The 56,944-nt window shown below is 74.5% G+C and carries 47 protein-coding genes, 1 tRNA gene, 1 other RNA gene and 1 pseudogene (2 of these 50 cut by a window edge); 35 read left to right on the top strand and 15 right to left on the bottom strand.

Features of this window, described 5'->3' with window-relative positions:
* On the bottom strand, window positions 1-1,770 hold the 5' portion of the coding sequence (locus ACZ466_RS06540) for a helix-turn-helix domain-containing protein (protein WP_378285718.1). 111 nt of this gene lie to the left of the window's left edge; only the first 1,770 of its 1,881 coding nucleotides appear in the window; the start codon lies at window positions 1,768-1,770; its stop codon lies beyond the left edge, outside the window.
* 11 nt (window positions 1,771-1,781) lie between these two features.
* Window positions 1,782-2,555: a 3-hydroxybutyrate dehydrogenase gene (locus ACZ466_RS06535; RefSeq protein WP_378285719.1), complete on the bottom strand. Its 774-nt coding sequence runs from the start codon at window positions 2,553-2,555 to the stop codon at window positions 1,782-1,784.
* Between the two features lie 146 nt (window positions 2,556-2,701).
* Between ACZ466_RS06535 and ACZ466_RS06530 the strand changes: the two genes are divergently transcribed.
* The 3 genes from ACZ466_RS06530 to ACZ466_RS06520 all read left to right on the top strand — a co-directional run bounded on the left by ACZ466_RS06530 (window position 2,702) and on the right by ACZ466_RS06520 (window position 4,913).
* Window positions 2,702-3,652 (top strand): alpha/beta fold hydrolase, encoded by a 951-nt coding sequence (locus ACZ466_RS06530; RefSeq protein ID WP_378285720.1) that lies wholly within the window; start codon window positions 2,702-2,704, stop codon window positions 3,650-3,652.
* A gap of 29 nt (window positions 3,653-3,681) precedes the next feature.
* Complete coding sequence (locus ACZ466_RS06525; protein ID WP_378285721.1) at window positions 3,682-4,401, top strand: helix-turn-helix transcriptional regulator; 720 nt, start codon at window positions 3,682-3,684, stop codon at window positions 4,399-4,401.
* A gap of 125 nt (window positions 4,402-4,526) precedes the next feature.
* Complete coding sequence (locus ACZ466_RS06520) at window positions 4,527-4,913, top strand: VOC family protein (RefSeq protein ID WP_378285722.1); 387 nt, start codon at window positions 4,527-4,529, stop codon at window positions 4,911-4,913.
* A gap of 41 nt (window positions 4,914-4,954) precedes the next feature.
* On the opposite strand, the gene ACZ466_RS06515 is transcribed toward ACZ466_RS06520, so the two are convergent.
* Both ACZ466_RS06515 and aceE read right to left on the bottom strand, forming a co-directional pair.
* Entirely contained in the window at window positions 4,955-5,704 is a 750-nt protein-coding gene (locus tag ACZ466_RS06515; protein ID WP_378285723.1) for a hypothetical protein, read from the bottom strand.
* 523 nt (window positions 5,705-6,227) lie between these two features.
* Complete coding sequence (gene aceE, locus ACZ466_RS06510; protein ID WP_378285724.1) at window positions 6,228-9,011, bottom strand: pyruvate dehydrogenase (acetyl-transferring), homodimeric type; 2,784 nt, start codon at window positions 9,009-9,011, stop codon at window positions 6,228-6,230.
* Window positions 9,012-9,345: 334 nt separating this feature from the next.
* Here aceE and ACZ466_RS06505 point away from each other — a divergent pair, with 334 nt between their 5' ends.
* The 6 genes from ACZ466_RS06505 (at window position 9,346) to ACZ466_RS06480 (ending at window position 12,999) form a co-directional block, all read left to right on the top strand.
* Entirely contained in the window at window positions 9,346-9,570 is a 225-nt protein-coding gene (locus tag ACZ466_RS06505) for a DUF1918 domain-containing protein (RefSeq protein ID WP_378285725.1), read from the top strand.
* Between the two features lie 92 nt (window positions 9,571-9,662).
* On the top strand, window positions 9,663-10,070 hold the full coding sequence (locus ACZ466_RS06500) for a secondary thiamine-phosphate synthase enzyme YjbQ (RefSeq protein ID WP_378285726.1): 408 nt from the start codon (window positions 9,663-9,665) through the stop codon (window positions 10,068-10,070).
* 205 nt (window positions 10,071-10,275) lie between these two features.
* On the top strand, window positions 10,276-10,704 hold the full coding sequence (locus tag ACZ466_RS06495) for a DUF3052 domain-containing protein (RefSeq protein ID WP_378285727.1): 429 nt from the start codon (window positions 10,276-10,278) through the stop codon (window positions 10,702-10,704).
* A 113-nt stretch (window positions 10,705-10,817) separates the two neighbouring features.
* Complete coding sequence (locus ACZ466_RS06490; RefSeq protein ID WP_378285728.1) at window positions 10,818-11,276, top strand: peroxiredoxin; 459 nt, start codon at window positions 10,818-10,820, stop codon at window positions 11,274-11,276.
* A gap of 110 nt (window positions 11,277-11,386) precedes the next feature.
* Window positions 11,387-11,749 carry a hypothetical protein gene (locus tag ACZ466_RS06485; protein WP_378285729.1) on the top strand — a complete coding sequence of 121 codons (363 nt, stop codon included), beginning with the start codon at window positions 11,387-11,389 and terminating at the stop codon, window positions 11,747-11,749.
* Between the two features lie 131 nt (window positions 11,750-11,880).
* Entirely contained in the window at window positions 11,881-12,999 is a 1,119-nt protein-coding gene (locus tag ACZ466_RS06480) for a potassium channel family protein (protein ID WP_378285730.1), read from the top strand.
* A 254-nt stretch (window positions 13,000-13,253) separates the two neighbouring features.
* On the opposite strand, the gene ACZ466_RS06475 is transcribed toward ACZ466_RS06480, so the two are convergent.
* Window positions 13,254-14,228, bottom strand: a complete 975-nt coding sequence (locus tag ACZ466_RS06475) for a phosphoribulokinase (protein ID WP_378285731.1) — start codon at window positions 14,226-14,228, stop codon at window positions 13,254-13,256.
* 183 nt (window positions 14,229-14,411) lie between these two features.
* Between ACZ466_RS06475 and ACZ466_RS06470 the strand changes: the two genes are divergently transcribed.
* Both ACZ466_RS06470 and ACZ466_RS06465 read left to right on the top strand, forming a co-directional pair.
* Window positions 14,412-15,068: a response regulator gene (locus ACZ466_RS06470; protein WP_378285732.1), complete on the top strand. Its 657-nt coding sequence runs from the start codon at window positions 14,412-14,414 to the stop codon at window positions 15,066-15,068.
* Window positions 15,065-16,246 carry a sensor histidine kinase gene (locus ACZ466_RS06465; protein WP_378285733.1) on the top strand — a complete coding sequence of 394 codons (1,182 nt, stop codon included), beginning with the start codon at window positions 15,065-15,067 and terminating at the stop codon, window positions 16,244-16,246. The genes ACZ466_RS06470 and ACZ466_RS06465 overlap by 4 nt, the downstream gene beginning before the upstream one ends.
* Here ACZ466_RS06465 and ACZ466_RS06460 read toward each other — a convergent pair.
* Window positions 16,243-17,460 carry a saccharopine dehydrogenase family protein gene (locus ACZ466_RS06460; RefSeq protein ID WP_378285734.1) on the bottom strand — a complete coding sequence of 406 codons (1,218 nt, stop codon included), beginning with the start codon at window positions 17,458-17,460 and terminating at the stop codon, window positions 16,243-16,245. The genes ACZ466_RS06465 and ACZ466_RS06460 overlap by 4 nt on opposite strands.
* 136 nt (window positions 17,461-17,596) lie before the next feature.
* On the opposite strand from ACZ466_RS06460, the gene ACZ466_RS06455 reads away from it, so the two are divergent.
* A complete protein-coding gene (locus tag ACZ466_RS06455; RefSeq protein ID WP_378285735.1) occupies window positions 17,597-17,773 on the top strand; it encodes a hypothetical protein in 177 nt (58 codons plus the stop codon).
* On the opposite strand, the gene ACZ466_RS06450 is transcribed toward ACZ466_RS06455, so the two are convergent.
* Window positions 17,770-18,660 (bottom strand): LysR family transcriptional regulator, encoded by an 891-nt coding sequence (locus ACZ466_RS06450; RefSeq protein WP_378285736.1) that lies wholly within the window; start codon window positions 18,658-18,660, stop codon window positions 17,770-17,772. The two genes, ACZ466_RS06455 and ACZ466_RS06450, sit on opposite strands and share 4 nt — an antisense overlap.
* Window positions 18,661-18,783: 123 nt before the next feature.
* Between ACZ466_RS06450 and ACZ466_RS06445 the strand changes: the two genes are divergently transcribed.
* The 5 genes from ACZ466_RS06445 (at window position 18,784) to ACZ466_RS06425 (ending at window position 22,680) form a co-directional block, all read left to right on the top strand.
* On the top strand, window positions 18,784-20,217 hold the full coding sequence (locus ACZ466_RS06445; protein ID WP_378285737.1) for a form I ribulose bisphosphate carboxylase large subunit: 1,434 nt from the start codon (window positions 18,784-18,786) through the stop codon (window positions 20,215-20,217).
* Window positions 20,217-20,636, top strand: coding sequence for a ribulose bisphosphate carboxylase small subunit (locus ACZ466_RS06440; RefSeq protein WP_378285738.1), 420 nt, complete (start codon window positions 20,217-20,219; stop codon window positions 20,634-20,636). The genes ACZ466_RS06445 and ACZ466_RS06440 overlap by 1 nt, the downstream gene beginning before the upstream one ends.
* Window positions 20,633-21,571 (top strand): CbbX protein, encoded by a 939-nt coding sequence (gene cbbX / locus ACZ466_RS06435; RefSeq protein ID WP_378285739.1) that lies wholly within the window; start codon window positions 20,633-20,635, stop codon window positions 21,569-21,571. Before ACZ466_RS06440 ends, cbbX begins: the two co-directional genes overlap by 4 nt.
* Before the next feature lie 73 nt (window positions 21,572-21,644).
* Window positions 21,645-22,556, top strand: a complete 912-nt coding sequence (locus tag ACZ466_RS06430) for a proteasome assembly chaperone family protein (RefSeq protein WP_378285740.1) — start codon at window positions 21,645-21,647, stop codon at window positions 22,554-22,556.
* Window positions 22,557-22,608: 52 nt separating this feature from the next.
* Window positions 22,609-22,680, top strand: a tRNA-Val gene (locus tag ACZ466_RS06425).
* A 55-nt stretch (window positions 22,681-22,735) separates the two neighbouring features.
* Here ACZ466_RS06425 and ACZ466_RS06420 read toward each other — a convergent pair.
* Window positions 22,736-23,374, bottom strand: a complete 639-nt coding sequence (locus tag ACZ466_RS06420) for a hypothetical protein (protein ID WP_378285741.1) — start codon at window positions 23,372-23,374, stop codon at window positions 22,736-22,738.
* 284 nt (window positions 23,375-23,658) lie between these two features.
* Between ACZ466_RS06420 and glnII the strand changes: the two genes are divergently transcribed.
* Window positions 23,659-24,672, top strand: a complete 1,014-nt coding sequence (gene glnII, locus ACZ466_RS06415) for a glutamine synthetase (RefSeq protein WP_378285742.1) — start codon at window positions 23,659-23,661, stop codon at window positions 24,670-24,672.
* A gap of 80 nt (window positions 24,673-24,752) precedes the next feature.
* Here glnII and ACZ466_RS06410 read toward each other — a convergent pair whose 3' ends face one another.
* Window positions 24,753-25,124 (bottom strand): DUF2203 domain-containing protein, encoded by a 372-nt coding sequence (locus tag ACZ466_RS06410; RefSeq protein WP_378285743.1) that lies wholly within the window; start codon window positions 25,122-25,124, stop codon window positions 24,753-24,755.
* Window positions 25,125-25,288: 164 nt separating this feature from the next.
* On the opposite strand from ACZ466_RS06410, the gene ACZ466_RS06405 reads away from it, so the two are divergent.
* Window positions 25,289-25,531, top strand: coding sequence for a hypothetical protein (locus ACZ466_RS06405; RefSeq protein ID WP_378285744.1), 243 nt, complete (start codon window positions 25,289-25,291; stop codon window positions 25,529-25,531).
* A gap of 65 nt (window positions 25,532-25,596) precedes the next feature.
* Entirely contained in the window at window positions 25,597-26,208 is a 612-nt protein-coding gene (locus tag ACZ466_RS06400; RefSeq protein WP_378285746.1) for a hypothetical protein, read from the top strand.
* On the opposite strand, the gene ACZ466_RS06395 is transcribed toward ACZ466_RS06400, so the two are convergent.
* Both ACZ466_RS06395 and ACZ466_RS06390 read right to left on the bottom strand, forming a co-directional pair.
* Window positions 26,205-26,648, bottom strand: a complete 444-nt coding sequence (locus tag ACZ466_RS06395; protein WP_378285747.1) for a universal stress protein — start codon at window positions 26,646-26,648, stop codon at window positions 26,205-26,207. The two genes, ACZ466_RS06400 and ACZ466_RS06395, sit on opposite strands and share 4 nt — an antisense overlap.
* Before the next feature lie 9 nt (window positions 26,649-26,657).
* Window positions 26,658-28,418, bottom strand: a complete 1,761-nt coding sequence (locus ACZ466_RS06390) for a RelA/SpoT family protein (protein ID WP_378285748.1) — start codon at window positions 28,416-28,418, stop codon at window positions 26,658-26,660.
* A gap of 266 nt (window positions 28,419-28,684) precedes the next feature.
* On the opposite strand from ACZ466_RS06390, the gene ACZ466_RS06385 reads away from it, so the two are divergent.
* The 9 genes from ACZ466_RS06385 (at window position 28,685) to ACZ466_RS06345 (ending at window position 48,312) form a co-directional block, all read left to right on the top strand.
* Entirely contained in the window at window positions 28,685-29,650 is a 966-nt protein-coding gene (locus ACZ466_RS06385) for an alpha/beta hydrolase (protein ID WP_378285749.1), read from the top strand.
* Window positions 29,651-29,877: 227 nt separating this feature from the next.
* Window positions 29,878-37,437, top strand: a complete 7,560-nt coding sequence (locus tag ACZ466_RS06380) for an SDR family NAD(P)-dependent oxidoreductase (protein WP_378285750.1) — start codon at window positions 29,878-29,880, stop codon at window positions 37,435-37,437.
* Window positions 37,438-37,486: 49 nt separating this feature from the next.
* Entirely contained in the window at window positions 37,487-42,184 is a 4,698-nt protein-coding gene (locus ACZ466_RS06375; RefSeq protein WP_378285751.1) for a beta-ketoacyl synthase N-terminal-like domain-containing protein, read from the top strand.
* On the top strand, window positions 42,181-42,483 hold the full coding sequence (locus tag ACZ466_RS06370) for an acyl carrier protein (RefSeq protein ID WP_378285752.1): 303 nt from the start codon (window positions 42,181-42,183) through the stop codon (window positions 42,481-42,483). The genes ACZ466_RS06375 and ACZ466_RS06370 overlap by 4 nt, the downstream gene beginning before the upstream one ends.
* 31 nt (window positions 42,484-42,514) lie before the next feature.
* Window positions 42,515-43,225 carry an alpha/beta fold hydrolase gene (locus tag ACZ466_RS06365; protein ID WP_464042998.1) on the top strand — a complete coding sequence of 237 codons (711 nt, stop codon included), beginning with the start codon at window positions 42,515-42,517 and terminating at the stop codon, window positions 43,223-43,225.
* Entirely contained in the window at window positions 43,213-44,139 is a 927-nt protein-coding gene (locus tag ACZ466_RS06360; protein ID WP_378285754.1) for an alpha/beta fold hydrolase, read from the top strand. The genes ACZ466_RS06365 and ACZ466_RS06360 overlap by 13 nt, the downstream gene beginning before the upstream one ends.
* Window positions 44,136-45,389: a glycosyltransferase gene (locus ACZ466_RS06355; protein ID WP_378285756.1), complete on the top strand. Its 1,254-nt coding sequence runs from the start codon at window positions 44,136-44,138 to the stop codon at window positions 45,387-45,389. Before ACZ466_RS06360 ends, ACZ466_RS06355 begins: the two co-directional genes overlap by 4 nt.
* A complete protein-coding gene (locus ACZ466_RS06350) occupies window positions 45,386-47,323 on the top strand; it encodes a class I SAM-dependent methyltransferase (protein ID WP_378285757.1) in 1,938 nt (645 codons plus the stop codon). The genes ACZ466_RS06355 and ACZ466_RS06350 overlap by 4 nt, the downstream gene beginning before the upstream one ends.
* Window positions 47,324-47,331: 8 nt before the next feature.
* Window positions 47,332-48,312 carry a hypothetical protein gene (locus ACZ466_RS06345; RefSeq protein ID WP_378285758.1) on the top strand — a complete coding sequence of 327 codons (981 nt, stop codon included), beginning with the start codon at window positions 47,332-47,334 and terminating at the stop codon, window positions 48,310-48,312.
* Here the strand turns inward: ACZ466_RS06345 and ACZ466_RS06340 are convergent.
* Together ACZ466_RS06340 and ACZ466_RS06335 are read right to left on the bottom strand one after the other, a co-directional pair.
* Window positions 48,296-48,694 carry a hypothetical protein gene (locus ACZ466_RS06340; protein ID WP_378285759.1) on the bottom strand — a complete coding sequence of 133 codons (399 nt, stop codon included), beginning with the start codon at window positions 48,692-48,694 and terminating at the stop codon, window positions 48,296-48,298. The two genes, ACZ466_RS06345 and ACZ466_RS06340, sit on opposite strands and share 17 nt — an antisense overlap.
* 67 nt (window positions 48,695-48,761) lie before the next feature.
* Window positions 48,762-49,085: a DUF6191 domain-containing protein gene (locus ACZ466_RS06335; RefSeq protein WP_378285760.1), complete on the bottom strand. Its 324-nt coding sequence runs from the start codon at window positions 49,083-49,085 to the stop codon at window positions 48,762-48,764.
* A gap of 292 nt (window positions 49,086-49,377) precedes the next feature.
* Between ACZ466_RS06335 and ACZ466_RS06330 the strand changes: the two are divergent.
* From ACZ466_RS06330 to ACZ466_RS06310, 5 genes and pseudogenes are all read left to right on the top strand, one after another.
* A pseudogene (locus tag ACZ466_RS06330) lies at window positions 49,378-50,169 on the top strand (Nif3-like dinuclear metal center hexameric protein); the annotation flags it as partial.
* A 173-nt stretch (window positions 50,170-50,342) separates the two neighbouring features.
* Window positions 50,343-51,086, top strand: a complete 744-nt coding sequence (locus tag ACZ466_RS06325) for a zinc ribbon domain-containing protein (protein ID WP_378285761.1) — start codon at window positions 50,343-50,345, stop codon at window positions 51,084-51,086.
* Entirely contained in the window at window positions 51,083-52,198 is a 1,116-nt protein-coding gene (locus tag ACZ466_RS06320; RefSeq protein ID WP_378285763.1) for a bifunctional RNase H/acid phosphatase, read from the top strand. The genes ACZ466_RS06325 and ACZ466_RS06320 overlap by 4 nt, the downstream gene beginning before the upstream one ends.
* A 92-nt stretch (window positions 52,199-52,290) precedes the next feature.
* Window positions 52,291-52,672, top strand: an RNA gene (rnpB, locus tag ACZ466_RS06315) — RNase P RNA component class A.
* 158 nt (window positions 52,673-52,830) lie between these two features.
* Window positions 52,831-53,811, top strand: a complete 981-nt coding sequence (locus ACZ466_RS06310) for an NAD-dependent epimerase/dehydratase family protein (protein ID WP_378285764.1) — start codon at window positions 52,831-52,833, stop codon at window positions 53,809-53,811.
* On the opposite strand, the gene ACZ466_RS06305 is transcribed toward ACZ466_RS06310, so the two are convergent.
* Entirely contained in the window at window positions 53,769-54,326 is a 558-nt protein-coding gene (locus ACZ466_RS06305; RefSeq protein ID WP_378285765.1) for an N-acetylmuramoyl-L-alanine amidase, read from the bottom strand. The genes ACZ466_RS06310 and ACZ466_RS06305 overlap by 43 nt on opposite strands.
* Window positions 54,327-54,567: 241 nt before the next feature.
* Here ACZ466_RS06305 and ACZ466_RS06300 point away from each other — a divergent pair, with 241 nt between their 5' ends.
* On the top strand, window positions 54,568-54,756 hold the full coding sequence (locus ACZ466_RS06300) for a hypothetical protein (protein ID WP_378285766.1): 189 nt from the start codon (window positions 54,568-54,570) through the stop codon (window positions 54,754-54,756).
* A gap of 49 nt (window positions 54,757-54,805) precedes the next feature.
* On the opposite strand, the gene ACZ466_RS06295 is transcribed toward ACZ466_RS06300, so the two are convergent.
* Window positions 54,806-56,944, bottom strand: partial view of a SulP family inorganic anion transporter gene (locus ACZ466_RS06295; RefSeq protein ID WP_378285767.1) — the 3' portion only. It continues 231 nt past the right edge of the window; 2,139 of the gene's 2,370 nt are visible here — the last part of the coding sequence; its start codon lies off the right edge, out of view; the stop codon is at window positions 54,806-54,808.

Genomic DNA, 56,944 nt, shown 5'->3' with positions numbered 1-56,944 from the left:
GGTGTTGACGTGGATGTGCAGGCGCTCGGCGGTCTTCGACAGGCTGCAGCCGGTGCCGAAGTAGTCCTCCAGGGTGCGGACGAGGGTGGTGCCGCGGCGGGCGTCGTACTCCAGGACCGGGCCCAGGGCGCCGGTGAGGAAGCCGCCGACGTCGCGGCCCTCGCCGATCAGCAGGCCCACGAAGCCCAGCTCGGTCGCGCCCGCGCCGTCGCCGGTGCGGCCCAGCGCCAGCAGCGCCTCCGCGCAGCGCTGCGCCTCGGCGTGCGCGGAGACGATCGCGTCCGGGGCGCGGACCGGGCCGGCGGCGCCGACCGTGGCCGGGGCGTTCAGCGACGCGCCCAGCTCCTTGGCGACCCGGCGGGCCGCGTCCCCGGGACGGTCCCCCGGCAGCAGCAGCACGATCTCCTCGCCGCGCGCCGCCGCCAGGCCGCGCGCCACGGCGGCGTGCGAGGACGCCCAGAACGCCGCGCGCCCGCGGTGCTCGGGTGAGGCGCAGCGGGCCGACAGCACCACGTGCGGCGCCTCGAGATCCACGTTCACCCGGTGCGCACGGGCCTTCAGCGCCTCGGTGTCGGTGGCCCGCCCGGCCAGCAGGTCGTCCAGCAGCTCGCCGCGCACCCGCCCCTCGGCCTCGGTCACGCTGCGCCGCAGCAGCATCAGCAGCGCCGTGACCAGCGCGGCGCGCTCCAGGATGCGCTGGTCGGCGTCGGAGACCTCCTCGCGGGTGCGCAGCACCAGCGTGCCCAGCACCTCGTCGCCGGTGGAGACCGACGCGATCCACAGGTCGCCGCGCCGGACCGTGCGGCCCTGCGCGCGGGCCGAGTACGCGGCGGCCAGCACCCCCGACAGCTCGTCGCCGTCCAGCGGCGCCGGGGCGCCGGAGGTGGCCAGGGAGCGGCCCTCGGCGTCCAGGACGTGCAGAGTGCCGCCGAGGATCTCGGTGACGACCGCCGCCACGTCCTCGGCGCCGCCGCCCCGCACCACCAGCGCGGTCATCCGGTCGTGCGCCTGCGCGGCCCGCTCCACCGCCGCGCTGCGCGCCTGCACGACCTCGTTGGCCGCGCTCAGCTCCTCCAGCGCCGTCCGGGTCTCCTCCAGCAGGCGGGCGTTGTCGATCGCGACGGCGGCGTGCGCGGCCAGCGAGCCGAGCAGCACCGCCTCCTCCGGGTCGAACGGGCGCTCGCTGCGGTTGGCCGCGTACAGCACGCCGATCACCCGGCTGCCCAGCCGCATCGGCACGCCGAGGATCGCCACCAGCGCCTCCTCGGCCACCGCGTCGTCGATGAAGTCGCGGTGCCGGAACTGCGGGTCGTGCAGGTAGTGGGCGCTGGTGTAGGGCATCGCGGTCTGCGCGACGAGCCCGCCCAGGCCCGCGCCCATCGGCAGCCGCAGCCGCCGGAACGCCGCCGACACCGACCCGTCGGTCACCCGCATGTAGGTGTCGCCGCGCTCGTCGTCGTTCAGCGTCATGTAGGCGATGTCGGCGTTCAGGAGGCGCCGGGCGCGGCGGACGATCGCCTCCAGGACCGCGTCGTGGTCGCGCAGCCCGGCCAGGTCGCCGGCGGTGTCGAACAGCGCGGCCAGCTCGGCCTCCCGCCGCGCGTGCCGGCGCATGATGGTGCGCACCCGGAGGGCGGCGAGCTTGGCGGCCTCCAGTTCGGCCAGGGCCTCGGGCGCCGCGCCGGCCGCGCGCGCCTCCACCAGCGGCCCCTCGAACTCGACGGGGGACGCCTCCCGGGCCAGCAGTTCGAGGAAGACGGTGCAGGTCATGCGGGACATTGTCAATGCGCGGTCCACCCCCCGTCGAGCGACAGCGACGCCCCGGTGATCATCGCGGCGGGCGGCGCGCACAGGTAGGCGACCAGTTCCGCCACCTCGTCGGGCTCGATCAGCCGCTTCACCGCGGCCTTGGCCAGCAGCACCTCGGCGGTCACGGCCTCCGCCGACATCCCGTGCACCCGCGCCTGGTCCTCGATCTGCCCCTCCACCAGCGGGGTCCGGACGTAGGCGGGGCACACGCAGTTGGACGTGACCCCGTGCTCGGCGCCCTCCAGCGCGATCACCTTGGACAGCCCTTCGAGGGCGTGCTTGGCCGCCACGTACGCCGCCTTGTACGGCGAGGCCCGCAGCCCGTGCACCGAGGAGATGTTGACGATCCGCCCCCAGCCCCGCCCGTACATGCCCGGCAGGCTCGCCCGGACCAGCCGGAACGGCGCCTCCACCATCGTCCGCATGATCCGCGAGAAGACCTCCGGCGGGAACTCCTCCAGCGGCGCCACATGCTGGAACCCGGCGTTGTTGACCAGGATGTCGGCGCCGCAGTCGCGGCCCAGCGCCTCGGCCGCGTCCAGGTCGGCCAGATCGGCGGCCCGGGCGGTGCCGCCGATCTTGGCGGCGGCCTCCGCCGCGGCGTCCGACCTTATGTCGGCCACCACCACATGGGCCCCGGCGGACGCGAGACGGCGCGCGCAGGCCAGTCCGATACCGCCCGCGGCGCCGGTGACCAGGGCGGTGCGCCCGGAGAGGTCCGGGCGGGCATCCGTGTGGGGTGTCATGCGCCGAACTTACGGAGCGTGAGCCCGCCCACCTATGGAGTGGATCGACACAATCCGGCCCTGTCCCATGTGGGTCGCCGCCGCGTCGGGCGGGGGCGCTAGCGTCGGAGGCTCATCGATCGTCCGCGAACGCGGAGGTGTCCCCCATGACCGAGATCGCCCACCGTTTCGTCGAGTCCACCAGCGGCCTGCGGATGCACGTCGCGGAGGCCGGGTCCGGGCCGCTGGTCCTGCTCCTGCACGGCTTCCCCGAATGCTGGTACTCGTGGCGCCACCAGCTCGTCGCGCTGGCCGAGGCCGGCTACCACGCGGTGGCCCCCGACCAGCGCGGCTACGCCCGCACGGGCGGCCCCGCCGACCCCGCGCAGTACACGATGCACCACCTGGTCGGCGACGTGGTCGGCCTGATCGACGCGCTCGGCGAGGAGCAGGCGGTCGTCGCCGGACACGACTGGGGCGCGCCCGTCGCCTGGGCCGCCGCGCAGTTCCGTCCCGAACGGGTCCGCGGCGTCATCGGCATGTCGGTGCCGCACCGGCCGCGCAGCTCCCGGCCGCCGGTGCAGGCGATGCGGGAGGCGTTCGGCGACGGCTTCTACATGGTCTACTTCCAGCAGCCCGGCGTGCCCGAGGCGGAGTTCGACCAGGACCGGAGCGCGATGTTCCGGCGGATGGCGGCCACCGAGCCCGGCGAGCCGAGCGGGCTGCCGGTCGTCCCGGACGGCGGCGGGTTCCTCGACGCGAGCCGCGAGCCGAAGGAGCTCCCGGACTGGCTCACCGAGGAGGACATCGCCACCTACGTGCGGGAGTACGAGACCGCGGGCTTCACCGGGCCCCTCAACTGGTACCGCAACCTCGACCGCAACTGGGAGCTCACCGCCGCCTGGCACCGCGCCCCGGTCACCCCGCCCGCGCTCTTCATCGCCGGCGACCGCGACCCGGTGGTGGTGGGCGGCGCGCGGAGGGCGGTCGACCGGCTCGCCGACTTCGTCCCGAACCTCCGCGACACGGTGTGGCTGGCCGGATGCGGCCACTGGACGCAGCAGGAGCGCCCCGGCGAGGTGAACGAGGCCGTGATCGGCTTCCTGCGCGGCCTCTGAATGTCGGAGGCGCGGCGTACGGTCGCCGGGTGAACCGTACCGACCGGCTGTACGCCTTGGTGGAGGAGCTGCGGGCCCGGGCGCCGCGCCGGGTCAGCGCGCGCGAGCTGGCCGCCCGCTACGAGGTGAGCGTGCGGACGATCGAGCGCGACATCGGCGCGCTGCAGGAGGCCGGCGTGCCGATCTTCGCCGACGTGGGCCGCAACGGCGGCTACACCCTCGACAAGAGCCGCACGCTGCCGCCGCTCAACTTCACCCCCGCCGAGGCCGTCGCGATCGCGATCGTGCTGGGCCGGGCGGGCGGCTCGCCGTTCGCCCGGTCCGCCCGCACCGCGCTGCACAAGATCGTCACCGCGATGTCGGCGGCCGACGGCGCGACCGCGCGCGAGCTGGCGGGCCGGATCCGGTTCCTGGCCGACCCCTCCGCCGCCGAGCCCGGCGCCCGGCCCGCGACCGTGCCCGCCGTCCTGGAGGAGGCGATGTCGGCCCGCCGGGTGGTGCGGCTGACCTACGTCGACCGCGACGGCGCCGAGACCGAGCGGGAGGTCGAGCCGGTCGCCTTCACCGGCGCGTCCAGGGGCTGGTACCTGTTCGGCTGGTGCCGGTTGCGCGACGACTCCCGGGTGTTCCGGATCGACCGGGTGCGGCGGGCGTGGCTGCTCGACGAGGTCGCCCCCGAGCGCCGTCTGGAGGACTGCGGCGGAGGCTCGCCGCCCGACTACGTGATGCGGCCCCTGGAGTTCGTCTGACCCCGGAAACGGGACTCGTTCGAAAATCTGTTCGGAAACGCCGACATGGGGTTGTCGCGCCCCTCCCGGATCGTGGTGCCCGCGCCGCACGACGCGGACGCGCGACCCACGACACGGAGGCAGTGATGGCCATGGAGGCCCCCGCGTACGACACCGTCAGCTGGTTCCAGATCGGCACCGACGACTCCGAGGGAGCCCAGAGCTTCTACGGCGGCCTGTTCGGCTGGAAGTTCACCCTCGACCCGGACTCCGACGGCTACGACCTGATCGGCTACCCGGGCTCCACGGCCCCCAGCGGCGGCATCGCCCACACCGCCGGCGGCGCCGAGAACCACGCGATGTTCCTGGTGCTGGTCAAGGACGTGAAGGCCGCCTGCGCCCAGGCGGAGAAACTCGGCGGCAAGGTCGCGGTGGAGCCCACGACCGCCGCCAGCGGCCTGGTCTTCGCCTACCTGCACGACCCGGCCGGCAACCGCTTCGGCGTGTTCACGCCCCCGCCCGTCCCCGCCTGACCGGCTCACCGGCGGACGCTCCTCCGCGCCGGGGCGGCCGATCAGCCGGCGCGCCGGTCGGCGCTTGTGAGGGCTCCCCTCGCGTGTGCGCGCTTGCGGCGGAGGCTCTTGTGGAAGAGGGGGTCGGCGCCGACCACGTCCAGCTCCGGGTGCCGCGGGGCGGGGCCGCCGTCGCGGAGCAGGCCGGTCAGCGAATCGACCAGCGACCAGCCGTGGCGGTGGACGTCCCGGTCGGAGGCGATCCACTCCCCGGCGGCGCTGATCACGTCGCCGGTGTGCAGCAGCAGCGCCGCGGGCCCGCTGACCAGCAGCGCCCGCCCGGGCTCGGCCAAGGCGAGACCGCCGTGCGGAGGCCCGGGGCGCCCGTCCGCCGGATCGCGGGGCGGAGGCGGGCGGAGGGTGACGGGACGGCCGGCGGGCAGCCGCCGCCTGACCCCCGGCCAGGCCGACGGCCGCAGCCCGAGGTCCGAACGCACGATCACCAGATCGGCCGAACCCTCGGGCGGGCCGTACCACGGGATCCCCTCGGGCCGCGCCCCGCCGACGGGCAGGTGCACGAGGCTGCGCGGACTGATCGCGGCCATCCGGAACCAGGCGCCCAGATGCAGCAGCCCGGCCCGCGAGCCCACGATCAGCCCGAGGTTGCCGGACGACGGCGGGCAGACCCACAGCCCGTGCGGAGCCCCGCGCGGCTCCAGCACCCGGCACGGGCCGCGCGACCCGGGCACCGCACGCGCCAGCGCCCGCAACCGCATGCGCCCCTCGCCCGGCGCCCCCGCACTGGTGGTCATCGGCCCATGCAACCGCGCGCCCACCCGCCACGCCACCCGGTTCCCCCAACACCCTGAGAAGCCCCCAACCACCGGGACCCTCAACCCCCGGGACCGCCCCAGGCTCAGGGGCAGTTCGGGGCTCCGCAACCGCTCCAAGACTCCGCGACTGTCCCAAGGCTCCGCGACCGCCTCAGGTTCCGGGGCCGCTCCCAGGCTCCGGGGCCGCTCCCAAGCTCCGGAACCGTCCCAAGGCTCCGGGGCCGCCTAAGGCTTTGGGGCCGCTCCAAGGCTCCGGGGCGGCTCCCAGGCTCTGGGGGCGCTCCCAGGGGCCCTGGGGGGCTGGCAGCGTCCCGTGGAGGTCCCAGAGACGAGGGTGGGGGCTTCCGGGACCGTTGGGGAGCCCCGGAAGCCCCCATGCGCGGGGTCTGACGGCCCGCCGCCGGAGTGCGGGAAGGTTCCCGCGTCGCGGCGTCATCACGGCCTACACCTCCGTGATCACGGCCGCCCGGCGGTGCGCGGGCTCAGCGGTGCGCGGGTCGGGTCAGGCGTCACCGCCGGTGTTGCTCTCGGCCGAGCCCACGCCGCCCGCGAACACGGTGCTGACGTCGGCGTTCAGCTGGTAGCGCTCGATCGCCTGCTGCAGCCTCTCCGGCTTGACCTCGCCCTGCCGGGCCAGCCGGGTGAGCACGGCCAGCGTGATCGACGCCGCGTCCACGTGGAACGCCCGGCGCGCGGCGGCGCGGGTGTCGGAGAACCCGAACCCGTCGGTGCCGAGCGAGGAGTAGTCCGCGGTCACCCACGGCGCGATCTGGTCCGGTACGGCCCGCATGAAGTCCGACACCGCCACGATCGGGCCGGGCGCGTTCTCCAGGGCGCGGGTGACGTACGGGACGCGCTCCTCGGCGTCGGGGTGCAGCAGGTTCCACTCGTCGCACGCCTGGGCCTCGCGGGCCAGCTCGTTCCACGAGGTGGCCGACCACACGTCGGCGGCCACGCCCCACTCCTCGGCCAGCTGCCGCTGCGCCTCCAGGGCCCAGCGGCCCGCCACGCCGGAGGCCATGATCTGGGCCTTGGGCGCCTGGCCGTTCTCGGTCTCGGGGGCCGGACGCAGCCGGTAGAGCCCCTTGAGGAGGCCCTGCACGTCGAGGCCCTCCGGCTCGGGGGTCTGCTGGTACGGCTCGTTGTAGATCGTCAGGTAGTAGAAGATGCTCTCGCCCTGCGGGTGCTCCTCGGACGAGCCGTACATCCGGCGCAGCGCGTCCTGCACGATGTGCGCCAGCTCGAACGCCCAGGTCGGGTCGTAGTGCACGCACGCCGGGTTGGTGGCCGCGATGAGCGGCGAGTGCCCGTCGGCGTGCTGGAGGCCCTCACCGGTGAGGGTGGTGCGGCCCGCGGTGGCGCCGAGCAGGAAGCCGCGGCCCATCTGGTCGCCGAGCGCCCACATCTGGTCGCCGGTCCGCTGGAACCCGAACATCGAGTAGAAGATGTAGACCGGGATCATGTGCTCGCCGTGCGTGGCGTACGCGGTGCCCGCGGCGATGGCCGAGGCCATCGAGCCGGCCTCGCTGATGCCCTCGTGCAGCATCTGGCCCTGCTCGGACTCCTTGTAGGCGAGCAGCAGCTTGCGGTCGACGCCCTCGTAGGTCTGCCCGTGCGGGGCGTAGATCTTGGACGTGGGGAACAGCGAGTCCATGCCGAACGTCCGGTACTCGTCCGGAGCGATCGGGACGAACCGGGCGCCGATGTTCTCGTCCTTGATCAGGTCCTTGAGCAGCCGGACGAACGCCATGGTGGTGGCGACGTTCTGCTTGCCCGAGCCCTTCTTCAGCTCCGCGTACACCGGGTCGCCGGGCAGTTTGAGCGCCTTGGCCCGCACCACCCGCTTGGGCAGGAACCCGCCCAGCGCGGCGCGTCGCTCGCGCATGTACTCGATCTCGTCGGAGTCCTCGCCCGGGTGGTAGTACGGCGGCAGCGGCTGCTCCAGCGCCGAGTCCGGGATGTCGAGGTAGAGCCGGTCGCGGAACTCCTTCAGCTCGGCCTTGGTGAGCTTCTTCATCTGGTGGGTGGCGTTGCGGGCCTCGAAGTCGGGGCCCAGCGTCCAGCCCTTGATGGTGTGGGCGAGGATGACGGTCGGCTGGCCGACGTGCTCGCGGGCGGCCTTGAACGCCGCGTACACCTTGCGGTAGTCGTGCCCGCCGCGCGAGAGCTTGCGCAGGTCGTCGTCGGACAGGTGCTCGACCATCTTGCGCAGCCGCGGGTCGTCGCCGAAGAAGTGGTCGCGGATGTAGGCGCCGGACTCGACGGTGTAGGTCTGGAACTGGCCGTCGGGCGTGGTGTTCATCTTGTTGACCAGCACGCCGTCGGCGTCCTGGGCCAGCAGCGGGTCCCAGTCGCGGCCCCACACCACCTTGATCACGTTCCAGCCGGCGCCGCGGAAGTACGACTCCAGCTCCTGGATGATCTTGCCGTTGCCGCGCACCGGGCCGTCGAGCTGCTGCAGGTTGCAGTTGACGACGAAGGTGAGGTTGTCCAGCTCCTCGCGGGCGGCCAGGCCGATGGCGCCCAGCGACTCGGGCTCGCCCATCTCGCCGTCGCCCAGGAACGCCCACACGTGCGACCGCGAGGTGTCCTTGATCTTGCGGTTGTAGAGGTAGCGGTTGAAGCGGGCCTGGTAGATCGAGTCGATCGCGGTGAGGCCCATGGACACCGTGGGGAACTCCCAGAAGTCCGGCATCAGCCGCGGGTGCGGGTAGGACGACAGCCCGCCGCCCGGATGGGACATCTCCTGCCGGAAGCCGTCCAGCTTGTCCTGCGGGAGGCGGCCCTCCAGGTAGGCGCGGGCGTAGATGCCCGGGGCGGCGTGGCCCTGGAGGAAGACCTGGTCGCCGGACTCGCCGTGGTCCTTGCCGCGGAAGAAGTGGTTGAAGCCGACCTCGTAGAGGGAGGCGGCCGAGGCGTAGGTGGCGATGTGGCCGCCGACGCCCAGTTCGGGGCGGTTGGCGCGGGACACCATGATCGCCGCGTTCCACCGGATGTAGGCCCGGATCCGCCGTTCGATGTGCTCGTCGCCGGGGAACCAGGGCTCCCTCTCCGGCGGGATGGTGTTGATGAAATCGGTGCTGCGCAGGCCGGGCACCCCGACCTGTTGCTCGCGGGCACGCTCCAGCAGCCTGAGCATCACATAGCGTGCCCGGCTGCGGCCCTCGGTCTTGATCACCGTGTCGAGCGACTCCAGCCACTCCCGGGTCTCGTCCGGGTTGATGTCCGGCAGCTGGCTCGGCAGCCCGTCACTGATGATCGAATAGCGTTGACGTCCGGAAGCCACGGGGTCCCCTCTGCGCTTACCGTCTTCTCTGGTGAGCCCGGCGCCCGCCCGGTGAGCCGGCGGCGGCCTCGTGCACGGCTGTCGGCCGTGGTGGATCGTGATCCCATCGTCGCCGTTTATTTCGGCTAACGCATCTCTACCAACCAGTAACCATTGTGGCCGGTCACCGGGAGTGCCCGGACCGTGAACGCGCAGCTCGGACCGGGTTTGACGGCCCCCTCGACGAGGCACGGAAGACGTACGAAGCTGGAACCGTACGCGCTGGGAACAGCGGACGGCGCCATGCCCGGAGCGGTCGCGGAACCGGCCGCGGCCGCACGCGCCTGGGGGAGTGATGAACGCATCGATCGGAGATCGGCTGCACGTGCACGGCAACACCGTCGGACAGCCCGACAGGTCCGGTGAGATCGTCGAGGTCCGCGGCCCGTCGGGCGGACCGCCCTACATGGTCCGTTTCGACGACGGCCACACCTGCCTGGTCTTCCCGGGGCCCGACGCGGTCGTCGAGGGGCCCCATGAGCACCGTGCCGGGGAGCGCGCCCGCGAGGGCGCCCGGTGAGCCGGTAGGGCCCCGGAGCCCGCCGGGGCGCCGCTCGCGCTCGCGGGCCCGCCTCCGCGCGACCACGGCCCGGATGGGGTACACCTGGAGGCATGGAGAGCACCGTGGTCCAGGTGGCCACCGGGAAGCGGGAGGTCGTGCACGACATCACGGGCGAGTGCGAGCGTTTCGCCGCCTCGCGGGGCGGCGACGGGCTGCTGCACGTCTTCGTGCCGCACGCCACCGCCGGCATCGCGATCATCGAGCTGGGGGCGGGCAGCGACGACGACCTGCTGGCGGCGCTGGGCGATCTGCTGCCGGCCGACGACCGCTGGCGGCACGCGCACGGCTCCCGGGGCCACGGCCGGTCGCACGTGATGCCCGCGCTGGTCCCGCCGTACGCAACGGTGCCCGTGCTGGGCGGACGGCTCGCCCTGGGCACGTGGCAGTCGGTGGCTCTGGTGGATCTGAATCTCGACAACCCCGACCGTCAGGTACGGTTGACGTTTCTCGCGGGATGAGCCCGCGTTGTTACGCTCGGCAGGTGTCCATTGACCACCGAAGCCGTAATCGGTCCCATGAGGCCACCAAAAGCCGGGCAGACACTTGCGCTGGGGCCGTCTACTTGTGTGGACTGTCCCGCAAAACCCGAACCAGTGCGGAGGGGTCGCCACCAGGGCGGCACGGAATCGCAACTGGCGGACTACCGACCATGGGAGGACTTTCGTGAGCGCGACCGCGGGTCAGGCGCAGTCTGAGCGCAGCCTGGCCGAACGGCTCGGCCTCAAGGCGGGCCAGGTGGTGCAGGAGATCGGCTTCGATGACGACGTCGACGAGGAGCTCCGCAACTCCGTCGAGGCCGTCACCGGGAACGAGCTGGTCGATGAAGACTACGAGGACGTGGTCGACGTCGTGCTGCTGTGGTGGCGTGAAGAGGACGGTGACCTCTTCGACGAGCTCACCAACGCGATGGTGCCCCTGACCGGTGGCGGCCACATCTGGCTCCTGACGCCCAAGGCGGGCCGGGACGGCCACGTGGAGCCGAGCGACATCGGCGAGGCCGCCCAGACGGCGGGTCTGGCCCAGACCAGCAGCGTCAGCGCCGCCAGGGAGTGGTCGGGCACCCGCCTGGTCGCCCCCAAGGGCCACAAGTGAATTCTTGAGGTCCTTGCCGCCCGCCGCCCCGACGGGGCGGGATGGCAGACTGGCCCCCGTAGGACGAACTCCACCCCCGCAGGCGAGCGGGGGAATCGACCCGCGGGAGAGGCATGGCGGTTGAGGTAGGCGACGTCGCACCGGACTTCGAGCTGAAGGACCAGCACGGCACCCCGGTGAAGCTGTCGGATTTCCGGGGCCGGAAGAACGTGGTCCTGGTGTTCTATCCGCTTGCGTTCAGCGGCGTCTGCACGGGTGAGCTCTGCGCGATCCGCGACGAGCTGCCCACGCTCGGCGGGGACGACGTCCAGGTGCTCGCGGTGTCGGTCGACTCGATGTTCGCGCTGCGCGCCTGGTCCGACCAGGAGAAGTACCAGTTCCCGCTGCTGGCGGACTTCTGGCCGCACGGCGGCACCGCGCAGGCGTACGGGGTCTTCGACGAGGAGAAGGGGCTGGCGCTGCGCGGCACCTTCGTCATCGACACCGGGGGCGTCGTGCGCTGGAAGGTCGTCAACGCCATTCCCGACGCGCGGGACCTCGACGAGTACCGCAAGGCGCTCGCCGGACTCTGAGTGATTCCGGGCCGGCCCGCCTGACCGCCCGTGCCCGCCGCGCGCCCTTGTCCGGGCGCCCGGCGGGCAGGCGGCGGCGGGCCTCCGGCCCCCGCACCCCTGGAGGTGTGATGCCCTGCTTCCGATGCGGGGCGCGGCAGACCGACCCCGTGCGCGGCGCGAGCCCGTGGAAGCGCGGGGTCCGCGCCGACCGGCAGGTGCTGATCTGCCCCGGCTGCCAGGCCGCCCACGACGGCTCGGCCCCGCTCGACCACTGCGACGCGTGCGGATCGGTGGCGCTGGGCTGCCGGCTCGGCGAGATCGAGTGCCGCGACTGCGGCCACACCCGCGAGGCGGTACGGGACGACGCGGCGGGCGAGGCGTCGCCCGCCGGCGATCTCGTGCCCTCGGGCGCCCATCCGGCCGATACCGGCCTGTCGGAGGAGGTGGCCGCGGCGCTGACCCGCTTCTTCAAGCGGTCGCCGGGCGCCTGAGAGCCCGAGGCCGGGCGATTCGGGCGATCGGTGGGGTCCGGCCGGTGTCGGCCGTTCTGGGGGTTGACGTCTTATTTGTCGGGTGCCACGCTGCGACGCACATCCGCGAGCGAGCGACGGGGGGTCCGACGATGCCGTTCCTCGTCATGCGCGTGGTCCACCGGATCGCCGCCCGGGCCTGGCGCGCGCCCGCCCTGGTGCTGCTGGCGGCCGCGGTGCTCGGCTGGCTGCTCATCGCCGCGTTCGAGAAGCCCGGCGCCGAGATCAGGGACCCGCCGCACTACCTCTGGTACTTCTTCGTCAGCGGCACCACCACCGGCTACGGCGACCTGTACCCGGAGACCGCCGGCGGCCGGATCGGCGGCGCGGTCGTCATCGTGGCCGGGCTGACCGCCGGGCTGATGCTGTTCGCGGAGCTGACCCTCTGGATGGCGAAGGGCAGGACGATGAAGGCCAACGGGCGGGCCCGGCTGCACCACCGCCGGCACATCGTGATCATCGGCTACGAGCGGGACGGGCTGCGCGCGATCATCGGCCAGCTGCGCGCCGATTCCGAGTACGCCAAGACCCCGGTGGCCACCGTCTTCTGGCAGGAGCAACTGCCGGGCGACAACCCCGACCCCGAGCTGTACGACGTCGTGCTCTTCGACGACACCGCCTACGAGCGGGCCCGGCTGGAGGACGCCCGGACCGTCCTGGTCGCGGGGCGCAACGACGACGAGACCGTCCGGGTGATGCTCGGCGTCAACGCCTACCTGCGGCGGCACGGCGGCGCGCCGGTCCATCTGCTGGCCGGGGTGCACGACGGCGGGCGCCGCGCGGAGATCACCGAGGCGCTGGATCTGATCGGCGGCGGGATCGAGCCGGTGGACCTGGACGATCCCGCGGTGGTCGCGGTCGCGATCCGCAATCCCGGGATCGCCTCGATCTACCACAACCTGGCCAGCACGCTGGACACCGACTCGACGCTGTTCCGGGTGGACGTGCCCGAGGGGGCGGGCGAGTGGCCCCGGCTGGAGCTGGCGATCTTCCTGCTGCGGCGGGGCAGCACGCTGCTGGCCGTGGGGGACTCGCACCGGCCCAACGCCAGGTTCCGGCTGGCCGCCGAGCCCGGGGACACCGTCCGGGGCGGGCAGTCGCTGGCGGTGGTGGCGCCGGACCGGCCGGAGATCCCCTGGCACGAGCTGTCCGAGGGGACGGTCGTGGGCGCCGTACAGGCCATACAGGCCATACAGGCCATACAGGATTGAGCGCCGGGAGACGGGTTCCGAGGGGGTGAGCCAGGAGGGCACCTCTGGCGCCCACCGAGGTGTCCTCCTGGCTCGCCGCGGTCGCGCGGCCCGGAAGGGCAGGACCGGGGCCTCCCCGCGCGTCCGCGGAATCGGGGATCCGGACGCTCCCCGTGCGGGGAGTCCGGGCGCCGGGCGGTGGCGGGTCGCCGCCGTGGACGGCGTGGAGCCGGCGTTTCACCACCGCCCGGCGGGTCTTCGGGCCGCGGGCGCCGTCAGGCGGCCTGGCGGCGGTCGGCGTCGAGCAGGTGGTAGAGGAGCAGCAGCTGGGTGATGGCGAGGGGGTCGCTGGTGCCGTTCTCGCCGAAGCGCCCGAGCGCGCCGGGGTCCAGGGCGCCGTTGCCGGCGCGGGGTCCGAGCCGTTCCCAGATGGCCTTCTTGACCACCTGCGACTCGTCGGGGGAGACGTAGCCGTGGACGTGCAGGGCGTCCACGGGGCGGCCGTCGGTGTCGCGGTGGAGCCGCAGGTGCATGGCGGTCTCGCCGCCGCCCGGGTCGGCCTCGCCGACGACCCCGCCGAGCTCGGGGTGGTCGATGGTGGGACGCAGCAGCAGCTCGGCCGAGAGCGGCGTGTCCGGCGGGTCGTGCCGTTCGGCGACGGGCGCGAACCGGACGACGATGTCGGCCCACCTGCGCTGGGGACGGATGTAGGCGGCGCTCTCGGGCTCCCGCCGGGCCAGTTCGGCCGCGACCTGCTCAGGGGTGTAGCCGCGCTTCTCGCAGTCGCGGCGCACCTTCCACGCGTGCCGCAGCCGTTCGGGCGGGTCCAGGTAGACGGTGATGTCGAAGCAGGCGCGGGCCAGCCGGGTGTGCAGCGGCAGCAGCCCCTCCACGATCACGAAGTCGCGGGGCTCCACCAGTTCGGGGCGCACCAGAGCCCCGGTCGCGTGGTCGTACACGGGTTTGAGGATCGGCTCGCCCATGGACAGCAGTTGCAGGTGCTGCTCCATGATGTCGACGTGGTTGCAGTCGGGGTGCAGCGCCGTGAAGGGCTTGTCCCTGCGCTCGGCCCGGTCGTAGCGGTGGTAGTCGTCCACGCAGACCGCGGTCATCCGGTCCGCCCCGAGACACTGCACGAGCCCCCTGGTCAGTGTCGTCTTGCCCGCGGCGCTGTCCCCGGCGATGGCGAGCATGACCGGGCGCCGGCCCGACCCGCGCGCCCGGAGCATGTGCACGATCCGATGGGGCACCTGTGTCCTCCGTCCGGCGGGGTTCGCGTTGTCGTGAAGGACGCTAGGGCGGCCGCCGGGCTGGTGCGTCCCCCAATCAGGTGAGTCCGGGGGTGAGACGCCGGCACAGTCTGCCCGGCTACCTGTCGACTACTGGCCGGAGGGGCCTACTGGCGAGTAGCTTCCGGTTGTTATCGTGCCGGAATGGGCCCCCCTGTGCGCGTCGTCCTCGTCGACGACCACGAGATGATCCTCGCCGGCCTGCAGGCGATGCTGGCCGGTTTCGCGGGACGCGTGCGCGTCGTCGGGCAGGCCGGCACCTCCGACGAGGCCACCCGGCTGGTCACCGGCCTCCGTCCCGACGTGGTCCTGCTGGACGTGCGGCTCGGCCAGGAGAGCGGGCTGGACCTGTGCCGGGTGATCACCACCCGGGTGCCCGAGGCCCGGGTGGTGTTCCTGTCGGTGTACGACGACGAGCAGTACGTCTTCGAGGCCCTGCGCGCCGGCGCCGGCGGCTACCTGCTCAAGCGGGTGGACGGCTCGGAGCTGGTCCGCCGCCTGGAGGAGGTCACCCAGGGGGAGACCGTCGTCGACCCGACCCTGGCGGGCCGGATGGCGGTCACCGCCGCCCGCCTCACCCGCGGCGAGTTCTGGCCCGGCGCCAACCGGGGCCTCACCCAGCGCGAGAGCGAGGTGCTGTCGCTGCTGGTCGGCGGGCTGTCGAACAAGGCGATCGCCTCGCGGCTGGTGCTCAGCGAGGAGACGGTCAAGAGCCATCTGCGGGCGCTGTACCGCAAGCTGGAGGTGACCGACCGGTCGGCGGCGATCGCCGTCGCCCTGCGCGAGGGGTTGTTCCGGTGACCGCCGCCGGGGCGGAGGCGGGCGCCGCCGTGCCGGGGCCGCTGGAACTGCTGGCCGGGCGCGGGCGCGACCTGCTGGTGCGGATCGTGACCGTCGCCTGCTCCGACCGCGCCCTGCCGGAGATGGCCGCGGAACTGGCCGGGCTGGTCGTGCGCTCGTCCCGCGAGCTGGCGTTCTGCGACGTGTACGTCCTCGACGAGGACGAGCGGGCCCTCCGGGGGCCGGGCGGGCCGCCGGTGCCGCTGGGGGAGGGCGACGTCGGCTGGGCCGCCGCGCACGGCCGCACCCGCGTGCACGCCGACGGCCGGGGCGTGGCGGTGCCCGTGCACAGCGGCCGGTCCACGATCGCGGTGGTGGACGTGCGGTCCGCCGGGCGCTGCCTGCCCGAGGACGTGGTGCTGGTGACCGCGCTGGCCGAGCTGTTCGCGCCGGTGCTGTGCTCGTGCCGCCGGCTGCGCGCCGCGCAGGAGCGCGAGCACGCCGCCGAGCGGTTCGCGGAACGGGCCGTGGAGGTCCAGGAGGCCGAGCGGTCGCGGCTCAGCCGGGAGATCCACGACGGCATCGCGCAGCGGCTCGCCGGGCTGGGCTTCCACCTGTCGGCGGCCGAGGGCGCGCTGCCCGACCACCATCCCGAGGCGCGCCGGCAGATCCGGCACGCGCGGGAGCTGTGCGAGCTGGCCGCCGCCGAGACCCGCGCCGCGATCGGCGGGCTGCGGCCGCCGGTGCTGGACGACCTCGGCCTGTCCGCGGCGCTGGCCACCCTCGCCCGGGAGGTCGGCGGCCCGCCGCCGCGCGGCGACGGGCTGGACGTGACCGTGGCCGTGTCGGGGGAGCTGGAGGACGCGCTGCCCGACCACGTCCAGACCGCGCTGTACCGGATCGCGCAGGAGGCCGTCGGCAACTGCGTGCGGCACGCGTCCGCGTCCTACGTGGACCTGCTGCTGGAGCACGACCGCGAGCGGGTGCGGCTGGTGGTCAAGGACGACGGCGTCGGTTTCTCGATCCAGGACGTGTACGCCTCGCGCGGCGGCGGCCGGGGGCCGGGCCGCCGTCCCGATTCCTACGGGCTGCGCGGCATGGCCGAGCGCGCCGAGCTGCTGGGCGGACGGGTGATCGTCAGCAGCCGCAGGGGCGTCGGCACGACCGTCGAGGCCGTGATCCCGGTGCCGCGCTCCTAACGGGCCGGGGGTTCCAGGACGCGGAAGGTCAGCCCGGCGCGGTCGAGCCGTCCGATGAGCGCGTCGCCCATGGCGACGGCGGTGGTGACCTGCCCGGAGGTCGCGGGAAGGTCGTCGTGGGCCAGGCACAGCGCCGACTCGGCCAGCATCTTGGCCGTCTCGCCGTAGCCGGGGTCGCCGCCCGCGACCTCGGTGACGACCCGTTCGCCGCCGCCCTCGCCGGCGAACTTCACGCTGAACCAGTTCCGCGCGCGCCGTTCCGCCGAGGGGCCCTCGCCGGGCGCGGTGGCCAGCCGCAGCAGCAGCGACCGGGTGGGCGGCAGCTGCGCCAGCCCGATGACGGCGCCGAGCCCGCCGGCCAGGCCCGCGGCGGTGGCCAGGTGTTTGACGGCGACGTACTGGCCGTAGCTGAAGTCGGGGCCGTAGCGGTCGAGCGCGGCGGCCGAGCGCGCCACGATCCGCGGGTCCAGGGTCGACATCGGCAGCGTCCAGCCGTCCCCGACGCGGGTGCGCGGGACGGGCCGCGCGGAGACCCGGATCCGGCGGCCCTCCGGCCGGGGCTCGATCCGGCGCCGCTCGCGCTCGGCCCGCAGCATGCCGGGGACGTCCGAGAAGATCCCGATCGCCGAGTGCAGGGTGCCGCCGGACACCTGGGCGCTGGCCCGCACGAAGCCCTCCACGTGCAGCGGCACGCCCTCGGGCAGCCGCTGGACGGTGTAGTACACGCCGAGGTCGTAGGGGATGGAGTCGAAGCCGCAGGCGTGCACGATCCTGGCCCCGGTGCGCCGCGCCTCCTCGTGGTGGAGGACGTACATCCGGTCCACGAACGTGGGCTCGCCGGTCAGGTCGAGGTAGTCGGTGCCGGCCCGCGCGCACGCGGCCACCAGCGGCCCGCCGTGCTTCTCGTACGGGCCGACGGTGCTGATCACGACGCGGGCGGCGCGGGCGACGGCGTCCAGGGAGGCGGAGTCGGTGCTGTCGGCGTGCAGCAGCGGCAGGTCCTTGAGGGCCGGGTCGATCGCGGCGAGCCGCGCGCGGACCGCCTCCAGCTTGCCGGGGTTGCGTCCGGCCAGCGCCCAGCGGGTGGCCGGGCCGGCGTTCGCGGCCAGGTACTCGGCGGTCAGCCCGCCGGTGAAGCCGGTGGCGCCGAACAGGACGATGTCGTAGGGGCGGTCGGGGTCGTAGGGGCGGTGGGGCGAGCCGTCGGCGGTCATGGCAACCTCTCCTTGCGTCGGACTGAATCCGATTCTGTCGCGGTCGCCGTACCCGTGGGGTCCCCGCCACGCGCATGTGGGGCATTCCGCCCAAGCCCGCATACGATGTCCGACGGGCGGGGCAGGGGAGGGCGACGTGACGATTGGCGCCGCGGCGATGGGCATCGCCGCTCTGGTGCTGCTGGGCTGGGCGCGCTTCCTGCCGGCCGGGCCGGGCTCGGCGGCGCGCTGGAGCCGGACCGGAGTGATCATGATCGCGGGCAGCCTGCTGCTGCTCGCCCTGGCCGTCTGGATGGCCTCCTCGGCCGGTTAGCGGTTCTCCGGCGGGGTTCCCTCTGGAGCGGTCCAGCCGGGGGCGTCCAGCAGATGCCGGACGAACAGCAGCGTCGTCGGCGTGGGCTCCGGGCCGCAGACCGCGTGCCACGGCCGGTCCAGCGGCATCCCCGGCGCGTCCACCACGACCAGCCGGCCCGCCGCCAGCTCGGCGCCCACCGCGTCCCGCGACACCAGGGCCACGCCCAGCCCGGCCGCCGCCCCCGCGACCACCGCGCCGTTCGACCCCAGCACCAGGCTCGGCGGGTCCACTCCGCGCTCGGCCAGATACGCCTCCGCCGTGACCCGCGTGCCCGACCCCGGCTCCCGCATCACCCACGGCGTCACGGCCTCCGCGAACCCCGCCGCCAGCTCCGGCGCCGCCACCACCACCAGCTCGTTGGGACGGCGCGCCAGCACGGTCGCCGCCGCCCCCGCCGGAGGACGCCCGGCCAGCACCAGATCCGCCTCGTGCGCCCCCAGGCTGCCCCACACCCGCCGGCTGGGCCCCACCTCCAGCGCCAGCTCCACCCCCGGCCACCGTCCCCGGAAACCCGCCAGCAGACCCGGCAGGACCTGGTCGGCGGCGGTCGTCACGGCCGCCAGCCGCAGCGTGCCGCGCCCCGGATCGGCCGCCCCGCGCGCCGCCGCCCGGCCCTGGTCGAGCAGCCCCAGGACCCGGCGGGCGTACGCGGCGTACACCGTCCCCGCCTCGGTCAGGGCGACCCCGCGCCCCACCCGCCGCACGAGCGGGACGCCCAGGTCCCGTCCCAGCGCCGCCACCGAGGCCGACACCGCCGACTCGGTCACGTACAGCCGCCGCGCCGCCTCCCGCACCGACCCGGTGTCGGCCAGCGCCACGAACGTCCGCAGCCGCGCCTCCGTCACCCCGCCCGACCTCCTCGATCAACTGATCACTTGATGATGACCGCAGAACACTTGATGGACATCGCAAGTATGGGCGCGGCACCCTCGAACCGCCAAGCGACCGGCGAACCAAGGAGCGGACGAATGAGCGCGGGCAGATGGTCGGCGGGCGTGATCCCGTACGCGGAGATGGGCTACTGGCGCCCGGACTACCAGCCGAAGGACAGCGACATCCTGGCCGCCTTCCGGATCACGCCGCAGCCCGGCGTGCCCCCGGAGGAGGCGGGCGCGGCCGTCGCGGGCGAGTCGTCCACCGCCACCTGGACGGTGGTGTGGACCGACCGGCTCACCTCGTACGAGAACTACCAGGCCAAGTGCTACCGGGTGGAGCCCGTCCCCGGCCAGGAGAACCAGTTCATCGCCTACATCGCCTACGACCTCGACCTGTTCGAGGAGGGGTCGATCGCCAACCTCACCTCGTCCATCATCGGGAACGTCTTCGGCTTCAAGGCCCTCAAGGCGCTGCGCCTGGAGGACATGCGGATCCCGACGCACTACGTCAAGACCTTCCAGGGCCCGGCGCACGGCATCGTCATGGAGCGCGAACATCTCGGGAAGTTCGGCCGCCCCCTGCTCGGCGCCACCGTCAAGCCCAAACTCGGCCTGTCGGCCCGCAACTACGGCCGCGTCGTGTACGAGGCCCTGCGCGGCGGCCTCGACTTCACCAAGGACGACGAGAACATCAACTCCCAGCCCTTCATGCGCTGGCGCGACCGCTACCTCTACTGCATGGAGGGCGTCACCAAGGCGCAGGCCGCCACCGGCGAGGTCAAGGGCCACTACCTCAACGTCACCGCCGGGACGATGGAGGCGATGTACGAGCGCGCCGAGTTCGCCAAGGAACTCGGCAGCGTCATCGTCATGATCGACCTGACCATCGGCTACACCGCCATCCAGTCGATGGCGCACTGGGCCCGCGCCAACGGCGTCCTGCTGCACCTGCACCGCGCCGGGCACTCCACCTACACCCGGCAGAAGAACCACGGCGTCAGCTTCCGCGTCATCGCCAAGTGGATGCGGCTGGCCGGCGTCGACCACATCCACGCCGGGACGGTCGTCGGCAAGCTGGAGGGCGACCCCAACAGCGTCGCCGGCTTCTACGACACCCTCCGCCGCGACACGATCGCCGCCGACCCGGTCAAGGGCCTCTACTTCGACCAGGAATGGGCCTCGCTGCCCGGCTGCATGCCGGTCGCGTCCGGCGGCATCCACGCCGGGCAGATGCACCAGCTCCTGCACTACCTGGACGAGGACGTCATCCTGCAGTTCGGCGGCGGCACCATCGGCCACCCCATGGGCATCGCCGCGGGCGCCGCCGCCAACCGCGTCGCCCTCGAAGCGATGATCAAGGCCCGGAACGAGGGCCGCGACTACCTCGCCGAGGGCCCCGACATCCTCCGCGCCGCCGCCAAGCACAGCCGCGAACTCGACGTCGCCCTCGCCACCTGGGGCGACATCACCTTCACCTACGAATCCACCGACACCCCGGACGTCCTCGACACTCCTGTGAGTCTGTAATGCGTATCACCCAAGGCACCTTCTCCTACCTGCCCGACCTCACCGACGAGGAGATCACCGCACAGGTCGCCTACGCCCTGCGCAACGGCTGGCCCTGCTCGATCGAGTTCACCGACGACCCCCACCCGCGCAACTCCTACTGGGAGATGTGGGGCCTGCCGATGTTCGACCTCACCGACCCCGCCGGCGTCCTCTACGAGGTCAACGAATGCCGCAGGGCCTACCCCGGCCACTACATCCGCCTCAACGCCTACGACGCCCGCTACGGCAGGCAGACCACGGCCCTGTCGTTCATCGTCCAGCGGCCCGCCGAAGAACCCGGCTTCCGCCTGGACCGCGAGGAGACCTCGGACCGCCGGGTGCGCGTCCGCGTCCACCCCTACGCCCTCGACCGCCCCCAGGGCGAACGGTACCGATGAGCGAACGCCCCGGATTCGGCATGCGCCCGTCCGAGAACGGCGGCGAGGAGGCCCCCGAACCCCTCCCGCCCGACGCCGTGGTCGACCTGGCCCGCGAACGCGCCGACTCCCACATCGACGGGGTCCTGGACGCCCTGGACTCCGAACTGGTCGGCCTGGCCCCGGTCAAGACCCGCATCCGGGAGATCGCCGCGCTGCTCCTGGTCGACCGCGTCCGCGCCCGCTTCGGCATCGACTCGGGCCGCCCCAACCTCCACATGTGCTTCACCGGGAGCCCCGGCACCGGCAAGACCACCGTCGCCACCCGGCTCGCCGAACTCCTCCACCGCCTCGGCTACGTCCGCCAGGGCCACCTGGTCTCGGTCACCCGCGACGACCTGGTCGGCCAGTACGTCGGCCACACCGCCCCCAAGACCAAGGAGGTCCTCAAACGCGCCATGGGCGGCGTCCTGTTCATCGACGAGGCCTACTACCTCTACCGGGCCGAGAACGAGCGCGACTACGGCCAGGAGGCCATCGAGATCCTCCTCCAGATCATGGAGAACCGGCGGGACGACCTGGTCGTCGTCCTGGCCGGCTACAAGGACCGGATGGACGCCTTCTTCTCGTCCAACCCCGGCATGAGCTCCCGCATCGCCCACCACATCGACTTCCCCGACTACGAGCCCGCCGAACTGGAGGAGATCGGCCGCCTCATGACCCGCCGCGAGGGGTACCGCCTCGCCCCCGACACCGAACCCGTCTTCCGCGACTATCTCGAACGCCGCCGCGCCCAGCCCCGCTTCGCCAACGCCCGCTCCGTCCGCAACGCCATCGAACGGGCCCGCCTCCGGCACGCGAACCGCCTGATGGCGGGGGGCGGCGAGGTCTCCCGGGACGACCTGACCACCCTGCGCCCCGAGGACTTCCGGGCCAGCCGCGTCTTCGCCCGCTAGCCCCCGCAGGAATCTGGCGGCAGATCGCAGGCTTTAGTCTTGAGACTGTCGACATGAACATGTGGGGGAGACGGTGCTAAACCCTGAGGATCTGTACGAGCTTGACGCCGACCTGCCGGAGATGGCGGGGCCGGTGCTGCTGCACAGCCTCGACGGCTTCGTGGACGCGGGCTCCACGGGTCAGCTGGTCCGCGAGCACCTCCTGGACTCCCTGGAGCACCGCGTGGTGGCCCGGTTCGACGTGGACTCGCTGATCGACTACCGGGCCCGCCGCCCGCTGATGACCTACGACCGCGACCACTGGTCCTCCTACGACGCCCCGGAGCTGGTCGTCCACCTGCTGAGGGACGAGGTCGGCAGCCCCTTCCTCTTCCTGACCGGCCCCGAGCCCGACCGGCTCTGGGAGGGCTTCACCGCCGCGGTCCGCGTCCTGGTGGAGCGCCTGGGCGTCAGCCTGGTCGTCGGCTTCCACGGCATCCCGATGGGCGTTCCGCACACCCGCCCGGTCGGGATGACCTCGCACGCCACCCGACCCGAGCTGATCACCAAGAACTCGTGGTTCGACAAGGTCCAGGTCCCCGGCAGCGCCGCCGGGCTGCTGGAGTACCGGCTGGGCGAGTCCGGCCACGACGCCCTCGGCTTCGCCGTGCACGTCCCGCACTACCTCGCCCAGTCCGCCTACCCGGCCGCGGGCCTGGCCGCCCTGGAGGCCGTGGTCTCCGCCACCGGCCTGGTCGTGCCCACCGACGCCCTGCGCAAGGCCGCCACCAAGACCGACGCCGAGATCGCCGAGCAGGTCGCCGGCAACGACGAGGTGGAGAAGGTCGTCCGGGCCCTGGAGCAGCAGTACGACGCCTTCGCCGGAGCCGCCGAGCGGGAGAACCTGCTGGCCGAATCCCAGGACATGCCGACCGCCGAGGAACTGGCCGCCCAGTTCGAACGCTTCCTCGCCGAACAGGACGGTCCCGACTCGTCCCAACCCTAGAATTCCGTTTCGCGCCCGCCCCCCGCGACCGGGTACGCTTGCCCGGTCACGGGGGCGCGTAGCTCAGGGGTAGAGCACTCGCCTTACAAGCGAGGAGTCGGCGGTTCGAAACCGTCCGCGCCCACATGCCGGGTCGCTGTGGTCGGCGCTTTCGCGCCCTCCCGGCGGCCCGTGGCCTTTTACGGGACGGGCGGGGGCAGGGGGCTGGTGCGGAGCAGGGTCGTGGCCTTGGTTAGGGCGGGGTACGGGTCCGCGGCGGACGGCGGGGTCTCGTCGGTCCATTCCCAGGGGGAGCCGTCGCCGGAGGGGGCGGCCGGGGCCCAGCGGCAGAAGGATGCGCCGCGGAAGGTGCTGTGGCCGACGACGAGGCGGCCGTCGTAACGCCGGGACGGCTGCGCCTCGTTCAATTCCTGAAGGGCGTCGAGCACCTCGCCGCAACGGCTCAGCATGGTCTTGACGGCGGCGGTCGACTCTTCCTTGTCCATGTAGACGCCGCCCCAGCCGGTCTGGGCGAAGACGGCGAGCGGCCCCATGACGAGGTGATAGCTGATGGCGTAGGAGTTCGCGCCGTGGCCCGCGTGCGAAACGGCCATGTAGTCCTCGACCCGGCCGCTGAGCGCTTCGAGCACGTAGTCCTGGAACATGTACATGCCCATCGGGTCGATGTCGCGCGTGGCGTACACCCACTCTCCGCGCTTCTCGACCAGGGACTCCATTTGCGCCGGGACGGGCGGCGCCCCGAGCCCGGCCTCGTCGAAGAGGCGGCGCATCTCGTCGACGCCGCCCTCCTGCCGCTCGGAAGAGGCCCTGCGCTTCACGCTCGCTCCTTTCGCCGGTGGGGCAATCCTGCCGCATTCGGGAACGGTGCGCGGGACCGTTGATCGGATCGTGGTGCTGGAGGCGGACAGGGCCGGCGAGATGTACCGTGATCTCGTCGTCGCGCAGGTCTCCGCCGACCGAAATCCGGCGATGTGAGCAGGCTCTCACCCTTGTCCGGGCAGGTCAGCGCCGGTTTAACATGCCGTTCACATAAGGGCAACAGGTCCGAAATGGCAGATTGTCAGCCTCGTCAGGGCCGATACCTGGACGAGAGGGACCGACGTTGAGCTACAAGGCCGAGTACATCTGGATCGACGGCACCGAGCCCACCGCGCGGCTCCGTTCCAAGACCAGGATCCTGGCGGACGGTGCCGACCTGCCGGACTGGGGTTTCGACGGCTCCAGCACCAACCAGGCACCGGGTGACAACTCGGACTGCGTGCTCAAGCCCGTCTTCACCTGCCCCGACCCCATCCGCGGCGGCGACCACAAGCTCGTCCTCTGCGAGGTCTTCCTGGTCGACGGCACCCCGCACCCGACCAACACCCGCGCCGGGCTGCGCCCCGTGGCCGAGAAGTACGCCGCCCAGGACTCCTGGTACGGCATCGAGCAGGAGTACACCTTCTTCAAGGACGGCCGCCCGCTCGGCTTCCCCGAGCGCGGCTTCCCCGCCCCCCAGGGCATGTACTACTGCGGCGTCGGCGACGACGAGGTGCACGGCCGCGACATCGTCGAGCGCCACCTCGACGCCTGCCTCGACGCCGGCCTCAAGGTCTCCGGCATCAACGCCGAGGTCATGCCCGGCCAGTGGGAGTTCCAGATCGGCCCCGCCGGCCCCGTCGAGGTCGCCGACCACCTGTGGGTCGCCCGCTGGCTCCTCTACCGCGTCGCCGAGGACTTCGGCGTCGCCGCCACCCTCGACCCCAAGCCCGTCGAAGGCGACTGGAACGGCGCCGGCGCCCACACCAACTTCTCCACCAAGGCGATGCGCGAGGGCTACGACGCCATCATCACCGCCTGTGAGGCCCTCGGCACCAAGGTCCAGGAGCACGTCGCCGGCTACGGCGCCGGCGTCGAGCGCCGCCTGACCGGCATGCACGAGACCGCCCCCTGGAGCGAGTACAGCTACGGCGTCTCCAACCGCGGCGCCTCGGTCCGGATCCCCTGGCAGGTCGAGGTGGAGAAGAAGGGCTACATCGAGGACCGCCGCCCCAACGCCAACGTCGACCCCTACGTCGTCACGCGGCTGATCACCGGCACCTGCTGCGAGGCCCTGGAGAAGGCCGGCCAGGTCTGACACGAGCCCGGCCGCGCCGAGCGCGGCCGACGAGCCGAGGGGATCCCGGGGCGGGGCGCTTCCGGGGTCCCCTCGTTCCATTAGGTCAGGGGGCGGCGGCCGGCCAGGCCCAGGTCCGTGCGGTGGTACCAGGCCAGTTCGGGGTCGCCTTCCAGCCAGCAGAGACGGACCGAGCGGCCGTCCAGGACGGCCGGGAAGTCGATGAGGAAGGGCGCCAGGCCCTTGACCTCGATGCCCTGGTCGGTGAACCAGGCGATCTCCTCGTCGAGCCTCGCCTCGGCGGCCTTCACCTCGGGGATGCCGCCGCGTTCGGACGCGCCGCGGGTGCGCAGGTCCAGGGTCAGTTCGGCGAGGTCGGCGCGGAGGCGCACGATCTCGGCCGCGTGCTCCTTCACCTCGGGGATCAGGGCGCGTGCCTCGGTGACGGTGAACTCCCGTTCCGCGGTGTCCATGATCTCTCCAGAGGTCGGTGTCGTGTCGCCCGCAACGTTACCCAGGTGTGGCGGAACTGCCGCCGCCTTATCGGTGTTTTTCCCGATAAGGCAGGACCGTTCCAGGGGAGAATGGTGAACGGCAAGGGCGGGGGAGGCGCTCCCTGCCCGGAGGGAGGCACGCGATGTCGACCACTCTGACCGAGCCCGAACGGGCGAGGGCACTGTTCGCATCGCCGCTCCAGGAGTCGGGGCGGCCCACGCCGCAGCAGATCAGGGCCGTCGTGGAGGCGGCGCCGGTGGCGGCGGACTGCCTGGGGTGCGTGGCGCAGGAGGCGGGCGACCATCCCGAGGTCTACCTGCTCAGGATGCGCTGGGCGCTGCACGCGGTCGCCCAGGCATATGCGACCGAGACCGCCGGAGGGTGACAAAAACTCCACAAACCTCTGAAGTCACGTGGAGTCTCCCCGAGGGGACCGGGTAGCACTCGGGCATGGGGGAGACGCCGTTCGAGCCGTTCTTCCACGGCCCGCGGGGACGTGGCAACCGGCGCGGATCGCCGTTGCAGCGGTCGTTCCGCTGCCGTGCGGCGCTTCCTGGGGTGGTCGCCCCGATGGCCCGGTACGAGGAGTTCGTCCGGCTGCACGAGGCGTTCTCGGCCCGGCCGCGGGTGCACGCCCGGCGGCTGTGGCTGTGCGGGGCCGGGACGGCGATGGTCGTGTCGGCGCTGATGTTCGGGGGCGTGGCCCTCGTGCGCGGCGGGCTGGGGATCGACGCGCCGGTGTTCGTGGGGGCGCGGGCGAGTACGGAGACCGCGGCGCTGGCGTACGGGGCGTCGGCGTTGATCGCGACGGTGCAGGCGACGGCGCTGCTGCACGTGCTGCTCGCGGTGGCGGAGCGGCCGGTCCGGGCCTTCGCGTGCCTGGGCGCGATGGCGGTGACGCTGCTGACGCTCCTCCCGTTGACGCTGCGGATTCCGGCGCCGTCCGCGTGGGCCACCGCCGGTCTGAACCTGGTCGGGGGCGTCGCCCTGGTGGTGCTGCTGGCGGCCGTCGCGCGGGCCTGCGTGACGTGGCCGCCCGAGCGCCGCCGCAGACGTCTCTAGGGGACGACGGTGACCGGCCAGCGGCCGGCGCGGACGAGCCGTACCGCGACCGAGCCGATCAGCCGGTGCCCGGCCTGCATGGACGCGCCCACGATGACCATGTCGGCGCGGTTGTCGTCGGCGATCCGGGCCAGCACCGTGGCGGCGTCGCCGCGCTCCTGCACCAGCTCGTGCCGGACGGCGGGACCGCGCTCGATGGCCTGCTGGAGTTCGTCGCGGATCTCCCGGGCGATCTCGTCGGCCGCCTCCAGCAGCGCCGTCGCGCCGCCCGGGGTGAGCGTGGAGATCGAGGAGACCGGTGACACGTGCACCAGGATCAGCCGGGAGTCGTTGCGGCGGGCCAGGCCCCAGGCGTAGGCGCCGGCGCGCATCGAGGTGTCGGAGCCGTCGACGCCCGCCACGATCACCCTGGGGCCGTCTGTACCGAGCTCGAACGTCACCCGGCCAGCCTAGCGGCCGGTGAAGCGGGCGAGCAGGTCGTCCAGGTCGAGCACGCCGGTGGCCAGCGCCGCGTACATGTGGTCGACCTCGGCGTGGCCCAGTTCCCGGGCGATCCGCAGCGAGTCGCCGTGCGCCTCGGCGGCCAGCAGGTCGACCTGGTGTCCGGCGAGGGCCTGGAGGAGTTCGCGCCGCCCGGCGGCGGCGGCCTCCTCGGCGAGGCGGCGGTCCAGCGAGCGGCGGATGTGGACGCGGGCCGGGGCGGTCACCGCGAAGCGCAGCCAGTCCTCGGACGGGCCGCCGCCCGGTTCGGTGAGCACCTCGACCACGTTGCCGCTGCGCAGTTCGGCCGACAGCGCGGTCAGCCGGCCGTTGACCAGCGCCCCGATGCACAGGTCGCCGGTCTCGGGGCCGAGCGCGTAGGCCAGGTCGAGCGCGGTGGCCCCGGCGGGCAGCGCCACCACCTCGCCGGACGGGGTGAACACCGCGACGTCGCCGGGCGCCAGATCGGCGCGCAGGCTGTCGAGGAACGCCGCCGAGGGCGCGTCGGACTGCCAGGCCAGCAGCCGGCTCAGCCACACCAGATCGCGCCGCTCGGCGGTGGCCGCGCCCGTCCCGGCCTCGCGGATGTGGGCGACGATGCCGTACTCGGCGACCGGGTGCATGGCCCGGCTGCGGATGATGACGTCCAGCAGGTCGCCGTCCGGGCTGATCACCCGGGTGTGCAGCGACTGGTACATGTTGAACTTGGGCAGCGCGATGAAGTCCTTGACCCGCCCGGGGATCGGGTGCAGCGCCGAGTGCACCGCGCCGAGCGCCACGTAGCAGTCGCGCTCGCCGCCGTCGACCAGCAGCAGGAGCCGGGCGGCGTCGCACGGCCGCAGCCCGGCCAGGTCGCCCTCGCGCTCGCGGTGCACGGCGTACAGGTGGCGGGGCCGGATCGAGAACCGCCCGGTGATCCCCTGCTCGGCCAGCGCGGGGCGCAGCAGGCCCAGGGCGGGCCCGAACGCGGGTTCGGCGGCGCGCAGCGCGGACCGCACGGCCCGGTCGGCGGCCAGGTGGGCGTCCGGGTCGCGGGCGGCGAACGCCAGGTCGTCCATCTCCCGCTTGAGCATGTGGATGCCCAGCCGCTCGGCGAACGGCACCAGCAGCTCCTGGGACGCCTTGGCGTACCGGCCGCGCTTGTGCTCGGGCTGGAAGCCCAGCGTGCGCAGGTTGTGCAGGCGGTCCGCCAGCTTGATCACCAGGACCCGCAGGTCGGCGGCGGCGGCCAGCACGATCTTGCGGAACGTCTCGGCCTCGGCCTGGTCGCCCCAGCGCTCGCCGTCGAGCTTGGTCACCCCGTCCACCAGCACCGCGACCTCCTCGCCGAAGTCGGAGCGGAGCTGGCCCAGGGTGTAGGGGGTGTCCTCCACGGTGTCGTGCAGCAGCGCCGCCACCAGCGTGGCGGTGTCCATGCCCAGTTCGGCCAGGATGATCGTCACGGCGAGGGGGTGGGTGATGTAGGGCGCCCCGGACTTGCGGAGCTGGCCGCGGTGCAGGCGCTCGGCGACCTCGTACCCGCGCAGCAGCTCGGTCTCGTCCCGGCCCGGCGAGACGGCGCGCAGGACGGCCAGCAGCGGCGCCACGGCGGGCTGCGCGGCGGGGGCGGCCATGCGGTCGCGGCCCCGCTGCGGGACGCGGAAGCCGGTACGGGCGCGCGGGGAGGCGGCGCCGGGAGCCGGCGGGCTCCCCGGCGGAGTGATCGAACCTGCCTGGTTGAGGGTCGTCATCACGCACCCCGCTCGGCGGCCTGGCCCGCGGCGGGACGCTACGGGCCGTGACTGGCATTATGCGCGATGTCGCCGCGCCCGCGCGAGTGCGCGGCCGCTCGAATGCGGAATTTGCCTTCCCGGCGGTTCGTCGAGGCGAATTAACACGGGCTTCACAGCGCCGTGATCGCGGCTCCGGGACGCGGTGTGAGAATGCGGTCAGGAAGCCGGGGCGGGGCCCGCCGCCTGCTCCGCCCCGGCCCGTCGAACGGAGCTGGGACCTCGCGATGATCGTGTCACCCGGGAGCCTGCGGACCGCCGCGTCCAACCTCGCCCGCAAGCTGGTGTACGGGCATGTCGCCGATCTGCGCCCGACGCCCGCGCGGACGGTCGGGGCCGGGCCGCGCACCACGCCGGTGTACCGCTACCGCGGGCTCGAGGGGGTGGTGGCGGCCGGGCCGCCGGTGCTGCTGGTGCCGTCCCCGGCGGCGCCCGCGCGGTGCTTCGACCTGCGGCGGGGCTGCAGTCTGGCCGAGCACGCGGTGAACGCGGGGCGCCTCTGCTACCTGCTCGACCACGGCGCCGCGGAGTGGGCAGGGGAGGTGCTGCCGGAGGCGATCCGCACGGTCAGCCGGGACGCCTCGGGGCAGCCCGTGCAACTGGTCGGCTGGTGCCTGGGCGGGCTCTTCTCGCTCCTGGCCGCGGCCGATCCGGACCTGCCCGTCGCCTCCGTCGCGATGATCGCCACCCCGTCACGGGTGGTCGAACCGGGTCCGGTGCGCGCCGCGCGGCGGGTGAAACGCGATTACCGGACATTGGCCAATCTCGACAAGACCGAATATCTGGCGCAGGCCGAAGCCCTCGACCATTTCCACGCTTTGGCGGAGGCGGGTTCCGGGCGTCCCGCCCAGGAGGTGTATTCGGCCCTTCTGGGGGATGACGGCGAAATCGGGATCGCCCTGGACGCCGTCCGGGTGCCGGTTCTGGCCGTCGCGGGACGCGCCGACGCGCTGGCGCCGGTCACCGCCGTCCGGCCGTTCGCGCGGCTGCTGCCGAACGCGCCCGAGGTCCGCTTCGCGGCCGTGCCCGGCGGCCATCTGGGCGCGCTGACCGGGCTCGCGGCCAGGACGACCACATGGGCGCGGCTTGACCGCTGGCTGGACGAGGGCATCGTGCGCCACGGCATCCGCCCCCATCCGCGCCGCGCGCACGCGCGGCGCGCGAGCCGCCGGGGGCCCGCCACCGCCCTGTGAAACCTTCCCTGAGAGGCCGGGTGATCGTCGGTCACCCGGTTTCCTTGGGTCAAGGGAGTCTCCAGGAATCCTTTCCAGTCCCTGTGGTCGGCCGTGCGCCGGTGTGTCGGTTTCGTGGTCACGGTGTGACCGACCGTAGTGTGTCTCGGCGTTGAGGCAGCCAGGGTTTCGAGCCGCGCGCCCGCAGGTGGGCTGCCGGGCGCACGGGACGGTCGGGGGGCTTGTGCATGACGGCTGAGGGTGGCGCGGGCGGGATCATCGGCATCTCCCCGTTCGGACGGCCGGCGCCCCATCTCACGGTGGCGGTGGCCCGGGCCGGCGCGATCGGGGTCCTGGACCTCGGGACCGACCGCGCCGCCGCGCTGGCCGCGCTGGCCGACGTGGGCCGCTGGTGGCGGGGGGCGTTCGGCGTCCGCGTGCCCGCCGGGTGCGGCGTGCGGCCCCGCGACCTCCCGGACGCCGTGGACACGGTCCTGATCGACTTTCCCGCGCTGCGGCCGGAGGCGCCGCGTCCCGCCGAGGTCGAGGCCCCCGCGCCCGCCGAGTCCACGATGCCCATGCCGGCGGTGTCTCCGGACCCGGCCGCCGACGTGTACCAGGACGAGGACGACGGCGGCTGGACGGTCCGGACCATCCCGCCGCCCCCGCCCGCGAGCGACCGCGGTGCGCATGGCGAGTACGAGTTCCGCCCCGTCGAGGGCGGAGAAGGCGATGACGACGACGCCGAAGGGCTGATCGACCCCCGCGCGTTCGCGGCGGGCGGGCGCCGGAGGCTGCTGATCGAGGTCGTGAACCCGGAGGAGGCGACCGAGGCCGTCCGCAGGCTGGGCCCCCTCGCGGCCGCCCGGCCCGGGCACGGCCTGGTCGCGCGGGGCTGCGAGGGCGGCGGCCGGGTCGGTGAGCTGTCCACGTTCGTGCTGCTCCAGCGGCTGCTCGGGGACGCCAGGATCGGGCTGCCGGTGTGGGCGGCCGGCGGGATCGGCCCGCACACCGCCGCGGCCGCGGTCGCGGGCGGCGCCGCCGGCGTGGTCCTGGACTCCCAGCTGGCGCTCGTCCGGGAGACGGACCTGCCGGCCGACGTCGCCGCCGCGGTGGCGGCGATGGACGGCTCGGAGACGCGGATCGTCGAGGGGCACCGCGTGTACGCCCGCCCCGACCTGCCCCGCATCGAACTGGCCGGGCTCGACCTCGCCGGGATGAACGCCAGGATGGGCGCGACCGGGCTGCGGTCGCGGCTGCTGCCGGTGGGCCAGGACGGCGCGCTCGCCCGCCCGCTGGCCGAGCGCCACCGGACGGCGGGCGGCGTGGTGCAGGCCGTCCGCGCGCAGATCGCCGCGGGCATCCGCGCCGCCGTGCGCACCGAGCCGCTGGCCTCCCGCGGCGCGTCCGGTCCGGGGGCCGAGGAGGCGTCCGGTGCCGGGACGGGCCGCGAGTACCCGGTGGCGCAGGGCCCGATGACGCGGGTGAGCGACCGGTCGGCGTTCGCGGCGGCCGTCGCGCAGGACGGCGGCCTGCCGTTCCTCGCGCTCGCGCTGATGAGCGGCGACGAGACCCGCGACCTGCTGCGCGACACCGCCGAGAGGCTGGGCGAGCGGCCCTGGGGCGTGGGCGTGCTCGGGTTCGCGCCGCCCGAGGTGCGGGAGGCCCAGCTCGCCGCCGTCCGGGCGGTGCGCCCCCCGTACGCGCTGGTCGCCGGTGGCCGTCCCGCCCAGGTCGAGCCCCTGGAGTCGGTCGGGATCCGCACGTACCTGCACGTCCCCTCGCCGGGGCTGCTGGACCGCTTCCTGGCCGAGGGCGCGCGCAGGTTCGTGTTCGAGGGCAGCGAGTGCGGCGGGCACGTCGGGCCGCGCGCGAGCTTCCCGCTGTGGGAGGCGCAGGTCCAGCGGCTGCTGGCGTACTGCGACGCGCACGAGGGCGCGGCCGCCGGGCTGTCGGTGATGTTCGCGGGCGGGATCCATGACGAGCGTTCGGCGGCGATGGTGGCCGCGCTGGCCGGGCCGCTGGCCGAGCGCGGCGTCGGGATCCGCCTCCTGATGGGGACGGCGTACCTGTTCACCTACGAGGCGGTCGCCGCCGGGGCGATCACCCCGGGGTTCCAGCGGGCCGCGATCGAGTGCGACGGCACCGCGCTGCTGGAGACCTCGCCGGGGCACGCGACCCGGTGCGCCCGCACCCCCTACGTCGCGGCGTTCGAGGAGCGGCGGCGCCTGCTGGAGGAGGCGGGGACGCCCCGCCAGGAGGTGTGGCGGCTGCTGGAGGAGCTCAACCTCGGCCGGCTGCGGATCGCCAGCAAGGGCCTGCGCCGCGAGCCCGGCCGCGGGCCGCTGGCCGGGGCGGGCGGCGCCGCCGAGCCGGGCGGCCTGGTACCGGTCGGCGCGGACGAGCAGCGCGCCGAGGGCATGTTCATGCTGGGGCAGGCCGCGGCGCTGCGCTGGTCGACAACCAGCATCACCGGCCTGCACGAGCAGGTCAGTACTGGGGCGACGTTCTTCCTGGCCACGCGCGCTGCCACGCTCGGTCTCGCCGGGGCGGGCGCGGAGTCCGCGCGGGCCCGCGGCGCCGCCGGCGCCGCCGAGGCCGCGACGGGCGCTTCCGGTGCCTCCGCCGAGGGGGCGGCCGGGGAGCCGATGGACATCGCGATCGTCGGCATCGGCTGCGTGTTCCCGGGCGCCGCCGACAGCGCGGCGTTCTGGGCCAACGTCGTCCGCGGCGTGGACTCGATCTCCGAGGTGCCGCCCGACCGGTGGGACCCGGACGTCTACTTCGACCCGGCGGCGCTGCGCGAGGACGCGGGCGCGGGCGCCAAGACCCCGTCCAAGTGGGGCGGGTTCATCCCGGACGTCCCGTTCGACGCGCTCGCCTACGGCATCCCGCCCGCGTCGCTCGGCAGCGTCGAGCCGATGCAGCTGCTGGGCCTGGAGGTCGCCGCGCGGGCGCTGCGCGACGCCGGTTACGCCGACCGGCCGTTCGACCGCTCGCGCACCTCGGTGTTCTTCGGCGCGGAGGCGGGCACCGACCTGGGCAACGCCTACGGCGCCCGGGCGCTGCTGCCGATGTACTACGGCCAGGTGCCGCCCGGCCTGGACGAGCAGCTCCCGCGGCTCACCGAGGACTCCTGCCCGGGCGTCCTCACCAACGTGATCGCCGGGCGGATCGCCAACCGGCTGGACCTGGGCGGCGCCAACTACACCGTGGACGCCGCGTGCGCCGCGTCCCTGGCCGCGCTCGACGCCGCGTGCAAGGAGCTGGTCGCCGGCGGCAGCGACATGGTCCTGTGCGGCGGCGCCGACCTGCACAACGGCATCTACGACTACCTGCTCTTCTCCGCCGTGCGGGCGCTGTCGCCGCGCGGGCGGTGCGCGCCGTTCGACGCCGCCGCCGACGGGATCGCGCTCGGCGAGGGCGTGGGCTGCGTGGCGCTGAAGCGGCTGGCCGACGCCGAGCGCGACGGCGACCGGATCTACGCGGTGATCAAGTCGGTGGCGGCCGCCAGCGACGGCCGCTCGGCCGGGATCACCGCGCCCCGCGCGGAGGGCCAGCGGCGGGCGCTGGAGCGCGCGTACCGGCGCGCGGGGGTGTCGCCGTCCCGCGTCGGGCTGGTGGAGGCGCACGGCACCGGCACCGAGGTCGGCGACCGGGTCGAGCTGGCCACGCTCACCGAGACGTTCACGGGGGCCGGGGCGCGGCCGGGCGGGACGGCGCTGGGCTCGGTCAAGTCCCAGATCGGCCACACCAAGTGCGCCGCGGGCCTGGCGGGCCTGATCAAGACCGCGTACGCGCTGCACACCGGCGTCCTGCCCGGCACCCTGCACCTGGAGCGGCCCAACCCGTCCTGGGACGCGGCGACCAGCCCGTTCGCGTTCGGGCGGACGACGCGGCCGTGGGCGGCGGCGCCGGGCGAGCGGTACGCGGGGCTGAGCGCCTTCGGGTTCGGCGGCGCCAACTTCCACGCCGTCCTGGCCGGGTACGACGGGGCGCCGGAGCCGGTGTCCGGGGTCGCCGAGTGGCCCGCCGAGCTCTTCCTGATCCGCGGCGCGGACCAGGCCGAGGCCGGCGCCGAACTGGACCGGCTCGAGGCGCTGCTGACCGACGGGACGGCATCGGCCTCCGGCGGGGGGCAGGGGCGGGTGCGGCTGCGCGACCTGGCCCGCACGTTCGCCGAGCGCGAGGGCCCGGTGCGCGCGGCGCTGGTCGCCACCGGCCCGGACGACCTGCGCGACAAGATCGCCGCCGCGCGGGAGTTCCGCGCCGCCCCCGGCGTGCGCGTGGCCGACGAGGACGGCGCGGTGGCCGGCGGCCGGGTCGCCTTCCTCTACCCGGGGCAGGGCAGCCAGCGGCCGCACATGCTCGCCGACCTGTTCGTGACCTTCCCGCGCCTGCAGCGGCTGCTGCGGCTGGCCGGGGGCCGCTACGCCGGCGCGATGTTCCCGCCCGCCGCGTTCACCCCGGAGGAGGCGGAGCGGCAGCGCCTGGCGCTCACCGACACACGGGTCGCGCAGCCCGCCCTGGGCATCGCCGGGCTGGCCGTCCACCGGCTCCTCACCGCGCTGGGCGTGCGGCCGGACCTGGCCGCCGGGCACAGCTACGGCGAGCTGGTCGCGCTGTGCGCCGCCGGGGTGTTCGGTGAGGAGGACCTGATCGGGCTGAGCGCCGCCCGCGCCGAGGCCATCCTGGCCGCGGCCGGGGTCAGGGTCGGGACCGGCGCGGGCGGGGACGCGGGCGCCATGGCCGCCGTCGCCGCCCGCCTGGAGGACGTCCGCGCCGCCCTGGACGGCGTCGGCGAGGTCGTCGTCGCCAACCACAACGCGCCCCGCCAGGTGGTGATCTCCGGATCGTCGCCGGGGATCGAGCAGGCCCTGGCGGCTCTGGGCGAGCGGGGGATCGCGGGCAGGCGGCTGCCGGTCGCGTGCGCCTTCCACAGCCCGCTGGTCGCGGGGGCGGCCGCCGCGCTGCGCGCCGAGCTGCACTCCCGCGACCTGCGCTCGCCCGCCTACCCGGTGTGGTCCAACTCCGGCGCCGCGCCGTACGACACCGACCCGGACCGGCTGCGCGCCACCCTCGCCGGGCAGGTCGCGGTGCCGGTCCGGTTCGTCGAGCAGATCGAGGCGATGTACGCGGCGGGCGCCCGGATCTTCGTCGAGGCCGGGCCGGGGCGCGTCCTGACCCAGCTCACCGGCAAGATCCTCGGCGACCGGCCGCACACCGCCGTGGCCGTCGACGTCCCCGGCGAGGAGGGGGTCGAGCGGCTGCTGACGGCGCTGGCCGACCTGGCCGTGGCGGGGGTGCCGGTGGACCCGCTGCCGCTGTTCGCCGGGCGGGACGCGCGGCCGCTGCCGTCCGCTGGCGCGGTTCCCAGCACGGGCCGCAGCACGGGCCCCGGCACGGGGCCCGGCTGGATCGTGAACGGACATCTCGTACGCACCGCCGACGGCGGCCATCTGGACAACGGGCTGCGCCCCGCCGAGCGGATCGCGCCGCCGCTCGCGGGCGTGCCGCAGGGGGAGACCATGGATTCCGGACAGAACGTTTCCGCGCCGCCGCAGCCGGGCGGGGCGCGCACCGCTTCCGTGCCCCCTCCGTCCCCGGCGCCCTCGGTCCCCGCGGCGTCCTCGGCGCCCTCAGGGGCCTCGGAGGAGGCCGCGGAGGGCGAGGCGGCGGTGCTGGAGTTCCTGCGGTCCGGACGGGAGATCATCGCGGCCCAGCGCGAGGTCGTGCTCAACTACCTGGCCGGCGAGCAGCGGCCCGGGGGCGGGGCCGTGCCGCGGCCGCCGCTGCCGGCCCGGTCCCGCGCGCCGCGGCCCCTGCCCGTGCCGGTCCCGGGACCGCGCCGGGCGATGCCGGGCGAGGCCGTGAGCGCCTCCTCCGGCGCCGGCACGACCGGCGCGAACGGCGCGGAGCCCGAGCCGGAGGCCCGGCCCGCGGCGCCGGGCCCCGCCGACATCCGCAGCGGAGCGAGGAATGTCGGCGAAGCCGTTGCCGGGGGGTCTGGGGGGGCGTCCCCCCAGAATGATGCCGACATCCGGTCGACGGTCCTGGAGGTGATCGGTTCCCGCACCGGCTATCCGGAGGGGATGCTGGCCGTGGAGCTGGACCTGGAGGCCGATCTGTCGATCGACTCCATCAAGCGGACCGAGATCATCGGCGAGCTGGCCGAGCGGGTCGGGCTGGCCCCGGCCGGGACGCGGCTGGACGAGACCGTCGCCGAGCGCCTCGCCCGCATCAAGACCATCGCCGAGCTGGTCGCCTGGATCGGCGAGCGCCTGGCGGGCAGGACCGACCCCGCCCCGGACCCCGTCCAGGAATCCGCCCCGCCCCCCGCCGCCGTGGAGGGGACGGCGACGCTGCGGCACGTCGTGCGCATGACCGAGCTCCCCGAGCCGCCGCCGGGCTTCCCGGACGCCGCCGGGCGGTTCGCGGGCCGCACCTTCGTGATCGTCGACGACGGGTGCGGGATCGCGCTCGAACTCGCCGCGCTGCTGGAGGACCAGGGCGCCCACGTGCGCACCCCGAGGGAGCCGGACGGCCCCTGCGACGGCCTGATCCACCTGGGCTCGCTCCAGCCGGGCGGCGGGCCGGTGCTGCCGGGGGCCTACGCCCCGATCCGGGCGGCGCTGGTGGGCGGCCTGCGCTGGCTGGTGCTGGCGGGCGGGACGGGCGGCACGTTCGCCCGCCGCTACGACGGCGGCGACGCGGGCGACCCGACTCCGGGCACCGGGCTGCGCGGCCTGGCCCGGACCCTGGCACGGGAGTTCCCCGAGACGCTGGTGCGCGCCCTGGACGTCAACACCAAGGAGACGCCGCGCGCTATCGCGCTGCGCGTCCTGGCGGAGATGGCCGACGCGGAGGCACCCGTGGACGTCGGCCACGACGGCGAGGTACGGCGCACGCTCACCGTCGTCCCCGCCGAGCTGCCGCTCCCCGCCGCGGCCCTCGGGCCCGACGGGCGGCCCGCGCTCGGCCTGGACGCGAACAGCGTCGTGCTGCTGACCGGGGGAGCGCGCGGCATCACCGCGAAGGTGGCCCTGGAGCTGGCCCGCACGACCGGCTGCCACATCGAGCTCGCGGGCCGTACGCCGCTGCCCGGCGCCGAGCCGGCCGGGCCCCCGCCCGCGGAAGCGCACGACGAGGCGGCGCTGCGCCGCTTCCTGGTGGCGCGGGGCGGGAACCGCACCCCCGCCGAGATCGAGGCGGAGATCCGCCGGATCCTCGCCGCCCGCGAGGTGGCCGCGACGCTGGAGGCGCTGCGCGAGCACGCCGCCTCCGTCCGCTACCAGACCCTGGACGTGCGGGAGGCCCAGGCCGTCCGGGCCCTGGTGGAGGACGTCTACGCCCGCCACGGCCGCCTCGACGGGGTAGTCCACGGCGCGGGGCTGGTGGATGACCGGCTGGTCCGCCACAAGGATCCGGCCTCCTTCGACCGGGTGTACCGGACCAAGGTCGACGGCGCGTCCGCGCTGGCCGCCTCCGTCCGCCCGGATCTCGGCTTCTTCGTGGTGTTCGGCAGCGTCTCGGGCGTCCGCGGCAACCGCGGCCAGGCCGACTACGCCGCCGCCAACGACGCCTGCGACACGTTGGCCCACGCCTGGCGCACCCGGTTGCGCGGCCGGGTGCTGGTGGCCGACTGGGGCCCGTGGGCGGGCGGCGGGATGGTCACGCCCGAGCTGGCCCGCGAGTACTCCCGCCGGGGCGTGCCGCTGATCGATCCGGACGCGGGCGTGGCCGCGCTGCTGCGCGAGATCGTCCACGGCGACGAGGTCCAGGTCGTCTTCACGGGGGTGCCGTCATGAACCGTGCCCGAGCGAACGGGAAGGCCGCGGTGGCGGCCAGGTGGGGCCCATGAGCGGCGGCGGGAGCCCCGCCGGCCGCGGGGCCGGGGCGGGGGCCGCCGAGCCGATCGCGATCGTCGGACTCGGGGCGATCTTCCCCGGGGCCGGGACGGCCGCCGCGTTCTGGCGCAACGTCCAGAACGGCGTGGACGCGATCCGCGACGTGCCCCCCAACCGCTGGGACCCCGACGTTTACTACGACCCGGGCGCCTACGACCGGCCGCCCGAGAGCGACCGCTTCTACTGCCGCCGGGGCGGGTTCATCGACGACCTCGCCACGTTCGATCCCGCCCGGTTCGGGATCATGCCGGCCGCGGTGGCCGGGATGGAGCCCGACCAGCTGTTGGCGCTGCGCACCGCCGCCGAGGCGATCGCGGACGCGGGCGGCGAGGAGCGGCTGCCGGACCGGGAGCGGATCGGCGTGGTCATCGGCCGCGGCGGCTATCTGACCCCGGGCGTGGCCCGGTTCGACCAGCTGGTGAGCGTGTCGCACCAGGTCACCGGGGTGCTGGCCGAGCTGCTGCCGGAGCTGGGCGGGGACCGGCTGGCCGAGATCGGCGCCGCGTTCCGGGCCCGGCTCGGCCGGGCCGAGGACTCCGGCGGGCTGGTGCCCAGCTTCGCCGCGTCCCGCATCGCCAACCGGTTCGACCTGCGCGGCCCCGCCTACACGCTGGACGCGGCGTGCGCGTCCTCGCTGCTGGCGGTGGAGCACGCGGTGCGGGCGCTGCGGTCCGGGCAGTGCGACGCGATGCTGGCGGGGGCCGTGCACCACGCGCACCACGTCACGGTGTGGAGCGTGTTCAGCCGGCTGCGGGCGCTGAGCCGGGGCGAGCGGATCCGCCCGTTCGACCGGGCGGCCGACGGCACGCTGCTGGCCGAGGGCACCGGGATGGTGCTGCTGAAGCGGCTGGCCGACGCCGAGCGCGACGGCGACCGGGTGCACGCGGTGATCCGCGGCGTCGGGTCCTCCAGCGACGGCCGGGCCGGCGGGATCATGAGCCCGCAGGTGGACGGGCAGGTGCTCGCGGTGGAGCGGGCCTGGCGGGACGCCGGTCTGGACCCGGCCGAGCCCGGCGCGGCCGGGCTGGTCGAGGCGCACGGCACCGCGACCCCGGCGGGGGACGAGGCGGAGCTGGCCACGCTGCGGCGCGTCTTCGGGACCGCGCCGGCGGGCCCGGGGGCCGGCGGCGGGCCGCCGCTGTGGCTGGGCACGGTCAAGTCGATGATCGGGCACGCGATGCCCGCCGCCGGGATGGCCGGGCTGATCAAGGCGGCGTGCGCCGTGCGGGACGCGGTGCTGCCGCCGACGCTGAACATCGAGGAGCCGCACGCCGCCCTGGCCGGGACCCGGCTGCGGCCCGTCCGGGAGCTGGCGGAGTGGGAGCCCGCGGTGGAGGGGATGCCGCGCCGCGCCGTCGTGAACGCCTTCGGGTTCGGCGGCGCCAACGCGCACGTGGTGCTGGAGGAGCCGCCCGCGTCGTCGGCGTCCCCGGCCTCAGGGCGTGGCCTGCGGAGGGTCTTCGCGGCGGGCGGCGCCGGGCGGTTCGGCGGCCAAGGCGTCGGGACGGGCGCCGAGGCGGGCGCCGAGGCGGTGCTGCGGCTGTCGGCCTCGTCCCCGGACGCCCTCAACGACCTGCTCTCCCTCCCGGACGAGGAGCTCATGGCGCGCGGCGAGTCCCCCGCCGGAGGCGGCGCGGGCGTGTGCCGGGTCGCGATCGTCGAGCCCACCGCGCGCAAGCTCGACCTGGCCCGCGCGGTCGTCGCCCGCGGCACCCCGTGGCGGGGGCGCAGCGACATCTGGTTCACGCCGCGGCCGATGCTCGGCGGCGACCCCGGCACGGGCCCCGGCACGGGCGCGGGGACGGGCGCGGGGACGGGCGCGGGCCGCACGGCGTTCCTGTTCCCCGGCTTCGAGCCCGCCTTCGAGCCCCGGATCGACGACATCGCCGCGCACTTCGGACTGGAGCCGCCGCGGCTGACCGGCCGCTCCGACGCGCTCGGCCACGCCGCCGACGTGATCGCCGCCGGCCGGCTGCTGGCCGCCGCGCTGGCCCGGCTCGGCATCGAGCCGGACGTGGCCGCCGGGCACAGCCTCGGCGAGTGGACCGCGATGATCGTGTCCGGGATGTACCCGCCGGAGGCCGTGAACTCCTTCATCGCCGCGCTCGACGACGAACCGCCGCTGCGGATGCCGGACGCGGCGTACGCGGCGCTCGGCTGCGGCGCGCACCGCGCCCAGGAGGTCCTCGGCGGCCGCGGCGACGTGGTCGTCAGCCACGACAACTGCCCGCACCAGTCGGTGATCTGCGGGCCCCCGGTGGCGGTCCGGGAGGTGCTCGGACGGCTCGCCGCCGAGGGCGTCCTCGGGCAGGAGCTGCCGTTCCGGTCCGGGTTCCACACCCCGATGGCGCGGGTCCACCTGGAGGCGGCGCGGCGCTCGTTCCGGGCGCTGCCGATCCGGGAGCCGCGGTACCCGCTGTGGTCGGCGACGACGGTGGCGCCGTTCCCGTCCGACCCGGCGGAGGTGCGCGAGCTGGTCATCCGGCATCTGCTGGAGCCGGTCCGGTTCAGCGAGCTGATCGAGGAGCTGTACGGCTGGGGCGTCCGGGCGTTCGTGCAGGTCGGGCCGGGCAGCCTGACCGGGTTCGTCGGCGACCGGCTGGGCGGCCGCGATCATCTGGCACTGGCGGTGAACGTGCCCAAGCGCGACGGGATGGCGCAGCTGCGCCGGGTGGTGGCCGCGCTCTGGGCCGAGGGCTACGGGTCGGCCGGTGCCGGGACGGCGCCGTTCCCGGGCGCCGGCGACGCGGGCGGCCACCAGGGGCCCACGGGCATCAGGCTCGACCTGGGCACCCCGCTGGTCCGGCTGGACGGGGCCGTCCCGCCGCTGGTGCCGGCCTGGCCGGGCGGGGACGGCGGCTGGCCCGAGCTGCCCGCGCGCGACCCGGTGATGGCCGAGCTGGACGCGCTGCTGCGGGAGGCCACGGCCACCGCGCAGAGCGTGGTGGACGCGCTGGGCCCGGCCGGCGGCGCCGACGCCGAGGCCGTCGCCGGCCAGGACATCGGGATCGACTCCGAGTTCGATCCGGGCTTCGACGGGAGCGTCGCCGGCGGCGGCGTCCCCGGCCTCGACCGGGACTTCGGCGCCGGACCGCGGACACGCGCCGCCGGGGCGGCCGGGCCGGTGCGGGAGCCGGAGGTCACGGAGCTGACGACCTCCCGCACCTTCTCGCTGGAGGCGATGCCGTACCTCACCGACCACTGCGTGATCCAGCAGCCCGCGGGCTGGCCGGAGATGTCGGACCGGTTCCCGGTCGTCCCGCTGACCACCCTCCTGGAGGTGATGGCCGAGACCGCCCGGGAGCTGCTGCCCGAGCTGGTGGTCGTCGGGTTCGAGGACGTGCGGGCGCTGCGCTGGGTGGTGGCCTGCCCGCCGACGACCGCCGACATCCGGGCGCAGCTCGTCCGGGACGAGGGCTTCCGGGCGGCCGGGCCGCGCCGGGTGCGGGTGTCGGTGCAGGGACACGCCGACGGGACCGTGCTGCTCGCCGAGCGGTACCCGGCCGTCCCGCTGCGGACCCTGGACGACCGCAGCCCGCTGGACGGGGAGGGCCCGCCGCCGGTGACGGCCGCGCAACTCTACGACGAGCGGTGGATGTTCCACGGGCCGCTGTTCCAGGGCGTCTCGGAGATCTGCTCGATGGCCGGCGACGGGCTGCGCGGCGTGCTGGCCGCGTCCGCCACGCCGGGCGCGCTGCTGGACAGCGCCGGGCAGCTGTGCGGCCACTGGATCCAGGTGTACGGGGAGAAGGATCAGACCGTCTTCCCGATCGGCATCGGCCGGGTGTCCTTCTACGGCCCGCCGCCGCCCGCCGGGGAGCGGCTGGACACCACCGTCTGGAACCGGTCGATGTCGGAGACCATCGTCAAGTACGACGTCGAGATGACCCGGTCCGCGGGCGGGGCGGTCTGGGGGCGGATCGAGGCGTGGACGACGCGCCGCTTCACCACCGACGAGGCGACCTGGCGGATGAAGTTCACCCCGGAGGTGTCGGGGGTGGGCGACCCGCGGCCGGGCGGCTGGTGCCTGGCCCGCCGGCACTGGGACGGCTCGTCCGCCCGCGACCTGCTGATGCGGCAGTACCTCGGCGCCGCCGAGCGCGAGGTGTACCACCGGCTGCGGCCGCGCGAGCGCGGGCCGTGGCTGCTGGGCCGGATCGCGATCAAGGACGCGGTGCGGTACTGGCTGTGGGAGCGGGGGCACGGGCCGCTGTTCCCGGCCGAGCTGACCGTGCACGAGGACCTGGGCGCGGCCGGCGGCCCGGGGGAGGGCCGGCCGATCGTGACGGGGCCGTTCGAGACGGACCTGACGGTGGCGGTCGCGAGCACGGCCGAGCTGGGCGCGGCGCTGGTGCGGCCCGCTCCCGAGCCCGCCGGGATCGCGGTCGTGCCGGTCGGCGATCCGGAAGACGGCCCGGGGGACGGCCCGGGGGACGGCGCCGCCGGCGGTTCGGAGGCGATGCGCCGCGCGGCACGGGCGGCCGGTCTCGCCGCCGGCCGGGTGGCGGAGGTGGAGTCGTGCCTGCTGGACGGGCACGCCGTGGCCTGGACGGTCGCGGCGCCCGACGACGGTGGCGGGGACGAGGGCGGCCGGGAGGACGGCCGCGACGGAACGGGCAACGGGGAAACGGGGGAGCAGAGAGCATGACACGCGCGGACGGCGTCCTCTCCGAGGTCGTCCAGATGCTGGTCGACGTGGTCGGCGACGACTTCCTGCTGGAGGGCGACGTGGGACCGGAGACCACGCTGAACGAGGACCTGGCGCTGGAGAGCATCGAGTTCGTCGCGCTGGCCGAGCGGCTGCGGCGCCGCTTCGGCGACCGTGCCGACCTGGCCTCGCTCGTCGCCGGCATGGATCTGGACCAGATCATGCGGATGACGGTCGGCGACCTGGTGCGCCACATCGAGTCGCGGCCGGAGTCCCCGGCCGCGACCGCCGGGGTCTGAACCGTTGGCCCCCTTCGTGCACGCGCGGGGCGTGCGTTTCCACGTCGTGGACCTGGGTGCGGGACGGCCCGGAGCCGGCCCGCGGACGGCCGAGCCGCTGGTGATGCTGCACGGGCTGTTCACCGGCAGCGCCGCGTCCTGGTTCTTCACGGTCGCCCCCGCGCTCGCCCGCACCCGCCCCGTGCGGCTTCCCGACATGCGGGGGCACGGGCTCAGCGAGCGCACCCCGACCGGCTACGACACCGCGACCCTGGCCGCCGACCTGGCGGCGCTGACCGCCGGCCTGCCGCCGTTCGCGCTCGCCGGGCACAGCTACGGCGCGGCGGTCGCCGTGCGGTTCGCGCGGGCCCACCCGGGCCGGGTGACCCGGCTGGCGCTGATCGACCCGCCGTTCGCCGGGGCGTGCGGCGGCGTCCCGGCCCCGGCCCTGCTCGCGCGCGAGCCGGGACGGCGCAGCGGCGTGCGCGCCCTGCTGGAGCAGACGAGCGTACTGGCCGATCTGGCCGCCGAACCGGCCGTGACGGCCGCCGATCTGGGCGCCCTGGAGGGCGTGCCGGTACTGGCCGTCGCGGGCGAGGACTCGCCGTTCCGCGCGGCCTGCGACCTGGTCGGCCAGGCACTGCCCGCGGCCCGCTGCCACGTCCTGCCGGGTGGTCACGACCTGCACCTCACCGCGCGGCACCGGCTGGGGCCGCTGCTCGAAGCCTTCCTGGCCGAGGAGCCCAGCCCATGCCTGAACTGATCGCGCGCGGGAACCGCTTCCACGTCCAGACGCTCGACCCCGCCGGCCCGGCCGGGCGTGGCGCGCCGGTCGTGGTGTTCGTCCACGGCCTGGTCATGGACAACCTGTCGAGCTTCTACTACACGCTGGCCGCCCCGGTCGCCGAGTCCGGGGCGAGGACCGTCCTGTACGACCTGCGCGGGCACGGGCGGTCCGGGCGCACCCCGACCGGGTACGGGATGGCGGACGCGGTCGCCGACCTGTTCGCCGTGCTCGACGCCCTCGGGGAGCGGCGCCCGGTGCACCTGGTCGCCAACAGCTTCGGCGGCGTGATCGCGCTCAACGCGGCGCTGGCCCGGCCCGGGCGCGTCGCCGGGCTGGTGCTGGTCGAGGCGTACGGGCCGTCCGAGCGCCCCGCCGAGTGGACCGAGTCCATGCTCAACACCCTCGGCAGGTCGGCGCTGGTGCTGGAGCACGAACGGCTCGCCGACCAGCTGCTGTCGATCGGCTGGCGGCGGCACGGGCGGCAGGCCGCCACCGCGGACGCGCTGGTCAACGGCACCAGCCTGCTGGAGGACCTGGCAGCCGTGGAACCGGTCCCGCCGGGTGCGCTCGCCGCGCTGTCCTGCCCGGTGCTCGCGGTGTACGGGGAGCACTCCGATGTGGGCGAGGCCGGTCGGCTGCTGCTGGCCTCCGTACCCGACTGCACGTTGCACACCCTGGCGGGCCACGCGCACAGCGTGCTGAGCGAAGGCACCGCCGAGCTTCTGGAGGTCATGTTGCCCTGGCTGTCCGACCATGCGGGTACGAGGAGCCCCGCCGGCGCCCATCGCGGGCTTGCACGTTCCGGCGCCCGCACTGCGTCCACGCGTTCCGGTTTCGCCGGTTCCGGTGTCCTCCGGGCGGCCGTCCTGAGCGGGGGTGCGGTCTGGTGAGCGGGCGCAGGGTGAAGGTGCCCTCGCTGCTGGGCGAGGACGGCTCGGTGGCCCGGCCCCCGGCCGCGGCCGGGGAGGGCGGGGCGCGGCGGCGCTTCCTGTTCGCGGTCCCGCCGCTGACCGGCCACGTCAACCCCACCGTGGCGGTGGGCGCGGAGCTGGTCCGGCGCGGCCACAAGGTCGCCTGGGTGGGCCAGCGGGCCTTCCTCGAACCGCTGCTGCGCCGCGGCTCGATGATCTTCACCGCGGAGGACGAGGCGTTCGCGGCCCGCCTGGAGGAGGCCCGCCGGGAGTGGCTCGGCCTGCGCGGCCCGGCGGCGCTGCGGTTCCTGTGGGAGGAGTTCATCGTCCCGCTGGGGCACGCGATGATGCCCGGGGTGGAGAACGCGATCAAGCGGTTCCACCCGGACGTGGTGATCGGCGACCAGCAGGTGCTGGCGGCCCCGGTCGCGGCCCGGCGGCGCGGCCTGCCGTGGGCCACCTCGGCCACGACGTCGGCCGAGTTCACCCGGCCGCTGGCGGGCATGCCGCTGGTGGAGGAGTGGGTCCGGGACCTGATCGGGGAGTTCCAGCTCGACCACGGCATCGATGACCTGCTGGACCTGCGCTTCTCCGACCATCTGGTGCTGGCGTTCACCACGGGCGCGCTGATCGGGGACGTCTCGTTCTTCCCCGGGCACTTCGCGTTCGTCGGGCCCGCGCTGCGCCGTCCGGCGGCGGGCGACTTCCCGTGGCAGTGGCTGGACGAGGGCGGCGGCCGTCCGGCGGTGCTGGTCTCGCTGGGCACCATCGACGGGCCGGCCGGGGAGCGGTTCTTCCGGGTCGCCGCCGAGGCGGTGCGGAGCCTGGACGTGCGCGCGGTGTTCGTGGCGCCGCCCGCGACGCTGCCCGACCCGCCGCCGAACGTGCTGGTGCGCGAGCACGTCCCGCAGCTGTCGCTGCTGAAGCGGATGTCGGCGGTGGTCTCGCACGGCGGGCACAACACCGTCTGCGAGACGCTGGCGCAGGGCCTGCCGCTGGTGGTCGCGCCGATCCGGGCGGACCAGCCGGTTGTGGCGCGGCAGGTGGTGGGCGCGGGCGCGGGCATCACCGTGCGGTACGGCCGGGTCGGGCCGGGCGAGCTGCGGGCCGCGCTGGGCTCGGTGCTGGAGAACGCCGCCTACCGGGAGGCGGCGGCCCGGGTCGCCGAGTCGTTCGCGGCGGCCGGTGGCGCCGCGCACGCGGCCGACCGCCTGGAGAAGCTGGCGTGATCCTGGACGCGGCCGCCGCCACCGCCGCGGCCGTCACGGGCGCGCCCAGGGCCTTGCTGCCCCTGGCGGTCGGCTCGGGGGTGCTGCTGAACGCGGTGCGCCTGCGCAGGCGGATCATCTGCCTGCGCAGAGTCGCCCCGGCCGGACGGTACGAGCCGTTGCGCTGGGCGGCCGGTGGGCGCGGGGCGGAGGGGCCGTACGGGCCGTACGAGATGCTCACCGCGGAGAAGGCCGTGCTGAGCGGCCAGGCGAGGAGGGCCGCGTTCGCTCATGCGCGGGCACGCGAGCTTCAGGTCCTCGACCTGATTCCCTCGGATCTGCCCGTGCAGAGGGCCCTGGACTTCGCCCGTGGCTTCGACCCCAGGAAGTACCGGGACGACCCCCTCGCCGTGGGGTGCGGCGTAGGGTTCGCCACGGTCGTGGCAGGCGATGTGCTGGAACGCGCAGGACTCCCGCCCGGTCCGCTGGAGCCGGGTGAGTACGGGGCCGCCACCGCACGGCTGCGGCAGTGCGCGCAGCCGCGCCGCCAGGGGAAGGGCTTCGCGGCGGACCTGGCGGTCGTTGCGGGGCACACCACCCCGCGCGCGCCCGCCTGCGCCGCACGGAGGGCCTGGTTGCGCGGTCTCGGCGTCTCGCCGTGGGGCATCCTGGGCGGATCGGCGCTCGGCTACGCCATGGTGTGGCTCGCCCTGGCCGCCGACATCGCCTGGGGGATGCTCGCCGTCGCGGCCTACTGCCTCGTCCCGTACGTGGTCTTCGCCAAGACGGCGCTGGCGCCGCGCGATCTGCACCGGTCGGCGTTGCTGCGCCTGGTGCAGACGCCCTGGAGCTGGTGGCAGACCCTGCGCGCACCCGTGACCGCATGGGAGTGGGACCGGGTGGAGGGCGAGACCCAAGCCCGCGCCCACTACCGGGACGACCTGACCGAGGGGATCGAGCGCTTCTTCGACCCTCGCAGGGACGACTGCCCGTGGTGCGGGTCGTGGTCGCTGGAAGAGCATGTGACGAGCCGGGACGTGGTCCAGGCCAAGCCGGGACGCTTCACCCTCGACCGCTGCGCCGAATGCGGCCACATCTTCCAGAACCCGCGGCTCAACCAGGCGGGCCTGGAGTTCTACTACCGGGACGCGTACGGCGGCCTGGGAGCGGCGGCCAGCGAGCGGCTCTTCGCCATGCAGGGGCCCGCCTACCAAGCGCGCGCGGAACTGGCCGCCGTGCACCTGGGCCCGCGTACGTGGCTGGACGTGGGAACAGGGCACGGCCATTTCTGCCGTACCGCGAGGCAGGTCCTCCCCGAGACCGAGTTCGACGGTCTCGACCTGGGAGCGGGCGTGGACGAGGGCGCGCGGCGGGGCTGGCTGCGGCGCGCCTTCCGGGGCTGCTTCCCCGACCTGGTGGACGACCTCGCCGGGCGCTACGACATCGTCAGCATGCACCACTACCTGGAGCACACGCCCGACCCGTTCGGCGAGCTGGACGCCGCCGTGAAGGTCCTCGGGCCGGGCGGGCACCTGCTGATCGAGCTGCCCGACCCCGAATGCCGTACCGCCCGGCTGCTGGGCCGCCGCTGGGGCTCCTGGCTGCAACCCCAGCACCTGCACATGATCCCGATCGGAAACCTGGAACGGGCCCTGGCCGCGCGCGGCATGCACGTGGTGGCCCGAGAGCGGCGTGGCGCGAGGCAGCCTCACGACCTGGCGTTCTCGGTGCTGACCGCGCTCACGGCGCTCGCCCCGGACCCGTCCCGTCCCTGGGCCCCGCCAGGGGGAGGCCACCGCATCACCCGTCTCGCCAAGCGCGCGCTGCGCGTGGCCGGGCTGGCCTGCGCCGGGCCACTGCTGGCCCTGGCCGTGCTGCTGGAGCGGCTGCTGCTTCCACTGATTCCGGGGACGAGCAACGCCTACCGCCTACTGGCGCGAAAGGACGAAGGCTGATCAGCACCATGGAAACCCGGGCCGTCGCCGAACCGGCCGCCCCGGACATCAGGATCACCGCGTACGTGTTCGAGCGGATCTTCGGGAGGCCGCCAGGCAGCGTGCGGCATGCGCCCGGCGCGCTCACCCTCCTGAGCAGCGGCCCCGGCCCTCAAGGGCCCGGCCCTGGGGAACGCAGCCTGACCGTGGCCGTTCCCTGGGGCGCGATCGTCGCCGTAGGAGAAGGCCCGCTCGACCTCTACTCCATGAACCACCACGCCGACCGCCATACGGAAGGCGAGCCGCCCGCGTGGGCGGTCCCAGCGCTCAGGGCCCTGGAGGCCCACGACGTACCGGCGGCCCAGATGGTGGTGAACCGCGAGCTGCCCGCGCAGACCGGCCTTCTCCAGGGGGCCGAGACCTTCTGCGCCGTGTCCCAGGCCCTCCAGGACATCAACGGGCATCAGGCCCCGTCCCCGCCGTCCGTACCCGACGGCGACCCCGCCTACCTGACGGGCCTGCGCGCCCGCTCAGGGCACGCCCTGCTCCTGAGGGGCGACCACGGTGTGGAGCAGATCCCCTGCGATCTGGCAGGGGAGGGCCTGCGCTTCCTCATCATCGAGACCGGCGCCAACGAAGAACCCCCGGAGGCGCGCTGCCATCCACTCCTCGTGGAAACGGCCGCCGCCGCGCTCAGGGGCCGCGATCTGGAGGCGTTCGGCGCCCTCCTGGACCGCGGGCACGCGCGGGGAGAACCGTCCCTCGACCGTGCCCTGGACACGGCGCGCGAGGCCGGGGCACTGGGGGGCATGGTCGTCGGCCGGTGCGCCGTGGCGCTGGTGCCCGTCACCGCCGTCCGCCGCGTGCGGAAGAACGTGAAGGCGGGCCTCGCGGGCTCGACCCGCCGCCCGCCCCGCTTCCTCACCACCGTCCCGGCGGGACGCGCGGACCACGGACACGCGGACCACGAGGAGGGGAGCGCCGCTGAGCCGGTCAGAGCTTCGGTGTGAAGGGGCGGCGGTAGTCGGGATCGTCGGGCCGGGCCAGCCCGCGCAGGGCCGTCTCGACCAGCTCGATCCCCTGGAGCAGCGCGACCAGCCGCCCGCCCTCGCGGCGGTAGGTGTCGAGCACGGCCTCGATCCCGTGCGGCGGGACGAGGTCGCCGAGATCGACCCGGGCCGTGCGGAAGCCCTCCCGCGCCGCCTCCACGGAGGAGTTCACATGGTGCCGGGCCATCCTGGCCAGCGCGATCGGGTAGCGCCGCAGCACCCCGTACCGGCGGTACTCGGGCGGCACGAGTTCGAGCAGCCAGGCCAGCGCGGTGTCCTCGAAGCGCTCGGTGCCCGGAGGGTGGACCTGCGACGGCCAGCCGGGCGGGACGTACGTGCTCACACCGTCACGATAACCCAGGATCGAACATTCGTTCGATGCGACATGGACAGACGTTCCTTACCGGGCGCTACTGGGCCTGTCCGGGCTCGGGCCGGCCGGGCGCAGGGGACCGCCGGATGCGGATCTTGCCGGACTGCAGGTCGTCGCGGGCGGCGGTGTCGCCGGCCTGTTCATGGTCGTCCTGGCGGCGCGTCTTCTGCGCCTCCTGCTCCTCCATCTTGACCTTCTTGGAGCCCTCGAACGCGGACGCCAGGTCCTCGAACATGCCGCCGCCGAAGCCGGCGCCGGTCTCGCCGTCCCCGCGGATCGCGCCCATCAGGGACGTCTTGCCGGTGCCCTCCTGGGGCCAGTCGACGATCTCCGGCTCGGCGGCCGGCTTCGCCGTGCCCATGGCACGGCCCTTGACGCGCTTGCGGCGACGGAAGGGTGACCTCACAGGAACTCCAACGCGATGAGTCTCCGAATTTATCCCGCCCTCTGGTGGCGGCGGACGGGAGAGCAGGCGAAGCCTCCCCTCCACGGGATTCCGAGGATCGCCCGGGTCCCGGGGAGAACCCACACGATAGCCGGTGGCGCCCGATATCCGTCCTCACCGCCCGGGCGCCCGGGAAACCGCGCGGCGCGCCGTTCCGACCCACGTGGGCGACTCGGCTGGAGCGGTCCGAGCCGGTAGCCTGCGGGACGTGCGCCTATCCCATGTCATCGAGGTCCTGGAGGAGCTCTATCCCCCGTCGTGGGCCGAGCGGTGGGACGCCGTCGGGCTCGTCTGCGGCGACCCCGGCCAGGAGGTCGGCCGCGTGCTGTTCGCCGTCGACCCGGTCGCGGCGGTGGCGGACGAGGCCCTGGAGTGGGGCGCGGATCTGGTCATCACCCACCATCCGCTGCTGCTGCGCGGGGTCACCAGCGTCGCCGCCACCACACCCAAGGGGCGGCTCGTCCACCGGATGATCCGGAACGGGGTGGCGCTCTACACCGCCCACACCAACGCCGACGTGGCCGATCCCGGGGTCTCCGACGCCCTGGCCCGGGCGGTCGGGGTGACCGGGCCATTGCGCCCGCTGGCGCCCGACGCCGACGACCCGCGCCGCGGCCTCGGCCGGATCGGGGAGCTGCCCGAGCCGATGCCGCTGAGCGACTTCACGGCGCGCGCGGCGGCCGGGCTGCCCGCCACGGCCTGGGGGGTGCGGGCGGCCGGCGACCCGGCGCGCACCGTCCGCACCGTCGCGGTCTGCGGCGGCGCGGGCGACTCGCTGCTGGACGCCGCGCGCGCCGCCGGGGTGGACGTCTACCTCACCGCCGACCTGCGGCACCATCCGGCGTCGGAGTTCGCCGAGCACGACGGCCCCGCGCTGGTCGACGCCGCGCACTGGGCCACCGAATGGCCCTGGCTGGCCGACGCCGAGCGGCGCCTCACCGAGGCCTGGGCGGGCGGGCCGGAGACCCGGGTGTCCACGATCGTCACCGACGCGTGGCGCCTGCACGGCGCCTCTCCGGTGCCGGACGCCCGGCCCTCCGGAGCCGAGCCCGCGGCCGGCGTCCCGCTGGGCGCGGGCCCCCAGACCCCAGGGGCCGCGCCCGAACTCACCACCACTCCGGGGGTGGACCCCCGGACACCCGGGGCTGCGCCCGGAGTCAGCGAAGGAGCAAAGTGAAAGCCGCACCGCAAGCCCAGCTTCGCCTGATCGACCTGCAGGAGCTCGACAGCACGCTGGACCGGCTGGCGCACCGCCGCCGGACGCTGCCCGAGCTGGCCGAGGTCGACCGGCTGGAGGGCCGGCTGACCGAGTTGCGCGACGCCATCGTCGCGGCCGAGACCGAGGTCGGGGACCTCGACCGGGAGCAGAAGAAGGCCGAGCAGGACGTCGACCAGGTCCGGGCCCGGGCGGAGCGCGACCAGAAGCGGCTCGACTCCGGCCAGGTGACCTCGGCCAAGGACCTCAGCGGCCTGCAGACCGAGATCGCCTCCCTCCAGCGCCGCCAGTCCGACCTGGAGGAGGTCGTGCTGGAGATCATGGAGCGCCGGGAGGAGGCCGAGGGCCGGGTCACCGGGCTGCGCACCGAGCGCACCGGGGCCCAGGCCGAGCGCGACACCCTCGCCCAGCGCCGCGACACCGCGCAGAAGGAGATCGACGAGGAGGCCGGGAGCACCACCGCGGCCCGCGCCGCGGTCGCCAAGGACGTCCCCGAGGACCTGCTGACGCTGTACGGGAAGCTGCGCGGCCAGTTCGGCGGCGTCGGCGCCGCCAAGCTCTACCGGGGCGCCTGCCAGGGCTGCCACCTGGCCCTCAACACCGTCGACATCAACCGGATCCGCACCGCCGCGCAGGACGAGGTGATCCGCTGCGAGGAGTGCCGCCGCATCCTCGTCCGCACCCCAGAGTCGGGCCTGTGAGCCGCAGGCTCGTCGTCGAGGCCGACGGCGGCTCCCGGGGCAACCCGGGGCCCGCCGGGTACGGCGCGCTGGTCCGCGACGCCCTCACCGGCGAGGTGCTGGCCGAGGTCGCCGAGTCCATCGGGCACGCCACCAACAACGTGGCCGAGTACCGCGGCCTGATCGCCGGGCTGCGCGCCGCCGCCGGCGTCGACCCGTCCGCCCGCGCCGAGGTGCGGATGGACTCCAAGCTGGTCGTCGAGCAGATGTCCGGCCGCTGGAAGATCAAGCACCCGGACATGGTCCCGCTGGCCCTGGAGGCCCGCGAGCTGGCCTCCGGCCTGGGCTCGGTCACCTACACCTGGGTGCCGCGCGACCGCAACGCGCACGCCGACCGGCTCGCCAACGAGGCCATGGACGCCGCCGCCCGCGGCGAGACGTGGAGCCGCCGGGAGGACCCCGGGCAGGACGAGCCGGAGGACGAGGGCTCCGGCCAGGCCCGGGTGTGGTCGTCCGCCACCGGAACGGCCACCACCACGCTGCTGCTGCGGCACGGCGAGACCCCGCTGTCGATCGAGAAGCGGTTCGCGGGCACCGGGGACGTGCCGCTGACCGACAACGGCCTGGCGCAGGCCCGCGCGGCGGCCCGCGCCCTCAAGGACCGCGGCGTCGACGCGATCGTCACCTCGCCGCTCGTCCGCTGCCGCGCCACCGCCGCCGAGGTCGCCGCCGCCACCGGCGCCGCCGTCCGCGTCGAGGACGGCTTCCGCGAGACCGACTTCGGCGAGTGGGAGGGCCTCACCTTCGCCGAGGCGGAGCGGCGTTCGCCCGCCGAGCTCAAGGCCTGGCTCGCCGACCCGAACGTCGCCCCGCCCGGCGGGGAGAGCTTCACCCACGTCGCCCGCCGCGTCCGCACCGCCCTCGACAAGGTCAAGGTCCGCTACCGCGACCAGACCGTCGTGGTGGTCTCGCACGTGACCCCGATCAAGCTGCTGGTGAAGGAGGCGCTCGGCGCGCCGATGGCCTCCCTCTACCGGATGCGGCTGGACGTGGCCTCGCTCTCGGTGATCGACTGGTACGACGACGGACCGGCGACGCTGCGCTCGTTCAACGACGCCCACCACCTTCTCTGACCGGTTCCGGACGCCCGGCGCGCGTCCGCGGGCCCGTCCGGCCCGCGTTCGCGCGCCTCCCATGATCCCCGGTAATCTGGACGGACGGCGGACGAGCCGGCCGGACGGCCGCGTCGGGGCGATGCCCCGCCGAGGAAGGTCCGGGCTCCACAGGGCAGGGTGGTCGGTAACGCCGACCCGGGGCGACCCGCGGGACAGTGCCACAGAAAACAAACCGCCACCGCTCGGTGGTAAGGGTGAAACGGTGAGGTAAGAGCTCACCGGCGCCCACGGTGACGTGGGCGGCCAGGTAAACCCCACCCGGAGCAAGGTCAAGAAGGGGCGCCGCCAGGCGCCCCGCGCAGGCGTCCGAGGGCGGCCCGCCCGAGCCTGCGGGTAGACCGCTGGAGGCCGCTGGCAACAGCGGCCCGAGATGGATGGCCGTCGCCCGCCGCAAGGCGGGAACAAAACCCGGCCTACAGGCCGACTCGTCCGCCGCCCCCCTCTCTGCCCGGCGCTGGTCACGCTCCACGCCATCGCGGGCGGCGACCCGGAACGGCTCGCGGCCGCCGTCGACACCGCCTTCGGGCGATTCCGTTCGCTGGAGGCGTGAAGGGGTTCCGGCGGCGGGCCGCACCGGGCAGAGTGGCGGCATGAGGCTGCTGATCTTGGGAGGGACCGAGTTCGCCGGGCGGGCCTACGTCGAGGAGGGGCTCGCGCGGGGCTGGGACGTCAGCGTCCTCAACCGCGGCACGCACGCCGCCCCCGGCGGGGTGACCGCGCTGCGCGGCGACCGCCGCGCCGCCGGGGGGCTCGCCGCGATCGAGCGGGGCACATGGGACGTCGTCGTCGACACCTGGTCATGGGCCCCGGTCGCCGTCCGCGACGCCGCCAGGGCGCTGGCCGGCAGGGCGGGCCGCTACGTGTACGTGTCGACCCGCTCGGTGTACGCCTTCCCGGCCGAGGCGGGCGCCGACGAGAGCGCGCCCCTGGTCGAGGGGTCGCCCGACGGCGCCGACGACGGCGCGTACGCCACCATCAAGCGCGGCGCGGAGATCGCCGCCGTGGACGCCTTCGGGGACCGCGCGCTGCTGGTCAGGGCGGGCCTGGTGCTGGGACCGTACGAGAACATCGGCCGCCTCCCCTGGTGGCTGCGGCGGATCGCTCGGGGCGGCCCCGTGCTCGCCCCCGGGCCGCGCGACCTCGGGCTGCAGTACATCGACGCGCGGGACATGGCCGGGTGGAGCCTGGACGCCGCCGTCGCCGGGCTCGGCGGCCCGTACAACGTCGTCAGCCCGCCCGGTTTCACGACCATGCGGGAACTGCTCGAAACGTGCGTGGAAATCACCGGCTCGGACGCGGAACTGCGGTGGACCGACCCCGAGCGCATTCTCCGGGCGGGTGTCGAGCCCTGGCAGGACCTGCCGATCTGGCTTCCCCCGGGTGAAATGCACGGAATGATGCACCAGGCCGATGTCTCGAAGGCGCTCGCGGCGGGCTTGAAATGCCGTCCGGTCGCGGAGACCGTCGCCGACACGTGGGCGTGGCTGCGGAGCATCGGGGGAGTGCCGCCGCAGCGGCCCGACCGTCCTCAGGTGGGCCTGGACCCGGAGGTCGAGGCGTCCCTGCTCTGATCCCAGAACGCCTTGACCTCGGCCCACGGGAACAGCGGGCCCGGGTCGATCCGGCGCCGGACGAGACGGCGCCCGTCGTCGGTGGCGGGCACCATCTCCCGATCGAGATCGCTGTGCCGCACCAGCTCCCGCAATCCTGAGAATTCTTCGAGCAGCCCCCGCAGGACGTTCTTCAACGCCTCGATCTGCGCCGCGCCGAACTCCTCTTCCGGCACCTGGGACCGGGAATCGAAATGCCGCGGAAAGCGGCCCCGATTGACGAGCTCGATCCCGATCGACGGCGTGTTGTGGCCGCGCACATGCGCGGCCACCCGGTCCAACGGGACGAACCGCTGGACGCTCCCGTCCCGATCGATATAGAGATGCCCGCACACGCGGGGCCCGTGCTCCGCCAGTTCCCGGGCCGCCGCCAGGTCGGGCGTCTCGGTCGCGTGCAGCACCACGGCGGTCACCTCCGCCGCGGAACGCTCCGGCAGCGCCCGCCACCAGCCGACCGGCCGCTCCTCGATCACCATTCCGTCATGAGATCACAGCCCGGGGCCGAGGTCACGGGTGGTGAGGAGCGGCGGGTGATCGCTGTCCAAGGAACCACTCTTTGGGGGGAATCGTGAAATTTTCGGTCTCTCTCCGTGTTCGGTGTCATGCGACACAAACGGAGTCCCCGAGTCCGCTTACCTTCCAAGTAGAGCTGATCGACTTGGGGAGATCGGCGGTGACGGCGGGGCGCTGGGACCGGCCCCGCGGAGAGGAGCACCGATGTTCATCATCATGACAGCGGTCGCACTCATCGGCTTGCTGGCGTCACTGGTGTATCTGGTGGAGTTCGCGAGGGCGAGCCGGGGGGACGCCTTGTTCCTCCCGGCCTCGACGGGGCGCGCGCGGCGGGCGCGCCGCATCACGGGAATGTACGTGCGCGGGAACGACGACCAGCTCGTCGGGCGCTGAGCGGGCACGGGCCGTCACCGGCGACGGCCCGTGAACGGGACCGGCGGGCTCAGGTGAGCGTACGGGCGTCGTCGTCGGGGGCCTCGTCCGGAACGGGGACGAAGGCCTCCGCGGCGGGGTCGAGGATGTGCACGTTGGCGGTCTCGAGGTCGAGGTAGAGGCCCACCAGTTCGAGATCGCCGGCCTCCACCCGGTTGCGGAGCCAGGGGTAGGTGAGCAGGTTGTCGAGCTGCTGCATCACGTTGACCTGGCACAGGCGGGCGAGCGGCGGCTCGTCGCCGCGGGGCTCGGAGGCGAGGAAGCGGGCCAGGCTGTGGTTGCCGTGCTTCAGCCAGCGGGACAGGCTCGTCAGGTGATCGACCTCGGAGCCCCCCGCCAGCAGCGCGGCCATCGCGCCGCAGTTGGAGTGGCCGCACACGGTGATGGTGCGGATCCCCAGGACCTCGGTGGCGTACTCGACCGTCGCGGCGACCGAGTCGTCGGGTGTGCGGGAGCCGTACCGCGGGATCATGTTGCCGACGTTGCGGTTGATGAACAGGTCGCCGGGGCCGCTCGCGGTGATGATGTTGGGCACCACCCGCGAGTCGACGCAGGTGATGAACAGATGCTCGGGCTTCTGCTCGAACGCCAGCTCGGCCATGATCGGCCGCACCAGCGGCGCGGTACGGCCCTGGTACTCGCGGACGCCCGCCAGCAGCAGGGCGCTCGGCGAGACCTCGGGAGCGTCCAGCTCGGGGCCTTCGGTCCGCCGGCGCCTGTTCGCCCAGGGAGCCCACCAGCGGGCAGGCGGGGACGATTTACGCGGCGGCGACATATCACCAGTCACCGCTCTTTCATACCAACTCTCATGGATCTCGTCGATATCGACCCCACCTCCAAGCCGCTCATGTGCTCGACGCCACTCGTGGATGGCATCGAACGCGGCGTGGTCCATGAAGTCCACGTTCAGGTCCAGGTCGACCGCGGTCCCCGGCGGGATCCGCTGCAGCACGGCCGTCACCTTGGGCACCCCGAGAAAGGTGAGTGTGCCCTCCACGACCACGTGCCATCGCCCAGGCCGGCCCCCCGCCGACGTGTCACCGGCGGATCCTTGCGCGAGCCCCGCGGGCTGGGCGGCCGCCGGGGTGTCGCCGGCGGGGGGTGAGGGGCGGGGAAGGGGGGCGAGGGTTCCGGGGGGCGGCGCGGCCTCTTCCACGCGTACGGTCAGGCGTGTCAGGCGGCGCAGGGCCAGGATGCCCATGACGGCCAGCCCCAGGAGCACGCCCTCGCCCAGCCCCAGCAGCACCACGCCGCCCAGGGTGACGAAGTAGGCGGGGGCCTCGCGGTGGTGGCGCAGGTCGCGGACCCGGGCGGTGTCGATCATCTTGACGCCCAGCGCGACCAGCAGGGCCGCCAGGGCCGCCAGCGGGACCTGCTCGATGACGGGGCCGCAGGACAGGGCCAGCACCAGGATCCAGAGCCCGTGCAGCACGGTGGACGCGCGGGTGCGGGCGCCGGCCTCGACGTTGGCCGTGCTGCGGACGATCACGCCCGCGATCGGCAGGCCGCCGAGCAGGCCCGAGAGGGTGTTGGCCGCGCCCTGGCCGACCAGCTCGCGGTCGAGGTCGGCGCGCGGGACGCCGGCGGGGCGCCGCCGGTCGATCGCCACGCTGCACAGCAGCGACTCCACGGCGGCCACCAGCGCGATCGCGACGACCGCGCCGACGATCTCGGGCGGCGGGCCGTGCGGCAGGGCGGGGGCGTGCCATCCGGACAGCAGCGAGCCGGGCAGCTCGACGCGCGGCGCGTCCCAGGACAGCAGCCAGGCGGTCAGCGTGGCCACGGCGATCGCGGGGAGCGGGCCGGGGATCCAGCGGGCGGCCGAGAACCTCCCCTTCGGCAGGCGCGACCAGAGCAGCAGGACGGCGATGGTCAGCAGGCCGAGCAGCGTCGCCTGGGAGTGGTGGGCGACCAGCTGGCCGGGCAGTTCGCGCAGGTTGCTGATCGCCGAGTGCTGCGGGCTGCCGCCCAGGACGACGTGCAGCTGCGCCAGCACCATGACCACGCCGACCCCGGCCAGCATGCCGTGCACGATCGCCGGTGACACCGCCAGCGCGGTACGGGCCACCCGGCAGGCGCCCAGCGCGAGCTGGAGCAGCCCGCCCAGCATCGTGATCATGCAGGTGGCGCGCCAGCCGTACGCCTGGAC

The sequence above is a fragment of the Actinomadura rugatobispora genome (genome assembly GCF_055379765.1).
This window is presented reverse-complemented; position numbering and strand designations above follow the sequence as displayed.

Excerpts from the sequence above, each read along its gene's own strand:
- ACZ466_RS06505 (WP_378285725.1), top strand. The coding sequence starts at position 9,346 with ATGAACGCATCGATCGGAGATCGGCTGCACGTGCACGGCAACACCGTC.
- ACZ466_RS06345 (WP_378285758.1), top strand. The coding sequence starts at position 47,332 with ATGGAAACCCGGGCCGTCGCCGAACCGGCCGCCCCGGACATCAGGATC.
- ACZ466_RS06410 (WP_378285743.1), bottom strand. The coding sequence starts at position 25,124 with ATGGACACCGCGGAACGGGAGTTCACCGTCACCGAGGCACGCGCCCTG.
- ACZ466_RS06515 (WP_378285723.1), bottom strand. The coding sequence starts at position 5,704 with ATGACCACCAGTGCGGGGGCGCCGGGCGAGGGGCGCATGCGGTTGCGG.
- ACZ466_RS06480 (WP_378285730.1), top strand. The coding sequence starts at position 11,881 with ATGCCGTTCCTCGTCATGCGCGTGGTCCACCGGATCGCCGCCCGGGCC.
- ACZ466_RS06300 (WP_378285766.1), top strand. The coding sequence starts at position 54,568 with ATGTTCATCATCATGACAGCGGTCGCACTCATCGGCTTGCTGGCGTCA.
- ACZ466_RS06390 (WP_378285748.1), bottom strand. The coding sequence starts at position 28,418 with ATGACGACCCTCAACCAGGCAGGTTCGATCACTCCGCCGGGGAGCCCG.
- ACZ466_RS06440 (WP_378285738.1), top strand. The coding sequence starts at position 20,217 with ATGCGTATCACCCAAGGCACCTTCTCCTACCTGCCCGACCTCACCGAC.
- ACZ466_RS06470 (WP_378285732.1), top strand. The coding sequence starts at position 14,412 with ATGGGCCCCCCTGTGCGCGTCGTCCTCGTCGACGACCACGAGATGATC.
- ACZ466_RS06490 (WP_378285728.1), top strand. The coding sequence starts at position 10,818 with ATGGCGGTTGAGGTAGGCGACGTCGCACCGGACTTCGAGCTGAAGGAC.
- ACZ466_RS06375 (WP_378285751.1), top strand. The coding sequence starts at position 37,487 with ATGAGCGGCGGCGGGAGCCCCGCCGGCCGCGGGGCCGGGGCGGGGGCC.
- ACZ466_RS06405 (WP_378285744.1), top strand. The coding sequence starts at position 25,289 with ATGTCGACCACTCTGACCGAGCCCGAACGGGCGAGGGCACTGTTCGCA.
- ACZ466_RS06535 (WP_378285719.1), bottom strand. The coding sequence starts at position 2,555 with ATGACACCCCACACGGATGCCCGCCCGGACCTCTCCGGGCGCACCGCC.
- ACZ466_RS06500 (WP_378285726.1), top strand. The coding sequence starts at position 9,663 with ATGGAGAGCACCGTGGTCCAGGTGGCCACCGGGAAGCGGGAGGTCGTG.
- ACZ466_RS06360 (WP_378285754.1), top strand. The coding sequence starts at position 43,213 with ATGCCTGAACTGATCGCGCGCGGGAACCGCTTCCACGTCCAGACGCTC.
- ACZ466_RS06310 (WP_378285764.1), top strand. The coding sequence starts at position 52,831 with ATGAGGCTGCTGATCTTGGGAGGGACCGAGTTCGCCGGGCGGGCCTAC.
- ACZ466_RS06400 (WP_378285746.1), top strand. The coding sequence starts at position 25,597 with ATGGGGGAGACGCCGTTCGAGCCGTTCTTCCACGGCCCGCGGGGACGT.
- ACZ466_RS06380 (WP_378285750.1), top strand. The coding sequence starts at position 29,878 with ATGACGGCTGAGGGTGGCGCGGGCGGGATCATCGGCATCTCCCCGTTC.
- ACZ466_RS06445 (WP_378285737.1), top strand. The coding sequence starts at position 18,784 with ATGAGCGCGGGCAGATGGTCGGCGGGCGTGATCCCGTACGCGGAGATG.
- ACZ466_RS06335 (WP_378285760.1), bottom strand. The coding sequence starts at position 49,085 with ATGGGCACGGCGAAGCCGGCCGCCGAGCCGGAGATCGTCGACTGGCCC.
- ACZ466_RS06485 (WP_378285729.1), top strand. The coding sequence starts at position 11,387 with ATGCCCTGCTTCCGATGCGGGGCGCGGCAGACCGACCCCGTGCGCGGC.
- ACZ466_RS06370 (WP_378285752.1), top strand. The coding sequence starts at position 42,181 with ATGACACGCGCGGACGGCGTCCTCTCCGAGGTCGTCCAGATGCTGGTC.
- cbbX (WP_378285739.1), top strand. The coding sequence starts at position 20,633 with ATGAGCGAACGCCCCGGATTCGGCATGCGCCCGTCCGAGAACGGCGGC.
- ACZ466_RS06520 (WP_378285722.1), top strand. The coding sequence starts at position 4,527 with ATGGCCATGGAGGCCCCCGCGTACGACACCGTCAGCTGGTTCCAGATC.
- ACZ466_RS06385 (WP_378285749.1), top strand. The coding sequence starts at position 28,685 with ATGATCGTGTCACCCGGGAGCCTGCGGACCGCCGCGTCCAACCTCGCC.
- ACZ466_RS06305 (WP_378285765.1), bottom strand. The coding sequence starts at position 54,326 with ATGGTGATCGAGGAGCGGCCGGTCGGCTGGTGGCGGGCGCTGCCGGAG.
- ACZ466_RS06460 (WP_378285734.1), bottom strand. The coding sequence starts at position 17,460 with ATGACCGCCGACGGCTCGCCCCACCGCCCCTACGACCCCGACCGCCCC.
- ACZ466_RS06530 (WP_378285720.1), top strand. The coding sequence starts at position 2,702 with ATGACCGAGATCGCCCACCGTTTCGTCGAGTCCACCAGCGGCCTGCGG.